Below are 46372 nucleotides of genomic sequence, written 5' to 3' on the forward strand. Positions count from 1 at the left end.
CGCGCTCTTGTGCGCCCCGCCGCCAAATACGCCGGAGACCGCAAGCACGATGGCCACTACGGCAACCACGGCGACCGCCAAGATGCCGATGGTCATGCCACGGGTCACACGGAACGGCTTTTTTGACGGCTTGACATCGAAGGGGCTTTGGCCCGCTGGCGCCGGCGGAACACCCGGCGGGACGGAGCCGGGAGCTGCGGTGAACGGAGGCGCAGATTGCGGCCCCGAAACTGGCGAGGGCGCCGGAGCAGGCTGGGGCGAGCTCGCGGTGGGCTGGGCTGCGCCCGCAACAGGCTGGGGCGCTACCGGCTTGCCGCAATGCCCGCAAAATGCAGCGCCGTCTGGCAATTGCGAACCACAGTGAGGACAGTACATGTCAACCTCCCCTTCCCGCGCTCGATAGACCCCGTAGCCCCGAGGCGCGTTGTGCGAATCCAAGGCGACGCGCCACCCAGGGCGCGCCGCTTTCTTGGACTAAAGTGTAGCCTCACCATCGCCCCCATAGGAGCAGGCAATCGCCAAACAGCAGGTTTTCTGGCGCCCACCGGACGCCGCTCGCCTACACGATCGGGGCAATCCCAGAAAAATGCAGGTACAGCGAGATAAGAGCAACGATGACGACCACCAAGGCTATGACCTTGTCATGCGCAGCAGGAAGCACCGGCTTGCCGCGCCCCTTCTCTCCTGCCGCATACACCAAGATGCCCGGAGCAAACAGGATCGTCGTGATCATCACGCCTTGAAGACCCGTAGACCACACAAGGAAGATCGTATAGATGAAGCCGAGCGTGCCGAAGAACCGCGCAGTCGCGAGCTTGGGCGCACGAGGGCCGTCCAGGTGCTCGTTCTTCCAGCCGATCACCATGTAATAAGCTGCGGAGCACACGTAGGGAATGAGGATGGTGTTGACTGCGCACGAATAGAAGAACTGGTACGTACTTGCCGCAACCGCAGATAGCACGAGGAACAGCTGGGTGATGCTCGAGCTTACAAGCACCGTCACGATCGGGGCGCCGCGATCGTTGGTCTTGGCGAACGACTTGGGGAACGATCCCTGCCGCGCAGCCTCGAAGGGTGTCTCGGAAGCGATGATCACATACCCGAGCATGGCTCCCACAAGCGAGAGGACCACGCCGAGATTTACGACCGCCGCCCCTACCGGACCGATGGCGCGCTCAAGAATGCCCGCCATGGAGGGCGTTGCGAGCTGGGCCATCTCTTCGCGCGGCATGATGCCGAGGGAGAGCAGCGAGATGATGAGGTAGAGCACGAAGACGGCGATGAAACCGAAAGCCGTCGCTCGTCCTACGTCTTTCACGTATTTTGCACGGCCCGAGATAACGACGGCGCCCTCGATGCCCGTGAACACCCAGACGAGCGCGATCATGGTCGAGACGACCTGTTCACCAAAACTCGGGCCTCCGGGCTCGCCCCAGAAGTTATCCATGAAGATGTCCGGGTTAAATTTGCCCAGAAGCACGATGGACAACACGAACATGCCGAGCGGAACGAGTTTCGCCAGCGTAACGATCGTGTTGATGCCAGCGGCCTCCTTGACCCCGCGCGTCACCAAGAACGTGAGGAACCACAGGAACACGCTCGCGCAGATGATTGAAATCATGTTGTTGCCCTCGCCGAACACCGGGAAGAAATACCCCAGCGCGCTGAAGAGCAGCAATGCGAAGCTCACGTTCGAGAGGCAAGCGCTGATCCAATAGCCCCAAGCGGAATTAAAGCCTACGTAATCGCCAAATCCTGCAGCGGCATACGCATAGATGCCGCCCGTAAGATCAGGGCGCGCTTGCGACAGGCCGTTGAATACCATCATGAGTGCGAACACGCCAATGAAACAGATGGCCCACGAGACGATGACGGCGCCGGAGTTCGCACCGCCAGCGGCCATATCGCCCGCGAGCGAGAAGATGCCGCCGCAGATACTCGCGGTAATGACCATCATCGTGAGGCGGAAAAGATCGAGACCGTTAGGATCGATGATACCGTCGTCGCCAACGCGCTCGACGACCTCATGGTCCTGTGCCATACGAGCTCCTTTCCCTACTTGCGTAGACGTAAAAAGGGGCCGACACGCAGGCCGACCCCCGAAAAGAACACCTTAGAAACGCAGCGACAGGCAGGAAAGGCCGCCGTCGACCTTGCGGTACTCGGAGGTATCGACCACGAGCGTCTTGTAGCCCAGGTCCTGGACCGCCTTGAGCACGGTCGGGTAGCCCTCGGCAACGATGACGGTGTCGTTCACCCAGATGCAGTTGGCACCGTAGGCCTCTTCCTCGGGCACAACGATCTTGTTGTACTGGGCAAAGTCCGGCTTGTCGATGAACTCGCCCGAAACCAGCATGTTGTTGTTCTCGATGTAGTTCACGCCGGTCTTGAGGTGCAGGACCTCCTCCAGCGGAACCTCGGAGCCCTCGAGTCCCCAGCCCTCGAGGATCTCGATGAACTGGCGGATGCCCTCCTCGTTGGTGCGCGCGGAGCGGCCCACGTAGAAGTGGTCGCCCACCATCATGACGTCGCCGCCATCGAGGGTACCGGGGCTCACGATGTGCTTCACATGCTCGTCGTCGAAGAACCGACGAACGACCGGCTCAATCTCGTCCTTCTCGCCGTTGCGGGAGTCGGCACCCGGATTGGTGATGATGGCGCCGCAACGGGTGATGACCGCGGGATCCTCGACGAAGCAGCTGTCGGGGTACTGCTCGAGAGCGGGAAGCACCGTGACGTCAACGCCGCACTGCTCGAGAGCGTGCTCGTAGTCGTAGTGCTCCTCGATGGCGCGCTCGTAAATGGGCTGGCCGAGCTCCGGCGCGCTCGTGATGCCGTTGCTAAGCGACTTGCCGGGACGACGGATGATGACGTGGCTGAACTTGGTCATGATGAGGTCCTCCTTGAGAAGGTTTGCGGGGTTTCCTTCACCCCGTCTCGCTGACCTCATTCTATGAGTGATTCTCTGCTTTGTATATTGTATACAATTATGAGTGGTATCTGTTGCTCGGTGAATGGTTCATTCTATTTACTTGCTTTTATATTTCTGTCTCTATTAGTCGACAATATACATTTAAGAATGCTTGGAATGCTCATGCTATCCATCCAGCAACAGTCTGTTGTATGCTGTTGCAGGCGCATCAACATGCCGCAATCGCCCATCCACCGAAGGGAGGCGACCGTGGACACCCCACGCAGCTCGCTCAAGGATAATGTATACAGCTACATTGCCGGGCGCATCGACAGCGGAGAGCTCTCCGCCGGAGACCGTGTGAGCGAACAAGCCATCTGCGATGCGATGGGGGTTTCGCGCACGCCGGTTCGAGAAGCGCTCATCCAGCTCGCAAGCGATGGCTACCTCGACAACCAACCCAGGCGCGGCTTCCGCGTACGCGGTTTCGATCGCCAACGGGCACTCGAGGTGTTCGAGGTCATCGGTCCCCTCGACGGGCAGGCTGCCTTCTTGGCATGCCCCCAGCTCACCGAGCAAGACCTTGCCCAGATGCAGTTCCTTGTGGGGTCTATGGATCTCGCCATATCGAGTGGCCTCATCCTCAAATACGACGACTTGCAGCGCGAATTCCATTACAGCTATGTCCAGAAATGCGGGAACCAGCGCCTCATGGACCTCATGACGCAGCTCGAGCGCTGCTTCATCAAGCGCGGCTACAGCACTGTTGACCGAGAAATGACCACCAAGCTGCTGCTCAAGGCCAACGATGAGCATCAGCACATCCTCGACCTTCTCAAGGCTCGCGACGCCGCTGCCGTTCGAGACTATGTTCGCGACGTGCACTGGGATACCGATAACGCCGAGTTCACCGTGTGGTAGGCGCCAAGAGCCACGATAAAAAGTCTGCGATGAGCGCATGCCCAACCCCATAGTACCTGCGAGAGCATCAGCTGGCGCAGGAATAAGACGGCCCCTACCGCTATGGCCCAACGGGCGCAGCGCCCAATCATTGGAGAAGAGGGCTTCTAAACAAAACGGAGGCCCCAACCAGGTTGGAGCCTCCAAGAGACACGCGATGTAGGGTAATCGCAGGCGCTTACGCGTAGATGCGGGTGCCGGAGAGGCCAGCCATGGTCTCGGCGGCCTTGTCGAGCGCGCCGATGATGCACACGCGGCCCTTGCGGCTGCGGGCGAACTTGATGGCGGCGCGGACCTTCGGCTCCATGGAGCCCTTGCCGAACTGGCCCTCGTCGGCGAGCTTCTCGGCCTCGTCGGCGCTGATCTCGGTCAGGTCCTGCTGGTCGGGCTTGCCAAAGTTGATGGCCACGTGCTCGACGGCGGTGAGCAGGAAGAGCACCTGGGCGTCGCAATCCTCGGCGAGGAGCTCGCCGCCCATGTCCTTGTCGATAACGGCGGCCACGCCCTTGTAGCAGCCCTTGTTGTTGTAATCGCGCACCACGGGGATGCCGCCGCCACCGCAGGCGATGACGATGAACTCGTTGTCAAGAAGGTTGAGGATGGAATCGGCCTCGACGATCTTCTTGGGCTCGGGGCTCGCCACGACGCGGCGCCAACCGCGGCCGGAGTCCTCGACGAAGGTCATCTCGGGGTTCTCCTCCATGAGCGCCTTGGCCTGCTCCTCGGTGTAGAACGGGCCGATGGGCTTGGTGGGGTTCTGGAACGCCGGATCGTCCGGGTCGCACTCAATCTGGGTCACGACCGTGGCGGCGTGCCAGCGCTTGTAGCGGCGATGCATCTCGCGGCCGATGCCCTGCTGCAGGTGGTAGCCGATGTAGCCCTGGCTCATGGCGCCGCACTCGGGCAGGTCCATGGAGGGGGTGCCGATGGCGTCGTGCGCGGCGGCGAAGGCGTTCTGGATCATGCCGACCTGCGGGCCGTTGCCGTGGGTGATGATGATCTCGTTGCCCTGCTCGATGAGGCCGAGCAGCGCGTGGGCGGCGTGGCCGACCTTCTCGATCTGCTCCTGGGGGGTGTCGCCGAGGGCGTTGCCGCCGAGCGCGACGACGATACGATCGGGCTTGCCGATGGGCTTGGACATGGTCATTCCTTTCCGCCGAAAGTTTGTAAAAACGTTCATGCAATTCCACCCAAGTCACTCGGGTAGGCTTGCATTATATTCTCGAGATGCCCGTTTTTATTCATATTTAGAGTTTAGAGGGACTAGATAACGGATGAGCGGTAGGTATTTGCCGCTCAGCGTATCGCCGTGTCGTGGTTTCGTGATGCTCCACTTTTTCGAGGTAAAGCGACGGTAAAGAAGGACCTTGCGCATCAAACGAAGCGCTTTTCTCCCCTCCGCGCATCCCCTCATTGCTGAACGCGGTTTTATGCATAACATGCATTGTTTTATATTTGGTCCCACGGCACGCCGGGCCGCCTTCCGGCGCCCCCGCCGGCAGCCCGGATGGACCGCGACCCCCGCCCGGCCGGGAAAAGCGCCGACGGGCCCGAAAAAAGCCGTTCGTGGGGCGTTAGCGCGCGATGCCATGCAAAAGTCCCGCCAAAGGATCGGATTTTTGGGCGCACGCGCGGTAGCCACCGAGAGGCCAACGCTTTGACCTGCGGATTCCCTGAGCCCGCATCGGGGTCTATCCGGCCCATCGATGTAAATCCGATCCTTTGGCGGGACTTTTGCTCCGGGGCGGGCCGATTGCAGCGCATCCCGCGGCGCATCCGGGCAGGATGGCAGGCCAATCGTTCACAAACTTGACGAATGCGCGCACAAACTTGCTGAGTGCCCTGAAATGGCAGCACTTGGCAAGTTTGTGCGCGCATTCGTCAAGGTTATGCACCCTTCCGCGAGCACCCCTGCCTTCTTTGAGTGCCTCCGCGCTACGTGCACCCGCGATGCGCCCTGCACCAGACCCACGCGCGACGCGTTTTTGCGCTATACCCCCACGCGCCGCACCCCACAGAGCGCCCCGGGCCGCAACCAGAAGCGGGCCGGCAGCGCAACGCACTGCCGGCCCGCCATGGCAGGCGATAATCCCCGCCCTATGACCACGACATTTTAGCCGTGGATGCGGGTGCCAGATAGACCGGACATAGTCTCGGCGGCCTTGTCGAGCGCGCCGATGATGCAGGTGCGGCCCTTGCGGCTGCGGGCGAACTTGATGGCGGCGCGGACCTTCGGCTCCATGGAACCCTTGCCGAACTGGCCCTCGTCGGCGAGCTTCTCGGCCTCGTCGGCGGTCAGGTCGGTCAGGTCGCGCTGATCAGGCGTACCGAAGTTCACAGCCACGTGCTCCACAGCGGTGAGCAGGAAGAGCACGTCGGCATCGCAGTCCTCGGCCAGCAGCTCGCCGCCGGCATCCTTGTCGATTACCGCTGCCACACCCTTGTAGCAGCCCTTGTTATCGTAGTCGCGAACCACGGGGATGCCGCCGCCTCCACAGGCGATGACGATGAACTCGTTGTCGAGCAAATTAAGAATCGAGGGCGCCTCGACGATCTTCTTGGGGTCGGGGCTCGCCACGACGCGGCGCCAGCCGCGGCCGGAATCGTCCACGAAAACCTTGTCCGGCTCTGCCGCCATGATCTCGTTGGCCTGCTCCTCGGTATAGAACGGGCCGATGGGCTTGGTGGGGTTCTGGAAGCTCGGATCCTCCGGGTCGACCTCGATCTGGGTAACCACGGTGGCCACGTGCCAGCGCTTGTAGCGCTTGTGCATCTCGCGGCCGATGCCCTGCTGCAGGTGGTAGCCGATGTAGCCCTGGCTCATGGCGCCGCACTCGGGCAGGTCCATCTCAGGCGTCCCGATAGCATCGTGCGCAGCTGCGAAGGCGTTCTGGATCATGCCGACCTGCGGGCCGTTGCCATGGGTGATGATGATCTCGTTGCCCTGCTCGATGAGTCCGAGCAGCGCATGGGCGGCATTGTTCACGCGCTCAATTTGCTCCGCGGGCGTATTACCCAGCGCATTGCCGCCGAGCGCGACGACGATACGGTCGGGTTTGCCAAGAGGCTTGGACATGGAAAACTTCCTTTCGTAACTTACAGTCAGCTGGCATTAGCTGCTCAGCTGGATTTCATTCGCTAGGATTTAAAAAATTGTCGTAGGAAAAGTACAGAGTAGAGTCAAATTTTGTATATTCATTACGACAATTTTGCGGGAAGCACGAGACGGGCCACCCCAGGCTGCCTGCAGCAGCCCGTCTTCGTCAAATAGCTGCGATGCGACCCGCGATTCGCGCCGCATCGCAGCTCGCGCTATGCACTGCAGCGCGATCCGCGAATCGCGCTGCAGTGCGATTCCAATCGGCACCAAATCAATGCAATGCGCAGCGCGCCTCACACGACGCTAAGGTGCCCGCCTGCGGCGCAAGCGTCGGCGGCATCGCAACAGCACATCTCGTGCCTCGCACGCGTGATCTTGCTACTCGGCAAAGCGGTTCTTGTGGTCCCAACTATGGCGATACAGGTCGTCGGAAACAAGGTAATCGTAGATGTCATCCACGATCTCGATGCCTCCGGCATCTTTGGTGGCCTGGATGCGCATCTGAGCGCGCTGACCAGGCCAGTACACCTTATCGAAGCCCACGCCCGGCTTGACGGCGTTTAGCTCGTCGAGCACCTCGGACATGTGCGCGCGGAACTCGTCGGCACCGCAGAAGAACTCGGGGTTGATCGCCACATTGAGGTGACCCAGACGGCGGCCCTCAGAAAGGTCGTGGTACATAGACGAGACGTGCTTGCCCGCAGGCACGCCGAGCAGCACGCCGGAAAGGATATCGACCATCATCATGAGGCCATAGCCCTTGGGGCCGGCAATGGCAACCAGCGCGTTCACCTTGTGCGGATCGGTTACCGGGCTGCCGTCCTCGTCAACCGCCCAGCCCTCGGGAATGGAGCGGCCGGCGCTCTTGGCGTCGAGGATCTTCCCCCACGCCTGCACGGTCGTGGCCATATCGAAGCTCACGATGCGGTCGTCGGCCGTAGGAGCCGCGAGCGCGATGGGGTTCGTGCCGTAGAACGGCTCTGCACCGCCATACGGGATGACCATCGGGTCGGACTGCGTGCAGGAAAGACCGATCATGCCCTGCTTGGCGGCCATCTCGGTGTAATAGCCGATCGCGCCGGTGTGCGAGACGTTCGCCACGCCCACGAAGCCGATGCCGTTCTCCTTGGCCATGTCGATGGCCTTCTGCATACCCTCGATCGCGAAGGGGTAACCGCAGCCGTTGTCAGCGTCGAGAATGCCCGAACACGGTCCGGTCTGCGTCCACGTAACCTTGGGATCGATGGTCATGCCGCCCTTGGAGATGCGCTCGGTGTAGTACTCAACGCGCACCTCGCCATGGCTGTGCAGGCCGCGCTCGCTCGACCACGCGAGCACCTCTGCCATGTCGTCGGCATGGTTCTCATGCATGCCGGCGGCCATGAACTTCTTCTTCATGAGTTCTTTGAGTTCGTCACGAGTAACAAGCATGAAAGCCTCCTTACGATACGCCCGTGCCCGCACATCGAGCACAGAGCTTGATACCTTGGCACAAGCGGGCGGACGACATGGCGTGTACGTCCGCCAGCTCAGGCGATGCAACGCGCGATACGCAATCAGGCAGTCCACTCGATTACTTCTCGAGCGCCTTTTTCCCGTAGAACACGTCGCGGTCAATACCGTCCTTCTCGCCCGCTGCCACCATCATGGCGCAGAACACATCGGAGTCCACATTCAGGATGGTGCGGATCGCACCGACCGGATACGTGAGCCCCGCAAAGATACCGATGCTCGAAAGCGGGAGCCCCAGCTGCGGGACGATCATCGTAAGAGACACGATGTCCGCACCCGGCGCCACAGCGTTTGCCAGCGAGAGCAGGGTCGAGATCACGGTAAGGAATACGAAGTCAAGCCCACCGAAGGTCATGCCGTAGATCTGCGCGATCGTGATGGCCGTCACCGCGAGGTGGATAGAAGCGCCGTTTGAGTTGAGCGGCATGCCAAGCGGAAGAACGAGGTCCGCGATATCTTCGCGAACGCCAATCTTGTTCTTGGCATCGTCCATTTCGACCGGCAGGGTCACCGCAGAGGATATGGTCGCGATCGCCATAAAGGACATGCGCCAGATGTGGCGGATGAGCACGGCAGGGCTGAGCGAACAGCGCACGCACACCACGATGATCCACAGTACGAGGAATGCGAACACCGTGCCTCCGAGCACCAGGAGGTACTTGAGGAGCGGAATCAACACCTCGGGGCCGAGCTGCCCCACCATCGATGACACATAGCAGAAGATGCCGATGGGCGCGATGGTCATGACGCCGCGAATAACGACGAGCAGAAGCTCGCCAAACTGCGCGATGAAATCGAACACAGGGCAAGGCTCGCCCTCATGGTTGCTGCGCCACCAGCTGATCGCCAGGCCGAGCGCGATGGAGAACACGATGCAAGGCACCATGGCACCCGCGCCCATCGATGAAACGATGTTGCTGCTGAAGAAGTTGGTAATCGTATCCTGAACAGTGACAGCGGTCGTGCTGGAAGCATCGTACGTCGCCTCCTGGACCAGGGCCGCGTCGGCAAGGCCGGCACCCGGCTGGAAAATCGTCGCCGCGGCGACACCGCAAGAGGCGGCGAGGATCGATGACCCTGCGAACCACGCGATGCCCTTGACGCCGATACCGGAGAGATCGCGCGCGGTGAGGCCGCCCACTGCCTCGATGATGGTGCACATCACGAAGGGAACGATGCCCATCTGTACGAGCCTGAAGAAGACGTCACCGATGAATTGGATCTGGGAGAGGCTCTCCCCGCCAATAACGCCGACGATATATCCGGCGACCATGGCGACCACGATGGCGAGCGTTGCGTTGTACTTAAAGCGCTTAGGTGGGTTGACAGATTCGGTTGTCATAGAATCACATCCCCGGGGAAACCACTCTTCCCCACGTAGGCGGATGAAACACACCCGGAAGGCCAAGGGGACATCCCGGGCGGCTGCAGCCCGTAGGCATGCAGCACAAGGCTTTTAGGTCCGAGTGGGGACCAACCTTGGTACACTCAAGGCACCGCGGGCAAAGCCCGCGATAAGCGGAGGGCGTCGCCAAGAGGAGACGTGTGCGCGGCGCCCTCGCTAGATACAGCAGCTACGCGCTAGGCAGCTTCCTGATACTCCTTTTTGCCGTCGAATATGTCGTGATCGATGCCGTCGGGGCCGGCCACGAGCATGGCGGCGAACACGTCGCCGGTAACATTCAGCGGGGTGCGGGTGGCACCGGTGGGGTACTCGAGACCGCCGAAGATGCCGATGGCCTCCATGGGCAGGCCGAGCGCCGGGATCATCATGGTGAGCGACACGAGCGAGGCGCCCGGGGTTGCCGCGTTCACGAACGAGATCATGGTGCAGATGAGCCAGCAGGTCAGGAAGTCAGAAGGACCGAACGCGATGCCATAGAGCTGGGCGATGCAGAGGGCATCCACGGTCATGTGGATGGCCACGCCGTTGGAATTCAGCGGCACGCCGAGCGGCAGAAGCACGTCGCAGACGTCCTCGCGGATGCCGATCTTCTTCTTGGCATCCTCCATAGCGGTGGGGAGCGTCACGGCAGAAGAGATGGTGGTGAAGGCGGTCACGAGCGTGCGGACCAGCTTGCCGGCCAGCTTGACCGGGTTCACCCTGCAGTAAGCACCGCAGATGATGCAGTAGGCAACGAACATGATGACCATGCCGAACGCCATCACGAGGAAGTACTTCGCCAGCGGAACCAGAACGGTCATGCCCACGGAGGCGACCATGGAGGAAACGTAGCAGAAGATGCCGATGGGAGCGATCGTCATGACGCCGCGGATGATGTTGAGCAGCAGGTCGGAGGTCTCGCTGATGATGTCATAGAGCTTGCACTCGTCGTGGGTCTGGCGCCAGAAGCTGATGACCAGGCCGAGGGCGACGGCGAAGATGATGATCTGGATCATGGAGCCGTTAGCAAGCGAAGCCACGATGTTGGTACCGAAGAACCCGGTGAGGGTGTCTTGGATGGTCATCATCTCAACAGCCTCGCCGTCGTAGCCGGCAGCTGCCATGACGGCATCGGTGCCAGCGCTGGCACCAGGCTGGAAGATGACGCCGAGGGCAATGCCGAGCGCAGCAGCGATACCCGAGGATACGATGAAGATGATGACGCCCTTGCCGGCAATACCGGAAAGCGTCTGCGGGGTGAGGCCACCCACGGACTTGACCACGGTGGCCAGCACGAAGATCGGGATGGACATCTGGATGAGGGCGAAGAAGATATCGCCGATGAACTGGAGCTGGGTCATGGGCTCGCCAACGACGAGACCGGCAATGACCGCAAGAGCCATAGAAATCAACATGAGGACGGTCAGGTCGATTTTCTTCTTGACTTCTGCCATTATGCCTTCCTTTCCAACAAAGCCGAGATAGCCCGGCTTACAACAAACAACAAAACGCCGCGCCGAAACCCAGGAGGCTGTCGGCCCCCGAGGTGTGCCCGAGCTCGAGCACCCGTGCCAGCGCATCGGGGAGCGCCTGCTCGTCCATCGCGCGCACTACGGCGAGCAGATCGAGGTAGTCCTCGTTTGCGTACCCCTCCCCCATGGCCCGGTAATATGCCTCACTCACCGCGGTGGTTTTACCGGGAACCACACTTGATACCGTCTCGAAAAAGGCTTGTGCCATACTCGAAACGTCCCCGCAATACAGGAAACGAAGCGCCGTGCCAAAACCCATGAGCACGTCATCGCCCGACGGGGTGAGGCCGAGGCCCCTACCCACCAGGTATTCGACGGCTCCGTGCATAGCACGCTCCGCAGCCTCAACCTGCGCATCGCCGCAAGACCGTTCTCCCTTGTCAAGCACACGACGACACATGGCCGAGAATCGAGCGAGCTCGGACACGGCGCTCCGCGACCGATCCGGCCACGGCAGCCCGGTGCGGTCGGCAAGGCCGAGGGCACCGATCTCGCGCAGCAGGGCGGCATCGATATCGTTCGGGAACGCACCGGCAAGCTCGGGGACGCGCATGCAGCGCACCGGCGCGGCGGAGAGCTCGAGCTCACTCACCCGCGCACGGCTGTAGATGCGCAGAACCCCATCGCGAAAGACGGCGCGGTCCCCCTGCACCGCGGAACCCACGAGCGCGGGCATCTCCTCTGCGTCGACGTTCGCACCCAGGCAGGAGAGCGGCGCGTCGCTGCTCCCCAGATGCAGCAGCAGCCCGTCGAGCTCAACATTCAAGCTCGAAGAGAATACGCTGTGCACCGTTCCCGTCGCGTGCTGCGGCAGGTGACCCCATGCGTAGTCGCTCACAGAGGTGATGCCCATAGCAACCTCGCCCGTCTACTCGATGCCGAGCTTGGCGCAGTACGCCTCGAGCGCCTTCTCGAAGCACGCGAGCGGCGCGCGCACCGTACCGGCACCTACCTGGCCGATGCCCGCCTTCTTGTGGGCGATACCGGTGTTGATGATCGGAGTGATGCCCGTGGCCACGACCTTGCGGATATCGATGCCGAGGCACGTACCCTTGAAGTCCCACGTGGGGATGGACCAGTTGGGATTGTGCTCGACGCAGATCTGCTCCATCTCGTTGGAGATGTTGAGCGCGTCCTCGAACCCGCCGGCACCAACGAAGCGGGTCACGCCGGGCGCCGCGACCATGGCCATGCCGCCCACGCCCACGGTCTCGGTAATGGAGGAGTCGCCGTTGTCGGGGCAACCATCCTCAGCCGTGAATCCGGTGAAGTACAGGCCCATGGGCGTGTTCACCGGAGCGCAGAACCACTCGTCACCGAGACCGGTCACGCGCACGCCGAACTCATAGCCGTTGCGGGTCATGGTCGAGACCACGCAACCCTCCTCGTCCTTGCGCACGTAGTCAACGATTGCCTTGCCCATGGCCATCATGATGTTCAGGAAGAACTGATCAGTGTCGGCCAGGAACTGGATCACGCGCTCCTTGGCGTCCTCGGAAGCATCCGTCTTCACGATGAGCGGCGCCAGCTCCTTGAGGAGATTCAGGGTCGCGGCCATGTTGCGCTGATGGAACTCGTCGCCCTGGGTGATGGCGCGCGCAATGAGCACGTTGAGGTTGATGCCGCCATCGGAGAGCTTGAGCGCCTTGGAGAGCACGGGGCCGAGCTCGTCGGCCATCCAGTGCAGGCGGTCGACGACCTCCTGGCTGTACGCGCCGAAGCGCAGCACCTTGCCGATGCCCTCGTTCATGGTGCAGTAGGCGGTGGTGTCGTCCGCAAGGTTCACGACCTTGAGCACGGCCATGTTGGCGGAGGTGATGCCGCCCATGGGGCCTACGGCATGGCAGTGGTGGCAGGGGATGAACTCGACCTCGCCGGCCTCGAGCATCTTGACGGCCTCTTCCTCCGTCTCAGCCCAACCCTCGAAGAGCGCAGCGCCGATGCACGAACCGCGCATGGGTCCCTGCATGTTCTCCCAGGTGATCGGGGGGCCTGCATGCAGGAGCGTCTTCTTCTCGCGGTTGAGCTCGGGGATGACGTCCTTGGCCACCACGACGTCCACGAGCTGCGGCTGGCTCTCCTTGAAGCGCTGGCAGATGCGCTCGTTGGCCTCGTCGATACCCTCGACCTTGGCGAGCTCGGTGAGCAGGTGAATCATCCGCTTGTTGCCGCCGGCCATGGGCTTCCAGGTGTACTGGACGCTCTTGGCACCGTAGGCGCGCAGCGGGTCGTTGAAGCTCTCCACGCCCACGTTGATCACGCGCGGCTTGGTGGTGAGAAGCTCCATGACGGCCTCGCTCGGCTCGGGCAGAGGCGAGTCGTCCTTGACCTCATACGGCACGACCTCGCGGTCCTCCTCGGTGAACTCCACGCCCTTCATGGCAAGCGCGGCGCGGACGGCCATGGCGTTGGATTCCTCCATGATGGCGCCAGCGTCCTCGAGGATCTTGATGGAGCGCTCGTAGTCCTGCGGGTCGTGGCTCGTGCCCACGACGGTGCCCACGAAGTGCAGGTCGCGACCCTCGGCCGCGGCGGCCGCCTTGCACTCGGCGATGACGGGCGCGAGCGCGGAGGCCATATCCGGATGGCAGCCGTAGCCCAGCACGCAGTCGAAGACGATGACGCCGGTGGTGTCCATAGCGGCATAATCGCGCATCATCTTGATGCGGACGTCCGGGTCGATCATGGGATGCGGGCGGCCCTGGGTGTACACGTCGTCGCCAAGGTCGATCACGTCGTAGCCGCCATGGCGCAGCATGTAGCCGTCCTCCTTGATGATCTCGCCGAGGTCGAGTGCCTCGGTGATCATCATGGCAGCCTCGCCGGCGAGGGTGCCGCCGGAGTACAGGCCGATCACGGTCTTGTCGGCGCCGAGCGGTTCGTCAACGGTAAGGTTGAGCGGCTCGAGATAGTTCTTCTTAACCTCGGCACCGTTCGCGAGGTCGACGGCGATGCGCGCGCACTCCTCAAGCGTGTGCGCGAGGTAGACCTTGCCCTGATGCGCCTCGGGCTTCTCGCCGATGAAGATGGCGACGACCGGCTTGGTGCACTTCTCCAGCAGGTCAACGACCTCATCACGCACGGCAGGCGCAGGCGGCTTAGAGATGACGCAGATGACGTCGGTGGGATCGTGATGCTCGAGCGCCACGATGGCGTCCTTTACCGTCACCGCGCCGACCTTCTCGTTGAGGTCGCGGCCACCGGTGCCGATGGCGTGCACGCAACCGCCGCCCAAGCGGTCGATCATGCAGGTGACCTCCTGGATGCCCGTGCCGGAAGCGCCCACGATGCCGATGTTGCCCGGGTTGATGACGTTGGTGAAGGCGATCGGCACGCTCGAGATAACACCGGTGCCGCAGTCGGGACCCATGAAGAGCAGGCCCTTCTCGTGCGCCTTCTGCTTCAGGCGAACCTCGTCCTCGAGCGCAACGTTGTCGGTGAAGCTGAACACGTTGAGACCCAGGTCGAGCGCGCGCTCAAGCTCGGGAGCAGCATATTCGCCAGGGATGGAGAAGAGCGCCATGTTGGCGTCGGGCAACTGCGCGATGGCCTCCTCCCAGCTGGTCGCCTCAGCGGGGCCGCCGGCGGCCTCCTTCTTGACCGAAAGGTCGGCGAGGAAGGCCTCGGTCTCAGCGAGTACGGTGTCTACCACGGCCTCGTCGTCGGTCTCGACGACGATGACCATGTCGCTCGGGTTCGCAGCCTTGGCCTCATCGGTAAGCAGGCCAGCGTTAAAGAAGATATCCTTGTTCGCGTCGGTGCCCATCATGATTTGGCTCTGGATGACACCGTCGAGGGTGTTAATCTTGTTGGTCAGCAGCATCAGGTTGATGGAGTCCTGATACGAATTTGGCTTGACCACAGTCTTGAGCATCGTCTCCTCCTTTTCTGCAACTTCCTGAAGGATCAGGGGCGACCGTCTTCCCGGGTGACGGCCCTCCCCTACACCCTCGCATTGAATCATCTGGGCTTTTTCTTTTCATTGGCGAGGAGGATAGGAAAACATCCGTTTCTTTATCCAGAGCGGAAATGACCTGCTGCAGCGCGTTCGTATACTGAAAGAGAGGCTGTGGAAAGAGGCTCCCCGTGATAGTGAGAGAGATCTTGCTGCTCCCATCGTTTGAAGGAGCGAGCATCATCGCCGGTAAGACCGGCATGGATAACGAGATCACCGGCGCCATGGTGCTCGAGGCAATCGATATCGAAAACTGGGGCAAACGCGGCCAGCTCATCATCTCGAGCTTCTACGCGCTGGAGCACCTCTCCGAAAGCGAGACGGTGATGTTCTTCCGCACCATGAGCTCCATCGGCATCGGCGCTCTGGTGTTCAAGCCGGAGCGCCTTATGGTTGAGGCCCCGGAGCGCATCATCGAGCTCTGCGACGATTTCGACCTGCCGCTCATCAAGCTCGCGCCGCAGGTTAAATACGAGTCCATTCTGCTCGACGTGCTGGGGCATATCCTGGACTCAAACCTTACCCTGCTCAATCGCTTCTTCGACGTGCACAAGCACCTCATGGCGCTTGCGCTCAAGCAGCCGTCAATACCCTATATCTTGAGCCCGCTCAAAAACGCCCTGCATGCAGAGGTCACATACTTCGATACCGTGCGCGACCGCCGCACCGGCACCGAGCAGACACTCACCGAATTCACCGGCTATTCGTTCAACAGGCGCGAGCCCGAGGCCTACCAGACGCACGCCTACTTCGATGCGAAACTCTTCTACGACAAGGGGTTCGGCGCCTCGCACCAACCGCAGACCGTTCAGGCACTCGCTGTGCGCATACCCAGCTCTGATGGGGTGGACTACTACCTCATCATCCATAACGCTGACCGCGAGCTCACGCCGCTCGACACCATGACCGTCGAGAACATCGTGAGCCTGCTGCAGATGGAAATCTTGAAGCAGAACGCCATCAAGCAAAAGCTCTTCTACCAGAACAACAACACCGTGCACGACCTGCTGCTCGATCGCTTCGGCTCGCACGAGCGCATAGACTCCGCGCTTGCGCTGCTCGGCATCGATCGGTACCCCTTGTACGAGGCGCTGCTCGTACGCACGCGCGTAGTCGATCCCATCGATGCCGACCGCATCGACGAACTGCTGCAAGCCCTGCGTCGGAGCCTGCGGGCATCCTATCCAGGCATCGTGTACTTCGTGAACGGCGACCGCATCGTCTTTCTGCACAACGTGCGGAGCGAAAACTCGGGCTTTTCCCTCGACACCGTGCGGAACGTTCTCGCCGACCTGCACAACTCTTCGATTCTCCCGCTCTTCACGCACCTCGCGGTGATCAGCTCGGCCACCGACCGATACTCGCTGCCAGCCATCAACAACGAGGTGATGAACGCATACCGGCTCTTCGATGAGACGCAGGGCGACTTTGAGGTTCGCTACGACGATCTGGGCCTATACAAGCTCTTACTGGGCGTGGACGACCCGTCGCAGCTCGACACGTATATTGACCCCCGCCTCAGCACGCTGCATCAAGACGCCCCCGACCTGTTCCAGACGGTCGTGAGCCTCTGTGCGAACGGCATGAGCTATCCCAAGACCGCCGAGCAGCTGTACCTGCACCCCAAGACGGTGCGCTACCGCGTTGAGCGCGTGCGGAAGATCTACGGTGTTGACGTTCGCGACCCCGACGACTACCTGCAGGTTGTGTTGGCTGACAAGATCTACACGCTACGCAAGGATTCCTAGCGCCGCGGAGTTGCCGCTCCAAGCGCAGCAAGCGGCCGGGGGCGGCGCCCGCCGGAGCAGCGTCCTTTCGAGGGTTTACTCCTTTGGCGCGCTACCCTTTGGCACGGTGCCCTTCGGCACGGTGCCCTTTCGGTGCGGCTTCCCTCCGGTACGACGCCCCCAGCACGGCACTCCTGAGATTCAAGCGTTCCTTCGACACGGCGCCTCTTTGATTGAGAAAGGATAGGCTATGGCTTGCCCCGTTACCGTATATCGCCCGACCGCTTCAAACGATGCGCGGCGCATCGTGTTTTACCTGCACGGCGGTGGCCTGGTCTACGGAGAGCGCGACGACTTGCCCTCTCCCTATGTCCGGGCAATCACCGACGCGGGCTCCACGCTCGTGTGCGCCGACTACCCCCTTGCACCCGAGACCGCGCTGCCGGATATCGTCGACGCCCTCTACGAAACCTGGCGCACCGAGGTCGCAGGGCCCATCGAGCGCGGCGAATGCATCGACTATCTTCTTTTTGGGCGCTCGGCAGGCGCGTACCTCGCATTGCTTCTCGCACACGAGATCAGGCTGCGCGACCAAGACCTTCCGCAGCCCGCTGGTATCATGAGCTTTTATGGCTACTACAACCTGGGCGAGCCTTGGGTCTCCGAGCCCGCAAGCGCCTATCTGGCTTTACCGGAGGTCTCCCTCGGCGAGGTAGAGCGCATCGTAGAGCGCGGTGGAGCTCCAACCTCGGGGCCAAAGGCGCTCCGGTACGCACTGTACGTCTATGCGCGCCAGCATGAAGGGGCATGGCTCGCCCTCATGGGGCTCGACGGAACCACCCCCGAACGTTCCATCGCGTCCTGGTCCCTCTCCGCCGACGACCTCGCGGCGCTTCCGCCGCTCTTCATCGCAGCGAGTACCGGCGATGAAGACGTCCCCTATCGCGTGTCCAAGCAGCTTTCGCGCCAGGCGGCGCACGCGCGCATGAAAAGCGCCTATTACCTCCCTCATGATTTTGACCGAGATGTAACCAACCCCGCAGGCATGGAGGCATACCAGGCCGCAATCGCCTGGATGGATGCACTCAACACCCGATAGTCCCAGCCAAGCGCCTGCTCCGGGCGGCCGCTCATCGCAAAACCGCCCCGACGCGCGCGATGCCACGTAAAAGTCCCGCCAAAGGATCGGATTTTTGGGCGCACGCGCGGTAGCCGGCATGGGAGCGGCGCCCTGACCTGCGACTCCCTTGAGCCCGCGGCGCGGTCTATCCGGCCCATCGATGAAAATCCGATCCTTTGGCGGGACTTTTGCTCCGGGGCGGGCCAATCGCGGCGCACCCCGCGGCGCTTCCGGACGGGCGGGCCAGCCAATTGTTCACAAAAGTGCCGAGTGCGACCAAATGGCCGCACTCGGCACGATGGTGAACGGTTTTACTAGGACGGGCAGAGCAGCTGGGCGGAGCGCAGCCGCCGCGTTCACCTCACCTAGCCCCACGCCTCGCGACCGCGGAGCGCCTTGAGACCGATATCGTGGCGGAGCGTCTTGCCCTCGAAGTCAATCTTCTCGCAGGCAGCATAGGCCAAATCGCGAGCCGCCTCGAAGGTATCCCCGAGCGCTGTAACAGCCAGCACGCGGCCACCGCTCGTCACGAGCTCGCCCGCATCGGTCACCGCGGTACCCGCATGGTAGACGGTCACCCCGTCCAAAGCATCGGCATCTTCAACGCCGGTGATAACCTTGCCCTTCTCGTAGCTGCCCGGATAGCCCGCGCTCGTGAGGACCACGGCCACGGCCCACTCATCGCGCCAAGACAGCTCAACATCGTCCAAGCGCTGCTCGGCGCAGGCGAGCATGACATCTACCAGATCGTTCTCCAGGCGCGGCAGAATCACCTGGGTCTCCGGGTCGCCGAAGCGCGCGTTGAACTCGAGTACCTTGGGCCCTTCTGGCGTAAGCATGAACCCGCCGTACAGGCAGCCGCGGTAGTCAATCCCCTCCGCAGCGAGCTCGGCCACGGTATCGACCATGACCTGCTTCATGACGGCGAGCTCCTCGTCGGTCACGATGGGCACCGGGCTATACACGCCCATGCCGCCCGTGTTGGGGCCACGGTCGCCCTCAAGGGCGCGCTTATGGTCCTGGGCGGTAGCCATGGGCCGCACGGTCTTGCCGTCGGTAAAGGCCAGAAGCGAGCACTCGGGGCCGGTCAGGCACTCCTCGATGACCACGGTGGAACCCGCATCGCCGAAGGCTCCGGCAAAGCACTCGCGGACCGCCTCCTCAGCCTGGCCCTGCTCGGTAGCCACGACCACGCCCTTACCAGCTGCCAGGCCATCTGCCTTCACCACGAGCGGGGCACCCTGCTCGCGAACATAGGCGAGCGCCGCCTCCTCGTCGGTAAAAGAGCCGTACGCTGCCGTGGGAATGCCGGCACGCTCCATGAGCTCCTTCGAAAAGCGCTTGGAGCCCTCCATCTGCGCACCCTCGGCGCCAGGCCCAAAGCAGGCGATACCAGCCGCGCGCACGGCGTCGGCAACACCGGCAACGAGCGGGGCCTCGGGACCGATCACCACGAGCCCGATGCCCTCCTCGCGGGCAAAGGCGGCCACCGCCTCCGGATCGTCCTCGGCAAGCGCCACGTTCACACCCTCCTGCAGCGTGCCTCCGTTACCCGGCGCGATGTAGAGCGTTCCACAGCGCGGAGACTCGGCAAGCTTCTTCGCGAGCGCATGCTCGCGGCCGCCGCTTCCCAAAAGCAGGATGTCGATGGTCTTGGTGGTCTCGGTCATGGTTCCTCCTTGTAACGGCGAGGCTTGGAGCATGTCAGCGGGGCGAATAAGCAACATGGTCCATTTTGACCCCGTCCCAAAATGAACCCCATCTCGCCCTTAGAACGACGGCGTTAGGTACTCGGCGATATCGTCGAGCTCAGGATTGTGGAACTCCTCCGGGTATGCAAAGAGCCCCACGGCACGAAGCCCCACGTGCGTGGCGATGGTCGGGCCAATGGTCCCCATGGTAAGGAAACGCAGCGAGGCATCGGTCTTATCGAGCGCCTGATCCATGAATTCCAACGCTTTATAGGCCTTGGTATGGAGCTTATAGTACACAAGCGGGCCCATCTCGCGGGACTGCTCGGCCATGAGGTCCACGATGTAACTCACCGCGTTCTTCATGCCCTTGGCCTTGTGCAGCACTTCAATCGCGCCGGTCTCGGTAAGCGTTACCACGATCTTGAGGTTCAGAAGCGAGGTGGCCATGCCTTGCAATTTGCTGGCGCGCCCGCCCTTCACCAGGTTTGCGAGCGAATCGGGAATGAAGTAGATGCGGTGCGTGCGCCGCACGTTTGCGATGCGCTCGAGCGCCTCGTCGAGCGTGCCGCCGGCACGGGCGATACAAGCAGCCTCGAGCACCATTGCCCCTTGGCCAACCGTAGCGGAGCGGGAATCGAATGCTTCAATGCGAATGCCCCGCTGCTTCGCAACATGGGCCGCAGCGGCACGCGCAGTCTCGTAGGTACCCGAAAGCGCCGCGGAGAGGTGGATGGAGAGGATCTCCGTATAGCCCTCGTCGGCAAGGGCGTTGTACGTGTCAAGGAAATCTGCCGGCGCCGGCTGCGAGGTGATGGGCAGGTTCTCCGCCGCCTCGAGTTTATCGAGGAACTCCTCGATCTTGATATCAACCCCGTCAGCATACTCCGTCGTCCCGAAAGCGACGTGCAGCGGCACCACGCGCAGGTCGTACTTCTCCACCAATGCAGCAGGCAGATCGGCGGCACTATCCAAAACGATGGCGAACTTGTTCACGGCCCCTCCCCCGGCGACCATATTCGTGTTTTCAAGCACTCGCGACGCGGCGCCCCTACTTCCAGGAACGGTTGATGGTCTGCTCGCGATCGGGGCCAACCGACACGAACGCAACCTCGGCATGGGCAAGCTCCTCGATGCGCGCAACGTAATCACGCGCCTCCTGCGGCAGCTCGTCAAAGGAACGGCATGCCGTGATGTCGCACTTCCAGCCGGGCAGCTCCTCATAAACCGGCACGGCGTTGGCAAACGCCGCCTCGTGCTCCGGCACCGTGGTGTAGCGCTCGCCATCGCAGTCGTAGGCAACGCAGACTTTGATGGTATCGAACGCGGAAAGCACGTCGAGCTTGGTGAGCGCGATATGGGTGAGCCCGTTCACGCGAGCCGAGTAGTTGGCGATCACGCCGTCGAACCAGCCACAGCGACGACGGCGGCCGGTGGTCACGCCGTACTCGTACCCCTCCTCGGTGAGGGTGTGGCCGGCATCGGTTTCGTATGCCAGCTCGGTGGGCATGGGGCCAGAGCCCACGCGGGTGATGTAGGCCTTCATGATGCCGAGTACGCGCTCGATGTTGCCGGGGCCCACGCCAGAACCGGTCACGGCACCGCCAGCGGTGCAGTTAGACGACGTAACGTACGGATAGGTACCGTGGTCGATATCGAGGAGCGTCGCCTGAGCACCCTCGAAGAGCACCGACTTGCCCTCCTCGATAAGATCGTTGAGCAGGCGGGAACTCTCGCAGATATACGGGCGCAGGCGCTCGGCCATGGGCAGATACTCATCGCAGATCTGGTCTACCGTGTAGGTGGGCAGGCCGAAGATCTTCTCCAGTTGCGGGTTCACGCGGTCAAGGACGCGTGCGAGCTTGTCGCGGAAGGTAGCCTCGTCGAGCATGTCCTGCATGCGCAGGCCAATGCGCGCCATCTTGTCCTGATAGCACGGGCCAATGCCGCGCTTCGTGGTGCCGATGTTGTGAGACCCGAGGAGCGCCTCGTAGGCGCCGTCGAGGTCCATGTGGTAGGGCATGATGACGTGCGCGTTGCCCGAGACCTTGAGGTTGGCCGTGGAGATGCCATCGGCCTCGAACATATCGATCTCTTCGAGCAGCACTTTGGGGTTGACCACGCAGCCATTGCCGATCACCGAGATGCACTCCGGATACATGATGCCCGAGGGAACCTGGTGCAGGCCGTACTTGCGATCACCCACCACGATGGTGTGCCCCGCGTTGTTGCCGCCCTGATACCGCACGACGCAGTCGAAGTCCCGAGCAATCAGGTCGCAGATCTTGCCCTTGCCCTCATCGCCCCACTGGGTTCCAACCAGCACTGTCGAGCTCATGAATTACTCCTCACCGATCAGGCTACTCAACCCGTACCGTGTCGAGCGCCCTCGCACCCAGCCCGCTCGCCAGCCCATAGGCCAACGCAGGAGCCCGGCGCACTATACAACAGGCACTATTATATCCACCGGAACAGGCGTTCAGGCTAGCCCTCGCCATGTATCCCATCAAGCTCATAGAACTTCGTGGATGCGGGCACGAACGCCAGGTCCACATCGCCGATAGGGCCGGAACGGTTCTTCGCCACGATGACGCGCGTCACGCCCTCGTCCGGGCGGTCGTCGCGCGACGCCTCCTGCTCGTCGGCCGAACGGTCGAGAAACATGACGATGTCGGCGTCCTGCTCGATCGAGCCCGATTCGCGCAGGTCAGAAAGCTGGGGGCGTTTCCCGGTACGGCTCTCGACCGCACGGGAAAGCTGCGAGAGCGAGATGACGGGCACGCCGAGATCCTTCGCCATAATCTTGAGGGCACGGCTCATCTCCGAGACCTCGACCGCGCGGTTCTCGGCACGACGACCCGCCGGGGGGCTCACCAGCTGCAGGTAGTCGAGGATGATGACGGCCCGCTCCTTGTTGTGGAGCATGCGGCGCGCCTTGGCGCGAATCTCGGTGATGGTGGTGCCCGGCGTATCGTCGATAAGGATATCGAGCTTCGAAAGTTCCTGCGTAGCCTCGTTGATGTTCGCCCATTGCTCGGGCGAGATGCGGCCCGTGCGAAAATCGGAGATGGAGAGCGCTGCATGCGCGCAGATAAGACGCTGCGCGATTTCTTTTCCGCTCATCTCGAGCGAGAAGAAGCCCACGGTGCAACCGTCGGCAGCCGCATTGAGCGCAAGGTTGAGGGCGAAGGACGTCTTACCAACGGCAGGACGGGCGCCCAAGATGATGAGCTGGCCCTCGCGCATGCCGAGCAACAAGCGATCGAGGCTCGGAAAGCCGGTGGCAACGCCGTGTGCCTGCCCGCCGGCCGCCGCAATCTCGGCCGCCTCGTTGTAGGCTTCGATCATGAAGTCCGTAAGAGAGCGATACGCGCTCGACACCTCGCGGTCCGTAATCTTGAGCACGAGGCTCTCGGCTTGGTCGACAGCCTCTTTCGCATCGAGCGGCGCATCGTAGGCAAGCTCGCTGATCTGTCCGGCGGCTTTGATGAGCTCTCGGAGGAGCGAGTCGCGACGCACGATCTCGGCATGGTGCTGCCAGTTGGCAAGCGAGATGGTGTTGCCCACGAGCTCGAGAATGTACGCCTCGCCGCCCACGGCAGACAGCTTATCCTCAGAAGCGAGGAAATCCACCACCGAAATGGAATCGATGGGAATGGCCCGCTCGTTCATGGAAACCATCGCAACGAAGAGCTCGCGATGCGCGGGGCGATAGAAGTCGTCGATCCGGAGCTCGGAGATGGCATCGTCCACCACGTCCGGCGAAAGCAGCATGGCGGAGAGCACGTTGGCCTCGGCCTCGGTGTTATTGGGAAGGCCTTGATGGGCCCCACGGTCTACGGCAAGGGGGGCGTAATCATTCGGCGACACGCTCATGCCTTTCTCGAACACGAGGCGACGTGCAAAACGCCGCCCAGCAGATAACCTACGAGCACCCATGGTAGAGTATTCCGCTGCCGAGCAGAGGGCTCGTTCCCCTGCTCTCTGCACCTTTTTCTTTCCACATCCAGATGTGGACAACCCTGCCCCGGCTTTCAGCGGGAATACCAGTTTTCAACATTTTCCACAATTCGACAGGCCCATCATACCGAGTTTTCAACAGCTATACTCTTTACCTGCTGTTATTCACTTCTTACCGTCTTTTTGCCGTTCTATTACACATACATATTTGTGTATTTAGTGAACGTGCAGGTAGTTGGCGTTGTTTTATACATTGCGCAGGATAACCACCGTACGCGATACCGTCTGCTCTTTATTAAGGCTTGTGAAAAACTTGCTATCGAATCTGGCTCATATTGAGTTTTCAACCGTTGACCTGTTGATTTCTTACTCTCTCGATTTGTCAAGAGAAACTTTCAACCTTTTCTTGAATGTTGAATGTTTGCGCACGCGAGCTTTTAAGGAGCCGCCCCGTCCATCCGAGTTCCGCGCGAACGGCAGCTTCGCGGGCGCTCGAACCGGTGAAGCCGCAGCCGCCGAGATGCGCGCCTCCGATGCGCCCGACTCACCGCCTCGCGGCATGACGCAAAACGCCCGCCGCCGAGAACCCCCGGCAGCGGGCGTGGTGAGCGCTGTTGCTGCAGCGTCTGCTACTCAGCAGCTTCCTCGGTAGCCTCCTCAGCCACCTCGGCCTCGGCCTCAGCCTCGGTCTCAGCAGTCTCGGACTCCGCGGCGAGCTCCTCGGCGGTCACGCCAACGAGCACGACGACCTCGGCGCGAATCTCGCGGTAGAGCGAGATGGCCACGGTGTGGGCGCCGGCAACCTTGATGGGCTTGCCGAGCTCAACGCGCTTGCGGTCAATCTCGACGCCGAGCTGGTCCTTGACGGCGTCGGCAACCATGGCGGCGGTAACCGAACCGAAGAGGATGCCCTCGTCGCCGACCTTGACGTCAACAGTAACCTGCTTGCCGTCGAGGTTCGCCTTGAGCGAGTTGGCGTCGGCAAGACGCTTCTCCTCGCGCTTGGCGATGTTGTTGCGGCGCTGCTCGAGCTGCTTCAGCTCGCCCTTCGTCGCCGCAACGGCGAGCTTCTTCGGGAAAAGGTAGTTCTCGGCGTAACCCTGAGCGACGTCTACGATGTCGCCCTCGCCACCCTTGCCCTTGATCTCACCAAGAAGAATGACTTTCATGAGATCTCCTATCCTGCGCGTCGCACGCGCGACGCATTTCTTACGTGTGTGCCTCGTTGTGCGAACCATCCCGCGGAAGTTTGCGGAAGTTGGCCCACACATCGATGAGGCCGATGATGCTCACAACGAACATCACCTCAAGCCAAGTTGCAACCATGATGACGGCGAACCGCCCGAAGCACCCTATGCGCCAGCGGCCGAGCAATCCCAAGATCACGCCAAGACCTTGGATCAAGAAGATGATCCTTACCGCCAAAAAGAGCGTGACGGAGACAGTCCGGAGTAGCTGCGACTCGGGCACAGCGGCAAATGAGGCTCCCATCCCTAGGACAGAGAGGGCCAGCACCCCAACCGCCCAGAGCGGCGCGTCGAAGAGACTGATCTGCGGAACCCGAAGGCGCTGCCCCGGCGCAGGCATCTCGCCCCACGAGGCCGGACGCTGGACCGAGCCAAGGAACGACCCGAATCCGGCGACGAGCGCATCGAGAGCGGCGGAGAGCACGTACACCATCGGCCAGATGACCGAAATCAGGGGCTCGATCGAGACGAGCGCAAGCTCAGCCTCGACGCCGCGACCAACCGAAGCGCGGGCAACCTCCATAAGCATCGCCGACGTCACCTCGGCAAGGTTCGTACCAGCGTTGAAGGCGGTGAAGCCATCAACTGCCATGCACAACGCGATAGCCGCGGTGACCACAAGCGATACCTCGGTAACGCCCGCACGCCTCTTCCACATGAGCGCGGAGATGGCTGCCGCGATGCCAACGAGCGGAACTGCGAACAGCACGTTGGAAACACCATCGAGCACCATCCACGCAACGAGGACGGCACCCGAGATGCCCAAGCCCGCAACCAAGCCCTTCGCGCCGAAGCGCTCAGACTGGGTCCTGAGACCCATCGCAAGGCACGCCACCCCGAGCATGGGGTACCGTGCCATCACGGCCACGGACAGCCCGATCCCTACGAACCACAGCCATCCGCCGTTTGGTCGCGAAGCGCGCTGCCGGGCGGGAACGATCTCGGTCCCATCTGATCCGGCTGCGCTATGCTGCCCGTCGAACATCATCATGAACGAGCAAACGGCCTGCTAGTCGCGGTTGCGGCCACCGCGGGAGGAAACCACGGGGACAGCGTACGGCAGAAGAGCCATCTCGCGGGCGCGCTTGATCGCGTTCGCGATGTCATGCTGGTGCTGCGTGCAAGCGCCAGTGACGCGGCGCGGCTTGATCTTGCCGCGGTCGGTCATGTACTTGCGAAGGAGCTGAGTATCCTTGTAGTCGATGTACTCAGTGTGCTCCTTGCAGAACTGGCAGTACTTACGACGCGGCTGACGTGTTGAATAATCATTAGCCATGTCAAAATACCTTTCGTTTGGCGCGTCCGGCATAACCGGAGCGCACTCGTGCAAACCAGGTGTCTATGCCTCTAGAACGGAATATCCTCGTCGTAGATATCCGCCGTCGGCGGAGCCTGGACAGGCGCCTGCGGGCGCGCCTGGGGCTGCTGGGCATAGCCTCCGCGCGGGGCCTGGGGTGCGTTGGAATACCCTCCGTCACCCTGCTGGGAGCCCCTGCTCATGAACTCGATTTCATCGACGATGACCTCGAGCTTGCTACGGCGCTGGCCGTCACGCTCCCAAGAGCTGTAACGCAGCTTCCCCTCAATCGCGACCTTGGAGCCTTTGCTGAGGTAGCGGCTCACCGCCTCCGCGCGCGCACCGAACATGGTGCAGTCCACGAAGTTGGGATAGTCTTCCCACTCGCCGGACTGGGGGTTGCGCCTGCGATCGTTCACCGCGACACCGAACGAGAGCACCTGGGTGCCGCCGCTCGTCATGCGAAGCTCCGGATCGCGGGTGAGGTTGCCGGAAATGTTAACTCGGTTAATGCTCATGCGTGCTCACTACCTCTCATGTACGGGCAGCGCGCCGAGCCGGCACGCACCCGCTGGGCGCATCGCGCCCCTTCCATAGGCGATTTACTCCTGGTCGTCACGGCGCACGATCATGTGGCGCTCCACCGCATCGGTAATGCGGAGAACGCGATCGAGCTCGGCGATCGACGCGGGATCTGCATGGAAGTTGATGAGGGTGTAGTCACCTTCGGTGAGATCGTTGATCTCGTAGGCGAGCTTGCGCTTGCCCCACTCGTCAACGTTGTCAACCTTGCCGTTACCGGCAGCAATCGTCACGTCGATACGCTTCATAACAGCAGCGCGAGTCTCGACATCAAGAGACGGGTTGACGAAGAACAGCAGTTCATAAGCCTTCATGTGGTCACCTCCTCTGGGCATAAGGCTCCGGGTCGTGAAGGTGCGCCCGGAGCAGGAAAGGACTCAGCTACTATAGCCGCTTCCTGCCGAAATCTCAAGAAGTCCGTGCTACACCCTCATGAGCTCCACATACACCCCGCGTCCGCCGCACGGCCGCCGGAAGCAACGTCGTGGGTTGCCGGAGGCCGCGCGGCACAGGGGCCGAGCTAGCGGGGCGAACGGTGCCCGTCCATCCATGCAAGCCAAGGTTCTCACGCGTATCTGAACAAATGCTGGCCGCGTTCGTTCAATATGCAGAACATGCACTGAGGCCCGGCCCGCGGGCATGCTGTTTTCCCAGCTAAACACGCTTAATCCATGCGCCACACACCGCAGCGAGCGCTCGCGCGGCACGGCAAAGCCCATTGTTTTCCCAAAAGTGTTACGCGGTCCGCATGGATGACGGACGGCGTGCGGCCTCGATTTGTGCTTGGTCCTTGCTGCGGACACGGGCCTCGATGGAGCCCCTCGATTGAACCCGAGCCTCAATCTGAAGCAGCTAGACCTCGTGCGGAACCCCGTCGGGCAGGGGATCGGACGAGAGCCCCCAGCGCCCCACGTCGAAGCGGCGAAACCACATTCCCGCTGCATGCGTTGCCACAAGTTGCATCGCGACCGAAAGCGCCGAACCTATGAACGAGAAAGCCGTAGACAGCAGGAACCCGCCCAAGGCGTTCGTCGGGCTGAGCGTGAACAGGTGGCGCAGGAGATGCTCGGAATTGAAGACGAAGTAAAGTGCGCCATCATAGAACTCGAAATACGAGATACCCACCGATGCGATGGCACCCATGATCGCCGCAGAAGCCCAGGAATACATGAGCGCCGCCGCGCACCCAATGGCGGAAACCCCCACCAGCCTCATGAAGCCACCTGGGTCGCAAACGATCATTTGGGCCAAGCGGTCGAGCCGCCATCCAGCGGCGAAGCCATCGTATACGACTCCGCGCATCATCGCGGCAAGAATGAATCCGCCAAGGACGACCTGCCCCACGAGACTCGCCAGCGCACGCGGCGAGAACATGAAAAGATAGCGCCCCTCGCCCTGCCAGACGCCCCACGTGCCCGCCCCATCGAAACTGAGGGGAAGAAACGCCACGTGGTCAACGCCGAATAGCACCGAGAGAACCACCCCGCACGCAAGAGACATGCTCAAGAGGATAAGGTACGCCCATCCACCCGTCTTGAGCAGCTTGAGATAATCGATTCCCTGCCTGCGCGGGGCGCAGTCGACTCCCCATGCAGCAAGGCGCGCCCATTCGTACGCGTAACCCAAAAGCGCGATGGTGCCAAGAAACGGCACCCACGACAAGAGCGCCAGAACCACGATCGGCTTATACCATCCGCGCTCTCCGGTGAGCATATTCCATGAAGCCACAAACCCCAGCCGACGACTCTGCATCCCCGATCTCTCCTACTGCCTATCGTCCCCGCGCCATGCGCACCGCGGCGAGCGCACCACGAAACCGCGCAGCGCGATCCATTCATATACATCATGCATATAAAGTGTATCGGCTTCAGAGCAGCACATGCAGGCACCCAGCGCGATTTGGTATCAAGCGGCAAAGATATAAGTGTTTGTTAAGCAAGATAGCGACGCGTAGCGCACCGGGCCCGTATGGCCGCCCACGCTTGAACGAGCCGGGCCAGCCTATCAGCAGAATCGGCTCGCCCTCGCACTGCTCTGCCACCGATCAGCTCGCCGTCGAGCGCCCACCAGCCTGCAACGGCGCACTTTTCCCGCGCTTGTACGAGCTGCACAAAATCCCCGTTTGCATTGTCGGAAAGATACGGTACAATTTCCTGTGCTGAACACGGAGAGTTGTCCGAGTGGCCGAAGGAGCACGATTGGAAATCGTGTAGGCGCCAAAAGCGTCTCCAGGGTTCAAATCCCTGACTCTCCGCCAGTTGCTTTCTCGCGGCGCGCCCTCTTCCTCGATGGCGCGCCGTTCACCCCATGCGGAGGGGTGGCAGAGTGGTTGAATGCGGCGGTCTCGAAAACCGTTTACCCGGTGTCCCCGGGTACGAGGGTTCGAATCCCTCCTCCTCCGCCAGTTTCCTTTTCCAAAACCAAATCACCCATTGCCCCAACCTGCTTGATCCGATCATTTTGAGTCATTTTGGGACGGGTCCGTTTTGACTCATCGTGGCATTGGACACAAATCCGCGTACAAGATGAGTCAAAACGGACCCGTCCCAAAATGACTCAAAATGACCCCCTCAAAAGCGATGTAAGATAGCACTCAGTCTTTCGCCCGCATGCCTTACATGGAGAGGACCGCCAATGCACCCCGTCTTCGCTGCCGCCCCTGCAGCAGCCGTCGCCGTCGCCCAATCCGGCGTCGCCTCGCAGCAAGCCGCCGTGCCGCTGGGTATCGAGATGTTCGTCGTGGTGGTCTCGTCCGTCACCGGCGTGCTTTCCGCGCGCCAGCACAAGCTCGATTTCGTTGGAGCGCTCTGGCTCGCCGTTCTCGTGGGCCTGGGCGGCGGTCTTTTGCGCGACATCATCTTGCAGGTGGGCGACGTCTACATCCTGAACCAACCGCTCGCGCTCCCCACCTCGCTTATCGCGGCAACCATCACCTTTGTGTTCCCCATGATCGTCGAGCGGCAAGATCGCATAATCGACATCCTGGATATCTTCGCCGTCGGCCTCTATTCAGCCGTTGGCGCGGACAAGGCAATGGTCTATGGCTTCGAGCCGACCGTCTGCGTCATGATGGGCTTCTTCACCGCCGTGGGCGGCGGCTTGCTGCGAGACATCTGCCTCGCACAGACCCCCTCGATCCTTAAGCGAGGCAACTTCTACGCTATCGCAGCCATAGCCGGCTCCACCGCCTACATCTTCCTAGTCCAGGGGTGCGGAGTGAACAACATCGCCGCGCTCACATTCAGCACCGCGCTTACCATGTTCGTGCGGTGGCTTTCGCTGCACTATAACATCCAATCCCCCACCGAGGTCGATCTTACGCGCGTGGTGCCACGCCGGCACCACACCGCCGACGTTGCCGGTGCGCACCGAGAGGTTACCGCGCGCTCCGCAGATGCCCTTGCCGATCGCCGTGAGCGCACCCTTGCCGATATCGAAAAACGTCGCGAACAAGAGCGCCGCAAGGAAGCGCTCTCGCGCCTCAAGCGCATGCGTCGCAAGCGCGGCCAGAGAAAGCTCGATGTGTAGCGCTGAACAGGACGGGCGATGGCACGCGACCTGCTACAGGCCTCAAAAGCTCGTCGCGGACCGCGCACCTATCGCGCCCTGCCCGCGCCCGCGGCTGCGCGCATCTATAACGGCAGCGCGCACCCGCATCGACCGCTGAAATGCAACTTGCATGCCGAATTACGCAATAAGGGGCCTAAATCGACCCCTTATTGCGTACTTTGGCATGTAACACGTTTCTGGCACGGGCAAGGCCCTCGGTGGCTACTTCTTTACCTGGCCCGAGCGCACCGCCGCCTTCTTGCGATCGGTCGCGTTCAAGATGCGCTTGCGCAGACGAATGTTCTTGGGCGTAACCTCCACAAGCTCGTCGTCGGCGATGTACTCGAGCGCCTCCTCGAGCGTAAAGGTGCGCGGCGGCGTGAGCTGCACGGCAATATCTGCCGTTGAGGAGCGCTGATTGCCCAGGTTCTTGGTACGCGCGATGTTCACCACCATGTCGCCCGGCTTGCTTCGCTCGCCCACGATCATGCCTTCGTAGCACTCGGTGCCCGGCTCAACAAAGAGCTGGCCGCGCTCCTGAAGCGTGCCGAGGGCGTAGGCGACGGCCTTCTCGGTGGTCATGGAAATCATGGCGCCGTTGTTGCGCCCGCCGAGCTCGCCGGCATAGGGGCCGTACTCCAGGAAGGTGTGGTAGAACACGCCTTCACCATGGGTGACGTTCAAGATGCGGTTCTTGAGGCCCATGATGCCACGCGTAGGAATCTTGAACTCGAGATGGGTAACGGTCGAGCCAGCCTGCATGCTCACCATGGTGCCACCGGCATTACCGAACACCTCGATGACCTTGCCCGAGTACTCGTCGGGGCACTCGACTACAGCCTGCTCAACGGGCTCCATCTTGTTGCCGCTCTCGTCGTTCTTGAAGAGCACGCGCGGGCGGCCCACCTGGAACTCGTACCCCTCGCGGCGCATGGTCTCCATGAGAACGGACAGGTGCAAGATGCCGCGACCGGAGACCTCAACGCCGCTCTTGTCCTCAAGCTCCTCAATGCGCATGGTCACGTTGTTCTCGCCCTCGCGCTCGAGGCGCTCCTTGAGCTGGCGAGCGCCCACGATGTCGCCATCGCGACCCACGAGCGGCGAGGTTGACGCCTCGAACACAACGGAAAGCGTGGGCGGATCGATCTCGATGGGGTCGAGGTGCACCGGATTGTCGGGATCAGTGTACACATCGCCGATGTCCGTGCAGTCGATACCCACCACAGCGGCGATGTCGCCGGCCTGGACCTCCTGGCACTCGGTGCGGCCAAGATAGTCGAACGTGAAGAGCTGCTTGACGACCGCGGTTGAGCTCGAACCATCGTTCTTCACCACAAGAATGGTGTCTCCGTTATGCAGGCTACCCGAGAACACGCGGCCGATGCCGATGCGCCCCACATAGCTGGAGTGATCGATGGTCATGCACTGCATGGCGAGCGGCGCCGTCTCGTCAACCTCGGGTGCAGGCATATCGTCAATGATCATGTCGAGCAGAGGATACATATCCATGTTGCCGTCATCGGGATCGCGGCGGGCATACCCGTTCACCGCACTTGCATACACCACGTGCTCCATGGCGAACTCAAGCTGCTCGTCGGTGGCACCAAGATCAGCCATAAGATCGAGGCAGTCGTTGTACGCCTTCTCCGGATCGGCACCGGGGCGGTCGATCTTGTTGAGCACAATCATGATGGCAAGGCCGGTGTCGATTGCATGGCGCAGCACGAAGCGCGTCTGGGGCATGGGGCCCTCGAAGGCGTCGACGAGTAGAAGCGCCCCGTCGGCCATCTTGAGCACGCGCTCGACCTCGCCGCCGAAGTCGGCGTGGCCGGGGGTATCGATGATGTTAATCTTCACGCCCTTGTACTCGATCGAGCAGTTCTTGGCGAGAATGGTGATTCCGCGCTCGCGCTCCTGGTCGTTCGAGTCGAGCACGCGGTCCTCAACCTGCTGGTTAGCACGGAAGGCATCCGTGGCGCGCAGCAGCTTGTCCACGATGGTGGTCTTGCCGTGGTCGACGTGGGCGATGATGGCGATATTCCTAAGATTTTCGACGCGCATTACTACTCCCATTGCATATAAAAACAAGCTTCATTTCGGCGAACTAGCAGATTATAGCGCCAAACGGCAAGTGCACAGGCCCACCCGGCCGATAGCTTTCATTTGTGGATGAATTGTTGGGCCCGCATATTATTTAATAACCCCACTATCTTGAAAGAATTAGCCAAATTTGCGCTATGTCGGTCTTTTTCCAGCGATATGCTTGCGGCTCTCTAAGCGAGCTGGTAGGCACCCGTATTGCAAGGCTCCTACCAGCGCGATGGGAAAACCGCACCGCCATTCTGCAGGTTGAAAGACCGACATAGTGCAAATTTGGATAAAATGGCAATAGGAGGGGAGTTATTAATTAGATAGACCGCTCAATGCGCTCCACTATCCCTCTATAAGCGGCGGCTCCTCGCCCGCGGGCATCGGATCAGCATAGGCAAAATCGTCGCCCAAGCCAAATCCTTCGTAGAGCACGTAGGCAGAGTAGCCCGTGGGCGCACCGACCTCCGTCGTAAGGCCGTACTCGTAGAAGCTCACAAGCACGGCGTCCGCAAAGCCGTCCTCGAGCTGAACGCCACCGACGCAGCCGATGGCATAGCGGGCAATTGGCCCCACCCCATCTTCGGGAACACCCTGCGCGCTGCGGGCAACGAGCGCACGCGCTGCCTCCAAGCACTCCTCTTCGCCGTCATCGCTAAATGCGGCCTCGCTCCGGTTGCCTTGGGAATCTTCCATGCACGCCACGACGCCCGGGTCGCAGCCCGCGGCGAGCTCATCAAGCATGAAGCCGATGAGGTCGCACACCATCTCGTCCAGCTGGGGCGATACCGCGCCCGGCCCCTGCGTATTCTGCGCCATCGCGTTCCCTTCGCCCTGTTGCCGCCTATCACGCGCCCCATTCTAGCACGGGGCAAATACACCAATCCATGCGCGGGAGCCCCGCCTACCAGCCCCGCCGCGAGCGAAGGCTACAGCCGCGCCGCCTCTTCGGCGATCTTGGCGGCGGCATCACGCTGGCGCAGCAGCTCGGCGGAGCGCTTCTGCAGCACAGAAATCTGCCCGGAAAGACTCACCACATCAACGATGCCCCACACCACGAGCATCGAAGCAACGGAGAATGCAAGTACCCCGATCGTGCCGCGCATCCGCGAGCACAGGATCATGACGATAGCCGCCCCGCCCGCAAGCATTCCCATGCTGCGCCGACGTTCCCGCATGGTGCGCGCTTGAGCCACCACGGTAAGGCGCGCCGTCTCGGCGGCTCGAACCCGCACCTCGGCCTCGAGGCGAATTTGCTCAGGCGAGTTCGCAGAGGCGGCCCCTCCGCGCCCGGAACCCGAGCGAGCTCCCCCGCGAGGCCGTGCACCACTGTGCGACGCTCGCCCGCCGCCCTTGAGCAGCACGTCGCGCGCCTCGTTGATGCGGCGCATCTGCTGCTCCGCACGAGCGCGCAGCCGCTTATTCTCGCCAAACTTATCGGGATGGAGCATCTGCGCGAGCTCACGATAGGCAAGCGAAACCTCTTCGCGCGAGACTCCTTCGGCAAGGCCCAGCACCTGCCATGCTTCGTCGCGCGTCATCGGCAGCACCCGGCAACGGCACGCCGCCCTCGCCCGCCCACGCGGGCCATCGCTGTACCCGTCCGCGTTGGCATCATCACGCCCGCCCGCACTGCCATCGCGCTAGAGCGAACCGAGCTCGCCGACCACATGTCCAATACGCTCCTCCGGCTCGAGCACCTCGACGCCCTCATAACGGAAGAAGCGAGCTGGGTCGTGCATGAGGTCTTCGAGCGGAACGAGCACGAAATCGCGTTCTCCGAGCTTGGGGTGAGGCAGGCGCAGCTTATCGCCGCCATGGCGCTCGCCGTCCATCCACACCAGGTCGCAATCGATCACGCGCGGGCCATTGGGGCGCGCGCTCTTGGTGCGGTTGCGGCCCAACGAGTTCTCGATGGAGAGAAGCTCATCAAGCAGCACCAAGGGCGCAAGCTCCGTCTTGATCTCTACAACGGCGTTCGCGAACGGCGCCTGGCGGGTCTCGTATGCAGGTTCGCTCTCATAGATGCGCGAGCAATTAGATACGCAGGTGAGAGGGATCTCGGCGATAAGGTCGCGAGCTGCCCGAATGTTGTCGGTGCGGTTGCCCATGTTGGAGCCGAGCGCCACGAACGCGCGTCGCGGCTGCGGACGCGCCACCGACCAGAAGCCATTGAGGAACTGCGCGAACCCGGCGACATCGTGCACCCGCACGATGTTCGCCCCGTTCTCGATAGCACCCAGGCACACGCCGAACGTGGCCGCATCGCGGTCCGCCGCTTCCTCCACGCCGGACACAGCGCCGATGAAGCGCTTGCGTGAAACAGCGCAAAGCAGTGGATAGCCGAGCGAGGCCATCTTCGCGGTCTCACGCTGAATGATGACGTCCTCGTTGGCCGACTTGCCAAAACCGGCGCCCGGATCGATGCAGATGCGGTCACGCGACACGCCCGCGCGCACGAGGGCGCGAGCCTGGTCGGAGAGGAAGCCCATGACACGGCGCATGATCGGAGCGGAATCCGGCAAGGTGAAACGGCGCGGCTGATACGTACTCACATATGCCTCAGCACGGAGTGCAGACCGGCGCATCACCGCAGCGAGCTCATCCACCACGAGCGAGGCCTCTTGGCCGTCAGCACCCTGCGCGCCCGCCGAGGCGTCCTGGCCCGAAACGGCTCCATCCGCAGGCACCTCATCGTGAGCCGCCGGGGCAGCCTCGGCAGATGGCGCAGCTTCCTTCTCCTCCGCGCCGAACGCCTCGCCGAAGGGAAGCTGCGGCTGCACGAACGTGGCTCCCAGCTTGCCGGCGCGCTTGCCCCGCGCCCGCTTGGCCTTTCCACTCTTTGCCGCAGCGGCCTCCTCTTCCGCCTCGCGCGCCCTCTCGGCAACAAACGCCGCGGCCGAGGTATCCAACTGGACCGCGGTGCGCGCACGCGCCGGCTGCTCGGACACCTCGCCGGCATGGACGATGATCACGCCACAGGTGTTCTTGGCCACAAACTCGACCATCTTAGGGTCGGTGAACCCGGTAACGTCGTTTACGATTGAAGCGCCCACGCGCACGGCAGCCTTCGCGACCTCGACATGGCGCGTGTCAATCGACACGACGGCCCCCTTGGCGGCGAGCGCCCGAACGACCGGCAGCACGCGGCGAGCCTCCTCGTCGGCATTCACCGGGCGGAAACCGGGGCGCGTCGACTCCCCACCCACATCGATGATGTCGGCTCCGGCATCGAGCATGGCCAGGCCGTGCGCGATGGCCGCATCGGTATCGAAGTGCTCGCCCCCGTCGCTAAACGAATCGGGCGTGACGTTGAGCACGCCCATGATGCGCGGTCGGTCGAACGTAAGGGTGTATTTTCCGCAACGCCAGACTTTGGTGTCGTACGCCATGTAGGTCCTTTCGCCTCGGCGCCGCGCAGCCCGCCGCACCGGTCGATACAGAGTTAGTTCTATTGTATCCGCCTGAGGCGCAAAAGCCTCGCCACGCGCGGATATCACACAGGCACGGGCGCGCCGGCCAGGGCGGCGCAAAGCATCAAAGCGGCCACCGCCGAGAACCGGCAGCTAGAACGCGAACGCCTGCGCGATATCGCACGAGATGAGGACGTCTGCCCGTGCGTCTTGCGGCGTGGGATCGCGATTGACGATAACCAGCGTATCGCCTTGGAAATACTGGAGCAGCCCGGCTGCCGGATACACCACAAGCGATGTTCCACCAACCACCAATACATCAGCCGAGGCAATGGCGCGCACGGCCCCCTCGATCACATCTTGGTTGAGCGGTTCCTCGTACAGCACGACATCCGGCTTGATTCTCCCACCACATGCAGGGCAACGGGGAATACCCTCCTCGTCCTCGAGTTCACGAGAAACCATCTGGCCGGCAGAATATACCGTCCCGCAGCGCTGGCAGATATTGCGATGCACCGATCCGTGCAGCTCCCACACGCAGCGGCTTCCCGCCGCCTGGTGCAGCCCGTCGATATTCTGCGTTACCACGGCATCGAGCTTTCCTGAGCGCTCAAGCTCGGCGAGCTTGCGATGGCATTGGTTTGGCTGAGCATCGAGCGCGATCATGCGCTCGCGGTAGAAGGCGAAGAATTCCGCCGGATGGGCCTCGTAGAAGGAATGAGAGAGCATGGTTTCCGGTGGGTAGGCAAAGCGCTGGCTATAGAGCCCGTCCGCGCTACGGAAATCGGGAATGCCGCTCGCCGTGGACACGCCAGCCCCGCCAAAAAAGACCGAGCGCGCATGAGTATCGAACAAATCCCTCAGCTTCTCCGACGCCTCATCCGAATCAGATGTCGTCCATCCTTGCCCGAACATGGGGCCTCCCTTCTGCATGCGGTCGGCGCAAGCCGGCGGCGGTCAGGAGGCACGCGCCATCGGGCGCATGCGCACACGCCGCACCGGCAGCAAGCGCACTATCCACTATACGTCGCTTGGTGTCCGCGCGCACCGTGCCCGCTCTGCAATACGCCGCTGGAGGCAGCGCGCACCGTGCCCGCTCTGCAATACGCCGCTGGCGTCTGCACGCGCTACGCTCGCTCTGCAACACGCCGCCCGGCATCCATGCGCACTGTGCTCGCTTGATGGCAGGAAGCCTCCCCGATACCGCCTGGTCCACGATACGCTAGGATGGACGCAGCGTTTCGTATCCACCCCCGTTCGAGGGAGCATGTATGTCTCAAATCACCCCCGTCGCTGCGGAGCGTGCGTATAAGTTCGCATCGTGGAATGTCAACGGCCTGCGCGCCGTCCTCAAGAAAGACCCGAGCTTCACCCAGATCGCCGAGGAGCTGGATGCAGACATCCTCGCCATACAGGAAACCAAGATGCAGGAAGGCCAGGCGCACATAGATCTTCCCGGCTATCTGCAGGTTTGGAGCTATGCCGAGCGCAAAGGCTACTCGGGTACCGCTGTGTTCGTACGCGAGGAAGCGCTCGGAGCCCCGCTTTCGGTGCGCCATGCCGAAGAGCTGCTCCCCCTCGCCGCAGAAGGAGCAGCATCCGAACTTGTCGCGACAGCCGTCACCGAGGGCCGTGTCTGCGCGCTTGAATTCGAGCGCTTCTGGTTCGTCGATGTCTACACGCCGAACGCGCAGAACGAACTCGCGCGCATTGATACGCGCATGGCCTGGGACGATGCCTACCGAGCATTTCTGCAAGAGCTTGAGCGCGAAACCGGCAAGCCCGTAGTAACCTGCGGCGACTTTAACGTTGCGCACGAAGAGATCGATCTCAAGAACCCCAAGAGCAACCGCGGCAATGCCGGCTTCTCCGATGAGGAGCGCGGCAAGTTCACCGAGTTGCTTGATGCGGGCTTCACGGACACCTTCCGCCTGCTGCACCCAGACGAGGAGGGCGCCTACAGCTGGTGGAGCTATCGGTTCAACGCGCGCAAGAACAACGCGGGATGGCGTATCGACTACTTCCTGGTGAGCGATGCCATCGCCGACCGCGTTCGCGACGCAACCATCCGCAGCGACATCTTCGGCAGCGACCACTGCCCCGTAGAGCTCGTCATCGAGCTGTAAGCCCAGGCCGAGGGCCGGAGCCGGCGGCGGAGCCGGGGGGCAGGCGCCCGCCCTCAATCCGGGTGCAGGGCCTAGCGCCCTGCCCTCCCCCGGCGGCGGAGCCGGGGATCTGTCCTCAGCCCGGGCACCTGCCCCCGACACCTGCCACGAGAACGTTTTCCGAGTTTTCGGGCACGAAATCGCGTAATTCGGCTTTTTATGCCCCCCCCTCTTTTTGCGATTTCCTGCCCGTTAACGTTCTACGTGAGCATCCGACACCCGCCACCGTTCTACGCGAGTATCCGCCGCCCGGCACGCCGCCGAAAGCGGCCCCGCCCGTCTGGGCTACAGCGTCATATTCGGGTCTGCGTCGATATCGAAACCGGAGAACTCTCCGCGTTCGAACTTTCGGCGCGCCACCTCGGCAATCATTGCGGCGTTATCAGTGCAGGCATCGCGAGGCGGCAGCGTCACGCGCACGCCTTGGCGCCCAAGCTTCTCGACCATCATCTGGCGGAGATGCGGGTTGGCCGCCACGCCGCCGCCGATGCAATACTCGCGTGCGCCCGTTTCGCGCAAGGCGTTCCAAGCCTTCTTGTACTGCACGTCGAACACCGCCGCCTCGAACGAGGCCGCAAGATCGGGCAGATGGATGGTGCGCCCTGCGGCCGTTTCCTGCTCGATATAGTTGACCACCGCCGTCTTGAGACCCGAAAGCGAGAAGCGGTAATCCCCTTTGCGGTTGAGCGCGCGCGGGAAGTCGATTGCCTTGGGGTCACCGGTTTCGGCCAAACGCGAGATGATGGGACCTCCGGGATAGCCCAGGCCGAGCGCCTTTGCCACCTTGTCGAACGCCTCGCCCACCGCATCGTCGAGGGTCTCCCCCAGCACCCGGTAGTCCCCCCAGTCGCGCACATGAACAAGCATGGTGTGACCGCCCGAGACGAGCGTGAAGATGAAAGGAGGCTTGAGGTCCGGCTGGGCCAGAAGGTTGGCAAAGAGATGGCCCTCAAGATGGTTGACCGCTATGAGCGGCACTCCGGCTGAATAGGCGAAGCCTTTGGCAAATGCCACGCCAACAACGAGCGCCCCAACAAGGCCTGGACCCTGCGTCACGCCCACAGCCGCGAGCTCTTTCGGATCGAGGGTGCCACCAGTAAGGCCGAGCGCCTGAGATGCCTCCTCAAGCGCTGCGTCCACCACGCCAACGATAACCTCAACGTGCTTGCGCGAAGCGATTTCGGGCACCACGCCTCCAAAGCGAGCGTGAAAATCGATCTGCGTCGAAACTTGATTGGCGAGCATCGAGCCTTCGGCATCGATAATCGCGACGGCCGTCTCATCGCACGAGCTCTCGATGGCGATCACGAGCTTGCGTCGCTCAATCTCGGTTCGCTCATCCTCCGTCCGATCAACCGGCGCAAGGGGCCATACACGCATCACGGCCGATGTCGGCTCGGGCGAGGCAGCATCGACTGGAAGGGCAAGCGGAAGCTCCGCCTGCATCACAAGTGCATCGGCACCCTGGCCATAGTAGTTTCGGCGCCGGCCAATCTGCTTGAAGCCAAGGTGCTCGTACAGCGCCATGGCGGGAGCGTTTCCGTCTTCCACCTCGAGCGACGCCGTCGTGCAGCCAAGCATCTGGGCATCGTAGCTTACATGGGCCAGAAGCTTTCGAGCGATGCCCGCACGCCGGCGCTCGGGCGCCACGGCAACATCGAGAATCTGCACGTCGTGCTCGATGACCATGCCGCCCGCAAGACCAACGAGCTCGCCGTTGTCATGAGCCACCCACCAACTACGCGGCACGGTGGCGTCCTCGCCCAACTCCGAAAGGAACTGGGTTGGCGTCCACGGCGTATGGGCGGCACCGGCAAAACAGGACGCCTCGAGGGCAGATGCCGCCTCCGCGTCCGCCGCACCCATGGGCCTAAACTGCAGGTGACGGCCGGCAAGCTCATCTGCCACGCCCGTCACTTCGCTCTGAGCACTCTGGACGAGCCCTAAGCGCTTGCGCTCATTCTCCTCTGCATCCGAGAGGCGCGTATAGATGGGCAGCACGAGCGCGGGGTCGCACGATGTGCGCGCGCCATGCACCGCGGCAGGGTCCGTGACGGCAACAGCCCCGGCGCCCGCCACCGCGTCAACGGCAGCAACAACCCCAGGACCTGCAACCGCACCCATTTCGACAGCTCGCCACGCGAGCAGCAGCCCCTCACCCGTCGGATGCCAGAGCGACTCATCGATGCGATTGGTCAGACCCGCCTCGTTGAACCGGGACCCATAGCGTTTAAGCCCATCGCCCGTAAGCTGCAGGCTCGCCGCATCTGGGCGCGCAGCCCATTCCTCAACCGCAACGGCCGCCTTGACGACGCGCTCACGGTCGAACATGCGGTGCGCGCCAGCCTCGTCAAGCTGGTAGAGCGCAGGGTATACCTCGCCGCGCATCGCATCGGCCGCAACGCCCAGCAGGCCGCGCACACCCGCACGCCACGCAGTCCATGCGCAGGCATCGAGCGTGGACGCACCGTAAAGGGGAACGTTCGCGCCGCGGGCAAGCCCTTTCGCCGTCGAGATGCCAATGCGAACGCCCGTGAACGAGCCGGGGCCGCGTCCAACCAGATAGGCATCGACTTCGTCACGCGAACGCCCTGCATCGGCCAGGGCGGCGTCAATCGTGTTCACAAGCTCGACGTTCGCCCGGCGACGACACATATGGTCGCCCGTCGCAAGAACATCGATCGTCATCCGCTCGTCGCCAGCGGCATCCGTTACGCGCGCAACCGCGCACGCAAGCATGTCCGTCGATGTATCGATTGCCACCACGAGGCGTTCACTCGACATCTGCTTCACTCTTTCGTCCCATTCTGGCTAAAAATGTCGATTTTAGGCGCTCCGCCGCTCTCAAAAACGCGAACGTGTGCCCGCTATCGCTTCACGCCGTCTAAATTCCAGCGCTTTTCATATTCCGGACCTGATTATTACCACTAGACCGCCCGCATCCCAGCCTCACATCGAAGAAAATCGACATTTTTATCCACATTCATCCCGTCCTGCCGGCAAAACCAGCTCGCATGCAGCACAACAAATCAGACCGCCGCCCGCCTTGCCGCCCCATCGCAATCCGCAGCCAGGGCAGCAACAGGCTGCGGGGCCACGGGGCATCCCTACGATATCGCGCGAACCGCATCATCTACTGCCGCCGCGAGCTCTGCAGCGCGTGACCCATGAGGCTCAAGCGCGATCGTGCGCTCATGTTCGCCGGTCCGTGTAATCACAACGCCCAGGCACTCATCCGTCAGCTCATCCTGAAACTGTTCGCCCCACTCCAGCAGGCACGCACCTTCGTAGCCCAACACATCGAAAATGCCGGTATCCTCCAGCTCGTAGGCGTGTTCAAGCCGATACAGGTCAAAATGGAAGAGCGGAATACGCCCGCCATCGTGTACGGCCATCAAGGCGAACGTAGGGCTCGTAACCGGATGCTCGTCACCCAGAGCTCGAGAGACGCCTTTGGTGAAGTGCGTCTTTCCCACACCGAGACCGCCGGTAAGCACAAGAACGTCACCATCGGCGAGAAGCGGCGCGACAATCTCGCCAAAGCGCTCTGTATCCTCCTGCGATCCGCTACGATATCGCAGTGCCGCCTCCCGTACGAGCGCCATCAGCCCTCCTCCGGACGCGGCAACGCGTCGGCATTGTGTTCGGCCTCCACCGTGTTCGGCTCGCCTGCGTCTTGGGCCTGCGCATGCGCGCCCGCACCGCCGGCTGGATGGCGCGCAAGCCAGTCTCCCAGCATCCGAAAGTCTTCCTCTAGCAGTTCCTGCCAAGCAGGGTTTCGCAACGCTGCCGCAGGGTGGAAGGTGGGCATAACCGTGAAGTGCCCCGTCTGATGGAACCTTCCGCGCAACCGGGTGATCCCGGTTTCGGTCTTGAGCACGAAATGCGTCGCCGGGTTGCCAAGCGTCACAATGACATCTGGCCATATGCTCCGGATTTGCTCACGCAAGAACGGAGAGCAGGCAAGGACCTCATCCGGTTTCGGGTTGCGGTTTCCCGGCGGGCGGCACTTCAGCACGTTGGCGATATAGATCTCGTCACGCGTGAGCCCAGCCAACGATAGGATGCTGTTGAGGTTCTCCCCCGCGCGGCCAACGAACGGCTCGCCCTGGAGGTCTTCGTTGCGCCCAGGAGCCTCTCCCACGAACATCACGCGAGCATGCGGATTGCCCACACCGAACACGATGTTCGTGCGCGTCTGGCAGAGCTCGCAGAGCCGGCAATCTCCCATGACGGCGCGAATCTCCTCAAGCGCCACCTCGCGCGGCGCCTGCCGTGTGTGGCCTGGAATATGCATGATGCCCATGGCAGCTCCTTATCTCTCCCCATGCGCCGAAGCGCTGCATGCCCGCGCCCTTGCAGGCGCCCCGCGCGTCGAAGGCGCGCTGGCAGGCGGGCCTCAAAACGCCCTAGGGAGGCTCGTTAGAGGTACACCTTGTCGAGGCGCATCCCGAAATCGCAGACCACCTCGTAATTAATCGTTCCGCGCAACCGCGCCATTTCATCGGCGCTAATCTCGGCGTCGCCATCGCGGCCGATAATGGTCATGACGTCGCCATATTCCGCCTCGGGAATCTGATGGATGGGTGTCTGCTGGATAGCAACCATGCACTGGTCCATGCAGATATTGCCCACCTGTCGCACCCGTTCTCCGCGGTACAGCACCTCCATACGGTTTGAAAGCGTGCGCGAAAGGCCGTCGGCATAACCGATGGGCAGCGTGCATATCTGCACCGCCGTGCGCGGAACGCGGTACGTATACCCATAGCTCACGCCCTCGCCCATCGCCGGATGAGCGGTGCGCGTCACCCGAGCACGAACGCTCATAACGGGATCGAGCTTGACGACCGAACGCGATGAATCGCACGGGTAGAGCCCGTAAAGCCCAATGCCAACCCGCACCATATCGTAGTGCGTCGAAGGGTCGAGCATCGTGGCCGGCGTGTTGTCGCAATGCACCGTACCGCAATCGAAGCCCGCATCCTCAAGCGCGCGGACCGCCTCTTCGAAACGCTTGCACTGGAGCTTGTAATCCCAACCGGCAACGTCTTCGGCAGTAGCGAAATGCGTAAACACGCCATCGCATTGAATCCCACGATGGAAGTTGATATTGCGGCAGAACTCGAGCACGTCGGCATAGTGCACGCCGATCCGGTTCATGCCGGTCTCGATTGCGAGGTGGTATTTGCCCACTGTACCCGCTCGCACAGCGCACTCACCATAGGCGAGCGCAAACTCGATGGTGTAGACGGTAGGCATGATGTTCTTCTCGATAAGCTGCGGAATCGCGGTTATGGGCGGCTCGCTCAATATGAGAATCGGAGCCTGGATTCCAGCCTCGCGCAACTCGACGCCCTCGTGGACCGTGGCGACCGCGAACATGTCTGCGCCAGCCGAATGGAGCACGCGCGCGCATTCGATGGCTCCGTGCCCGTAAGCATCTGCCTTGACAACGCAGCACAACTTCTGCCGCGGAGCGAGCAGGCTTTTATAAGCACGCAAGTTCCGACGGAGCGCCCCGCGATCTATCTCGACCCACGACCAACGCCCCTCGGGCACCTTCACCTGAGACATCGCGCTTTACGCCTCCTCTACCTGCGAGCCCTCATCGAGCACGCCCAAATCGTGGAGGGCGCTTTCTGCAGCAAGCTCCATAGCATCCCCGATTAGATCGATGAGGTCCGTCGCGATCACGCTCTTCTCGCCAAATCTAGAAGCTGCGGCAAATCCCGTAAACGAGTGCACGGTTACCGCATAGGCGCACAGCAGCTCCCAGGGCCCTGCGTAGTTGTGAGCCTGCGCGACAGAGCCCGCGATGATACCAGCAAGAACATCGCCCGAACCAGCCGTGGCGAGTGAAGCGGGCCCAGCCATGGGCAGAAGAACCCTCTCCACGCCCGCCGCAGCGGTCGACGGGCCCTTGGCCACGACGATCATATCTTCCGAACCGGCGGCCCAGAGCAACCGGCGCGAAGCTTCGATTGCCGTACCGAGGTCAGTGACCGGATCGTCGCCAATTAGACGCGAGAGCTCCTTATGGTGCGGCGTCAGGATAAGGGGTGCATCGCGCCGGTAAAGCTCGGGCGTCTTATCGATTCCGCCGATGGAATACTTCGCAAGGCAGTTGAGGGCATCGGCGTCCAACACGAGCGGAACATCCATTTTCAGAAGCCCAGATACCACATCGATGCAGCCTGCAGCAGTCGTAATGCCAGGGCCACAGAGCACGCAGGAGAACTTTTCGGCGGCCTTACACACCGCCTTGCGCGCAGCAGCCCCGAATGCGCCGCGTGAATCTGAGGGGATGTCGATAACGGGAACGGACGGCAAGGCCATGCGAATCAGATTCGCGCAGGCAGAAGGACACGCCACGGCAACGTATCCAGCCCCCGCGCGCGCAGCGGCCTTTGCGGCCATCATCGCCGCGCCCGGATACGTCGCGGAGCCGGCAACGACGAGCACCGAACCACGAGAATACTTGTTGATGTTCATCGGCAAAGGCTCGAAAAAATCGATCAAGTCGACGGGGTCGACAATTTCCGCCTCGTGCTCAACATCATCGATTACCTCATCAAGCTGGTCATACAGACGCCCGCACATGATTTCGCCAGCATATTCTGGACCGTCGGCGCTATATAACCCAAGCTTGGGCGCAAGCATGGTCGCCGTGCGGCTAGCACGTATACAGTCATGCTCAACCACACCCGTCTGCGCATCAAGACCTGAAGGAACGTCGACCGAAAGCACGGTAGGCTCCAGCTCGTTCACAACAGGAATCCAGATAGAAAATGGCGGCCGGAGCTCTCCATGGAAACCAGTGCCTAAAATGGCATCGATAACCAGATCGGCCTCGCCGATAAGTTCGCTGAGCTCGTCTTTAGATGGACCCACAACAATATTGACATCGCGACCAGCGGTGCGTCGGGCAACATGGCGCGCCAAGGGCGCAGATATCTCATCGGGCTCAACAGGACTCACCACATCAACGTGAACATCCTTTTGAGCCAAGATGTCTGCAGCAACCCAGCCGTCCCCGCCGTTGTTGCCAAATCCAACCAGAATCACAACGCGGCTCGGATTGCCCTTAAGCGCTTCGGAGGCAACGAACTCGCCGGCGAACTCCATGAGCTCGGCTTTCGACGTGCCCTCCTTTTCAATCACGTCTTCGAGACGGCGCACCTCATCACAGCTCAGAACCGGCCTCATAGACACCCCCATGCTCGATTATGGTCTCACCGGAAATAGATCTCAGCTCATTATCCTGCACTCGCTCAAGTTCATCGAGCACAGATCGGGCCTCTCGAAAAGACCGCGCGATACGCTGGCGCTCATCTTCGGGCTTCTCCTTTGGCCGAGGTCGGGCGTCCTCGGTAATGGCCATGGCATTCGCAACGGCAAGATCGCTGGTAAGAGATAGCGAGAGAGCAACCTCGATGATTCCGAGCTCATGGGCCACCTCGAGGGCCCTCCCCGCCAGCACGACAGACGGGCGCCCGGAAGCGTCGCGCGACACCGACACATCCTTACGACCGATTCCCTTGGCGAAGCCAGTTCCCAAAGCCTTAAGCACGGCCTCTCGGGCGGCAAAACGGCTTGCATAGTGTGCAGCAGGACGGGCCGAAGCTTCGCAATACGCACGCTCTTCATCGGTGAACATGCGCTGTGCAAACGAGGGGGTGCGCTTGAGGATCTGCTCCATGCGCGATATTTCAACGATATCGACGCCGATGCCAGCCTCTGCCATGGCTACCTCCAAGATCTTTGCTGCGTCTAAACCGCAACCATTGTATAGGTATATACGAAAAAGGGCCTCCGGCATCAGCCGGAGGCCCTCATTCATGTTAAGCGAACGGCTCGGTGCCGTCCACCGGTCAGCGGCGCCCTGCCCTCCCACGGTCTACACCGCAGTACTCTCGGCGCTCGGGGGCTTAGCTTCCGGGTTCGGAACGGGACCGGGCGTACCCCCCCCCTGCCATGGCCGCTGACCGGTGGGCGGCGCCCGCCGGCCCGGGGGACATCCGCCCCCGCGTGCCCTCAGGGCCGCACAGCGCGTAGCGCGACCTCCAGCGATGCCGTGGGGAGCGCCCGAGCGGCGGCGACCGCCGACCATCCCGGCGGGCCCGTCGAGCGGGTGAAGAGCTCGGGCGATTAGTACCGCTCGGCTGAGGCCGTCGCCGAC

The 46372-nt window shown here is 62.1% G+C and carries 37 protein-coding genes, 2 tRNA genes, 1 rRNA gene and 1 pseudogene (1 of these 41 only partly in view); 8 read left to right on the top strand and 33 right to left on the bottom strand.

Translation table 11 applies throughout. The features are described 5' to 3' along the window. The 4 genes and pseudogenes from GJE22_RS05140 to GJE22_RS05150 all read right to left on the bottom strand — a co-directional run. A protein-coding gene (locus tag GJE22_RS05140) for a hypothetical protein (RefSeq protein WP_235895814.1) crosses the window boundary here: on the bottom strand, positions 1-108 show its beginning. The gene continues 498 nt to the left of window position 1, outside the view; only the first 108 of its 606 coding nucleotides appear in the window; the start codon lies at positions 106-108; its stop codon lies beyond the left edge, outside the window. A 201-nt stretch (positions 109-309) separates the two neighbouring features. Beyond that, a pseudogene (locus GJE22_RS10295) lies at positions 310-375 on the bottom strand (zinc-ribbon domain-containing protein); the annotation flags it as partial. Between the two features lie 184 nt (positions 376-559). Beyond that, positions 560-2041 (bottom strand): basic amino acid/polyamine antiporter, encoded by a 1482-nt coding sequence (locus GJE22_RS05145; RefSeq protein ID WP_144688208.1) that lies wholly within the window; start codon positions 2039-2041, stop codon positions 560-562. Between the two features lie 72 nt (positions 2042-2113). Then, positions 2114-2890 carry a dimethylarginine dimethylaminohydrolase family protein gene (locus tag GJE22_RS05150; RefSeq protein ID WP_019128704.1) on the bottom strand — a complete coding sequence of 259 codons (777 nt, stop codon included), beginning with the start codon at positions 2888-2890 and terminating at the stop codon, positions 2114-2116. Between the two features lie 291 nt (positions 2891-3181). Between GJE22_RS05150 and GJE22_RS05155 the strand changes: the two genes are divergently transcribed. Continuing rightward, positions 3182-3832 (top strand): GntR family transcriptional regulator, encoded by a 651-nt coding sequence (locus tag GJE22_RS05155; protein WP_235895813.1) that lies wholly within the window; start codon positions 3182-3184, stop codon positions 3830-3832. A gap of 217 nt (positions 3833-4049) precedes the next feature. Here GJE22_RS05155 and arcC (GJE22_RS05160) read toward each other — a convergent pair whose 3' ends face one another. The 7 genes from arcC (GJE22_RS05160) to fdrA form a co-directional block, all read right to left on the bottom strand. After that, positions 4050-5012 carry a carbamate kinase gene (arcC, locus tag GJE22_RS05160; RefSeq protein ID WP_019128702.1) on the bottom strand — a complete coding sequence of 321 codons (963 nt, stop codon included), beginning with the start codon at positions 5010-5012 and terminating at the stop codon, positions 4050-4052. 972 nt (positions 5013-5984) lie between these two features. Beyond that, positions 5985-6947, bottom strand: coding sequence for a carbamate kinase (gene arcC, locus GJE22_RS05165; protein WP_144688206.1), 963 nt, complete (start codon positions 6945-6947; stop codon positions 5985-5987). A gap of 402 nt (positions 6948-7349) precedes the next feature. Then, the gene (allD, locus tag GJE22_RS05170) at positions 7350-8402 is read right to left on the bottom strand and encodes an ureidoglycolate dehydrogenase (RefSeq protein WP_144688205.1); all 1053 of its coding nucleotides are present in this window, start codon (positions 8400-8402) and stop codon (positions 7350-7352) included. Positions 8403-8544: 142 nt separating this feature from the next. Further along, positions 8545-9825, bottom strand: a complete 1281-nt coding sequence (locus tag GJE22_RS05175; RefSeq protein ID WP_144688204.1) for a dicarboxylate/amino acid:cation symporter — start codon at positions 9823-9825, stop codon at positions 8545-8547. Positions 9826-10064: 239 nt separating this feature from the next. After that, complete coding sequence (locus GJE22_RS05180) at positions 10065-11321, bottom strand: dicarboxylate/amino acid:cation symporter (RefSeq protein ID WP_144688203.1); 1257 nt, start codon at positions 11319-11321, stop codon at positions 10065-10067. A gap of 37 nt (positions 11322-11358) precedes the next feature. Then, positions 11359-12252 (bottom strand): DUF2877 domain-containing protein, encoded by an 894-nt coding sequence (locus GJE22_RS05185; RefSeq protein ID WP_144688202.1) that lies wholly within the window; start codon positions 12250-12252, stop codon positions 11359-11361. Between the two features lie 15 nt (positions 12253-12267). Further along, on the bottom strand, positions 12268-15273 hold the full coding sequence (fdrA, locus tag GJE22_RS05190) for a bifunctional FdrA/YlbE family protein (RefSeq protein WP_144688201.1): 3006 nt from the start codon (positions 15271-15273) through the stop codon (positions 12268-12270). Positions 15274-15485: 212 nt separating this feature from the next. Between fdrA and GJE22_RS05195 the strand changes: the two genes are divergently transcribed. Then, a complete protein-coding gene (locus GJE22_RS05195; RefSeq protein WP_144688200.1) occupies positions 15486-17102 on the top strand; it encodes a PucR family transcriptional regulator in 1617 nt (538 codons plus the stop codon). A 229-nt stretch (positions 17103-17331) separates the two neighbouring features. Beyond that, positions 17332-18180, top strand: a complete 849-nt coding sequence (locus GJE22_RS05200) for an alpha/beta hydrolase (RefSeq protein ID WP_144688199.1) — start codon at positions 17332-17334, stop codon at positions 18178-18180. Positions 18181-18566: 386 nt separating this feature from the next. On the opposite strand, the gene purD is transcribed toward GJE22_RS05200, so the two are convergent. The 4 genes from purD to dnaB form a co-directional block, all read right to left on the bottom strand. Next, complete coding sequence (gene purD, locus GJE22_RS05205) at positions 18567-19871, bottom strand: phosphoribosylamine--glycine ligase (protein ID WP_144688198.1); 1305 nt, start codon at positions 19869-19871, stop codon at positions 18567-18569. A gap of 99 nt (positions 19872-19970) precedes the next feature. Further along, positions 19971-20888: a DegV family protein gene (locus tag GJE22_RS05210; RefSeq protein WP_144688197.1), complete on the bottom strand. Its 918-nt coding sequence runs from the start codon at positions 20886-20888 to the stop codon at positions 19971-19973. Positions 20889-20943: 55 nt separating this feature from the next. Beyond that, positions 20944-22230 carry an adenylosuccinate synthase gene (locus GJE22_RS05215; protein WP_144688196.1) on the bottom strand — a complete coding sequence of 429 codons (1287 nt, stop codon included), beginning with the start codon at positions 22228-22230 and terminating at the stop codon, positions 20944-20946. A 146-nt stretch (positions 22231-22376) separates the two neighbouring features. Beyond that, a complete protein-coding gene (gene dnaB / locus GJE22_RS05220) occupies positions 22377-23768 on the bottom strand; it encodes a replicative DNA helicase (protein WP_019128690.1) in 1392 nt (463 codons plus the stop codon). Positions 23769-24087: 319 nt separating this feature from the next. Between dnaB and GJE22_RS05225 the strand changes: the two genes are divergently transcribed. Beyond that, entirely contained in the window at positions 24088-24504 is a 417-nt protein-coding gene (locus GJE22_RS05225) for a hypothetical protein (RefSeq protein ID WP_144688195.1), read from the top strand. On the opposite strand, the gene rplI is transcribed toward GJE22_RS05225, so the two are convergent. From rplI to GJE22_RS05255, 6 genes are all read right to left on the bottom strand, one after another. Further along, on the bottom strand, positions 24482-25021 hold the full coding sequence (gene rplI, locus GJE22_RS05230) for a 50S ribosomal protein L9 (RefSeq protein ID WP_144688194.1): 540 nt from the start codon (positions 25019-25021) through the stop codon (positions 24482-24484). The genes GJE22_RS05225 and rplI overlap by 23 nt on opposite strands. 40 nt (positions 25022-25061) lie before the next feature. Continuing rightward, entirely contained in the window at positions 25062-26090 is a 1029-nt protein-coding gene (locus tag GJE22_RS05235; protein WP_235895812.1) for a DUF2232 domain-containing protein, read from the bottom strand. 18 nt (positions 26091-26108) lie between these two features. Then, positions 26109-26375, bottom strand: a complete 267-nt coding sequence (gene rpsR / locus GJE22_RS05240) for a 30S ribosomal protein S18 (protein WP_019128687.1) — start codon at positions 26373-26375, stop codon at positions 26109-26111. Positions 26376-26446: 71 nt separating this feature from the next. Next, positions 26447-26914 (bottom strand): single-stranded DNA-binding protein, encoded by a 468-nt coding sequence (locus tag GJE22_RS05245; protein ID WP_019128686.1) that lies wholly within the window; start codon positions 26912-26914, stop codon positions 26447-26449. Positions 26915-26998: 84 nt separating this feature from the next. After that, positions 26999-27292: a 30S ribosomal protein S6 gene (gene rpsF / locus GJE22_RS05250; RefSeq protein ID WP_019128685.1), complete on the bottom strand. Its 294-nt coding sequence runs from the start codon at positions 27290-27292 to the stop codon at positions 26999-27001. A 538-nt stretch (positions 27293-27830) separates the two neighbouring features. Then, positions 27831-28730 (bottom strand): DUF4013 domain-containing protein, encoded by a 900-nt coding sequence (locus GJE22_RS05255; RefSeq protein ID WP_144688193.1) that lies wholly within the window; start codon positions 28728-28730, stop codon positions 27831-27833. Between the two features lie 414 nt (positions 28731-29144). Here GJE22_RS05255 and GJE22_RS05260 point away from each other — a divergent pair. The 3 genes from GJE22_RS05260 (at position 29145) to GJE22_RS05270 (ending at position 30506) form a co-directional block, all read left to right on the top strand. Further along, a tRNA-Ser gene (locus tag GJE22_RS05260) sits at positions 29145-29235 on the top strand. 54 nt (positions 29236-29289) lie between these two features. Then, positions 29290-29382, top strand: a tRNA-Ser gene (locus tag GJE22_RS05265). Between the two features lie 230 nt (positions 29383-29612). After that, positions 29613-30506 carry a trimeric intracellular cation channel family protein gene (locus tag GJE22_RS05270; RefSeq protein WP_144688192.1) on the top strand — a complete coding sequence of 298 codons (894 nt, stop codon included), beginning with the start codon at positions 29613-29615 and terminating at the stop codon, positions 30504-30506. Positions 30507-30749: 243 nt separating this feature from the next. Here GJE22_RS05270 and typA read toward each other — a convergent pair whose 3' ends face one another. The 5 genes from typA to GJE22_RS05295 all read right to left on the bottom strand — a co-directional run bounded on the left by typA (position 30750) and on the right by GJE22_RS05295 (position 36943). Then, positions 30750-32588 carry a translational GTPase TypA gene (typA, locus tag GJE22_RS05275; protein WP_144688191.1) on the bottom strand — a complete coding sequence of 613 codons (1839 nt, stop codon included), beginning with the start codon at positions 32586-32588 and terminating at the stop codon, positions 30750-30752. Positions 32589-32960: 372 nt separating this feature from the next. Then, complete coding sequence (locus tag GJE22_RS05280; protein WP_144688190.1) at positions 32961-33434, bottom strand: hypothetical protein; 474 nt, start codon at positions 33432-33434, stop codon at positions 32961-32963. Positions 33435-33544: 110 nt separating this feature from the next. Further along, positions 33545-34156, bottom strand: coding sequence for a J domain-containing protein (locus GJE22_RS05285; RefSeq protein ID WP_144688189.1), 612 nt, complete (start codon positions 34154-34156; stop codon positions 33545-33547). 102 nt (positions 34157-34258) lie between these two features. Beyond that, positions 34259-36007: a dihydropteroate synthase gene (folP, locus tag GJE22_RS05290; protein WP_144688188.1), complete on the bottom strand. Its 1749-nt coding sequence runs from the start codon at positions 36005-36007 to the stop codon at positions 34259-34261. 174 nt (positions 36008-36181) lie between these two features. Further along, positions 36182-36943 (bottom strand): NAD-dependent protein deacylase, encoded by a 762-nt coding sequence (locus GJE22_RS05295; RefSeq protein ID WP_144688187.1) that lies wholly within the window; start codon positions 36941-36943, stop codon positions 36182-36184. A 356-nt stretch (positions 36944-37299) separates the two neighbouring features. Between GJE22_RS05295 and GJE22_RS05300 the strand changes: the two genes are divergently transcribed. Continuing rightward, a complete protein-coding gene (locus tag GJE22_RS05300; RefSeq protein ID WP_019128676.1) occupies positions 37300-38154 on the top strand; it encodes an exodeoxyribonuclease III in 855 nt (284 codons plus the stop codon). A gap of 324 nt (positions 38155-38478) precedes the next feature. Here the strand turns inward: GJE22_RS05300 and tsaD are convergent, their stop codons facing one another. From tsaD to rrf, 7 genes are all read right to left on the bottom strand, one after another. Beyond that, the gene (tsaD, locus tag GJE22_RS05305) at positions 38479-40977 is read right to left on the bottom strand and encodes a tRNA (adenosine(37)-N6)-threonylcarbamoyltransferase complex transferase subunit TsaD (protein WP_144688186.1); all 2499 of its coding nucleotides are present in this window, start codon (positions 40975-40977) and stop codon (positions 38479-38481) included. A 323-nt stretch (positions 40978-41300) separates the two neighbouring features. Further along, positions 41301-41798: a tRNA (adenosine(37)-N6)-threonylcarbamoyltransferase complex ATPase subunit type 1 TsaE gene (tsaE, locus tag GJE22_RS05310; RefSeq protein WP_144688185.1), complete on the bottom strand. Its 498-nt coding sequence runs from the start codon at positions 41796-41798 to the stop codon at positions 41301-41303. Further along, positions 41798-42499, bottom strand: a complete 702-nt coding sequence (locus GJE22_RS05315) for a uracil-DNA glycosylase (protein WP_144688184.1) — start codon at positions 42497-42499, stop codon at positions 41798-41800. Before GJE22_RS05315 ends, tsaE begins: the two co-directional genes overlap by 1 nt. 116 nt (positions 42500-42615) lie before the next feature. Continuing rightward, positions 42616-43767 carry an alanine racemase gene (alr, locus tag GJE22_RS05320; protein WP_144688183.1) on the bottom strand — a complete coding sequence of 384 codons (1152 nt, stop codon included), beginning with the start codon at positions 43765-43767 and terminating at the stop codon, positions 42616-42618. A 6-nt stretch (positions 43768-43773) separates the two neighbouring features. Then, complete coding sequence (locus tag GJE22_RS05325) at positions 43774-45399, bottom strand: NAD(P)H-hydrate dehydratase (RefSeq protein WP_144688182.1); 1626 nt, start codon at positions 45397-45399, stop codon at positions 43774-43776. Continuing rightward, complete coding sequence (gene acpS, locus GJE22_RS05330) at positions 45377-45937, bottom strand: holo-ACP synthase (protein WP_144688181.1); 561 nt, start codon at positions 45935-45937, stop codon at positions 45377-45379. The genes GJE22_RS05325 and acpS overlap by 23 nt, the downstream gene beginning before the upstream one ends. A gap of 125 nt (positions 45938-46062) precedes the next feature. Then, a 5S ribosomal RNA gene (rrf, locus tag GJE22_RS05335) occupies positions 46063-46179 on the bottom strand. Between the last annotated feature and the right edge of the window lie 193 nt (positions 46180-46372).

Source organism: Enorma shizhengliae (genome assembly GCF_009676995.1).
GTDB lineage: Bacteria > Actinomycetota > Coriobacteriia > Coriobacteriales > Coriobacteriaceae > Enorma > Enorma massiliensis.

Excerpts from the sequence above, each read along its gene's own strand:
- GJE22_RS05145 (WP_144688208.1), bottom strand. The coding sequence starts at position 2,041 with ATGGCACAGGACCATGAGGTCGTCGAGCGCGTTGGCGACGACGGTATC.
- GJE22_RS05150 (WP_019128704.1), bottom strand. The coding sequence starts at position 2,890 with ATGACCAAGTTCAGCCACGTCATCATCCGTCGTCCCGGCAAGTCGCTT.
- arcC (WP_019128702.1), bottom strand. The coding sequence starts at position 5,012 with ATGTCCAAGCCCATCGGCAAGCCCGATCGTATCGTCGTCGCGCTCGGC.
- arcC (WP_144688206.1), bottom strand. The coding sequence starts at position 6,947 with ATGTCCAAGCCTCTTGGCAAACCCGACCGTATCGTCGTCGCGCTCGGC.
- allD (WP_144688205.1), bottom strand. The coding sequence starts at position 8,402 with ATGCTTGTTACTCGTGACGAACTCAAAGAACTCATGAAGAAGAAGTTC.
- GJE22_RS05175 (WP_144688204.1), bottom strand. The coding sequence starts at position 9,825 with ATGACAACCGAATCTGTCAACCCACCTAAGCGCTTTAAGTACAACGCA.
- GJE22_RS05180 (WP_144688203.1), bottom strand. The coding sequence starts at position 11,321 with ATGGCAGAAGTCAAGAAGAAAATCGACCTGACCGTCCTCATGTTGATT.
- GJE22_RS05185 (WP_144688202.1), bottom strand. The coding sequence starts at position 12,252 with ATGGGCATCACCTCTGTGAGCGACTACGCATGGGGTCACCTGCCGCAG.
- fdrA (WP_144688201.1), bottom strand. The coding sequence starts at position 15,273 with ATGCTCAAGACTGTGGTCAAGCCAAATTCGTATCAGGACTCCATCAAC.
- GJE22_RS05200 (WP_144688199.1), top strand. The coding sequence starts at position 17,332 with ATGGCTTGCCCCGTTACCGTATATCGCCCGACCGCTTCAAACGATGCG.
- purD (WP_144688198.1), bottom strand. The coding sequence starts at position 19,871 with ATGACCGAGACCACCAAGACCATCGACATCCTGCTTTTGGGAAGCGGC.
- GJE22_RS05215 (WP_144688196.1), bottom strand. The coding sequence starts at position 22,230 with ATGAGCTCGACAGTGCTGGTTGGAACCCAGTGGGGCGATGAGGGCAAG.
- dnaB (WP_019128690.1), bottom strand. The coding sequence starts at position 23,768 with ATGAGCGTGTCGCCGAATGATTACGCCCCCCTTGCCGTAGACCGTGGG.
- rplI (WP_144688194.1), bottom strand. The coding sequence starts at position 25,021 with ATGAAAGTCATTCTTCTTGGTGAGATCAAGGGCAAGGGTGGCGAGGGC.
- GJE22_RS05235 (WP_235895812.1), bottom strand. The coding sequence starts at position 26,090 with ATGATGATGTTCGACGGGCAGCATAGCGCAGCCGGATCAGATGGGACC.
- rpsR (WP_019128687.1), bottom strand. The coding sequence starts at position 26,375 with ATGGCTAATGATTATTCAACACGTCAGCCGCGTCGTAAGTACTGCCAG.
- GJE22_RS05245 (WP_019128686.1), bottom strand. The coding sequence starts at position 26,914 with ATGAGCATTAACCGAGTTAACATTTCCGGCAACCTCACCCGCGATCCG.
- rpsF (WP_019128685.1), bottom strand. The coding sequence starts at position 27,292 with ATGAAGGCTTATGAACTGCTGTTCTTCGTCAACCCGTCTCTTGATGTC.
- GJE22_RS05255 (WP_144688193.1), bottom strand. The coding sequence starts at position 28,730 with ATGCAGAGTCGTCGGCTGGGGTTTGTGGCTTCATGGAATATGCTCACC.
- GJE22_RS05270 (WP_144688192.1), top strand. The coding sequence starts at position 29,613 with ATGCACCCCGTCTTCGCTGCCGCCCCTGCAGCAGCCGTCGCCGTCGCC.
- typA (WP_144688191.1), bottom strand. The coding sequence starts at position 32,588 with ATGCGCGTCGAAAATCTTAGGAATATCGCCATCATCGCCCACGTCGAC.
- GJE22_RS05280 (WP_144688190.1), bottom strand. The coding sequence starts at position 33,434 with ATGGCGCAGAATACGCAGGGGCCGGGCGCGGTATCGCCCCAGCTGGAC.
- GJE22_RS05285 (WP_144688189.1), bottom strand. The coding sequence starts at position 34,156 with ATGACGCGCGACGAAGCATGGCAGGTGCTGGGCCTTGCCGAAGGAGTC.
- folP (WP_144688188.1), bottom strand. The coding sequence starts at position 36,007 with ATGGCGTACGACACCAAAGTCTGGCGTTGCGGAAAATACACCCTTACG.
- GJE22_RS05295 (WP_144688187.1), bottom strand. The coding sequence starts at position 36,943 with ATGTTCGGGCAAGGATGGACGACATCTGATTCGGATGAGGCGTCGGAG.
- GJE22_RS05300 (WP_019128676.1), top strand. The coding sequence starts at position 37,300 with ATGTCTCAAATCACCCCCGTCGCTGCGGAGCGTGCGTATAAGTTCGCA.
- tsaD (WP_144688186.1), bottom strand. The coding sequence starts at position 40,977 with ATGTCGAGTGAACGCCTCGTGGTGGCAATCGATACATCGACGGACATG.
- tsaE (WP_144688185.1), bottom strand. The coding sequence starts at position 41,798 with ATGGCGCTCGTACGGGAGGCGGCACTGCGATATCGTAGCGGATCGCAG.
- GJE22_RS05315 (WP_144688184.1), bottom strand. The coding sequence starts at position 42,499 with ATGGGCATCATGCATATTCCAGGCCACACACGGCAGGCGCCGCGCGAG.
- alr (WP_144688183.1), bottom strand. The coding sequence starts at position 43,767 with ATGTCTCAGGTGAAGGTGCCCGAGGGGCGTTGGTCGTGGGTCGAGATA.
- GJE22_RS05325 (WP_144688182.1), bottom strand. The coding sequence starts at position 45,399 with ATGAGGCCGGTTCTGAGCTGTGATGAGGTGCGCCGTCTCGAAGACGTG.
- acpS (WP_144688181.1), bottom strand. The coding sequence starts at position 45,937 with ATGGCAGAGGCTGGCATCGGCGTCGATATCGTTGAAATATCGCGCATG.